This is a genomic window from Mesorhizobium sp. M0029 (genome assembly GCF_040323735.1).
Lineage (GTDB): Bacteria > Pseudomonadota > Alphaproteobacteria > Rhizobiales > Rhizobiaceae > Mesorhizobium.
Genome location: NZ_JAMYVF010000014.1, coordinates 57,672 through 114,426 on the forward strand (window position 1 = coordinate 57,672; position 56,755 = coordinate 114,426).

General features: G+C 62.7%; 54 protein-coding genes and 2 tRNA genes (2 of these 56 only partly in view). 30 read left to right on the forward strand and 26 right to left on the reverse strand.

Features of this window, described 5'->3' with window-relative positions; genetic code table 11:
* The 9 genes in view from NKJ76_RS22020 to NKJ76_RS22060 are tightly spaced (at most 36 nt apart) and all read left to right on the forward strand, a layout consistent with a single transcriptional unit that may run on beyond the window.
* On the forward strand, positions 1–184 hold the 3' portion of the coding sequence (locus NKJ76_RS22020; RefSeq protein ID WP_023689362.1) for a TrbC/VirB2 family type IV secretion system protein. It extends 125 nt beyond the left edge of the window; the window shows 184 of its 309 coding nt (coding positions 126–309); its start codon lies off the left edge, out of view; the stop codon is at positions 182–184.
* Entirely contained in the window at positions 184–456 is a 273-nt protein-coding gene (locus NKJ76_RS22025) for a VirB3 family type IV secretion system protein (protein WP_023689361.1), read from the forward strand. The genes NKJ76_RS22020 and NKJ76_RS22025 overlap by 1 nt, the downstream gene beginning before the upstream one ends.
* Positions 450–2,900: a conjugal transfer protein TrbE gene (gene trbE / locus NKJ76_RS22030; RefSeq protein ID WP_023689360.1), complete on the forward strand. Its 2,451-nt coding sequence runs from the start codon at positions 450–452 to the stop codon at positions 2,898–2,900. The genes NKJ76_RS22025 and trbE overlap by 7 nt, the downstream gene beginning before the upstream one ends.
* Complete coding sequence (gene trbJ / locus NKJ76_RS22035; protein ID WP_352538349.1) at positions 2,897–3,622, forward strand: P-type conjugative transfer protein TrbJ; 726 nt, start codon at positions 2,897–2,899, stop codon at positions 3,620–3,622. Before trbE ends, trbJ begins: the two co-directional genes overlap by 4 nt.
* A 36-nt stretch (positions 3,623–3,658) precedes the next feature.
* Positions 3,659–4,978: a P-type conjugative transfer protein TrbL gene (gene trbL / locus NKJ76_RS22040; protein WP_023689359.1), complete on the forward strand. Its 1,320-nt coding sequence runs from the start codon at positions 3,659–3,661 to the stop codon at positions 4,976–4,978.
* Positions 4,979–5,710, forward strand: coding sequence for a conjugal transfer protein TrbF (gene trbF / locus NKJ76_RS22045; RefSeq protein WP_023685994.1), 732 nt, complete (start codon positions 4,979–4,981; stop codon positions 5,708–5,710).
* Positions 5,700–6,728, forward strand: a complete 1,029-nt coding sequence (trbG, locus tag NKJ76_RS22050; RefSeq protein ID WP_031202932.1) for a P-type conjugative transfer protein TrbG — start codon at positions 5,700–5,702, stop codon at positions 6,726–6,728. Before trbF ends, trbG begins: the two co-directional genes overlap by 11 nt.
* Before the next feature lie 10 nt (positions 6,729–6,738).
* Positions 6,739–7,956: a TraB/TrbI/VirB10 family type IV secretion system protein gene (locus NKJ76_RS22055; protein WP_023729046.1), complete on the forward strand. Its 1,218-nt coding sequence runs from the start codon at positions 6,739–6,741 to the stop codon at positions 7,954–7,956.
* A 13-nt stretch (positions 7,957–7,969) separates the two neighbouring features.
* Complete coding sequence (locus NKJ76_RS22060) at positions 7,970–8,248, forward strand: DUF2274 domain-containing protein (RefSeq protein WP_023689356.1); 279 nt, start codon at positions 7,970–7,972, stop codon at positions 8,246–8,248.
* Between the two features lie 24 nt (positions 8,249–8,272).
* On the opposite strand, the gene NKJ76_RS22065 is transcribed toward NKJ76_RS22060, so the two are convergent.
* Complete coding sequence (locus NKJ76_RS22065) at positions 8,273–8,887, reverse strand: hypothetical protein (protein WP_352538350.1); 615 nt, start codon at positions 8,885–8,887, stop codon at positions 8,273–8,275.
* 45 nt (positions 8,888–8,932) lie between these two features.
* Here NKJ76_RS22065 and NKJ76_RS22070 point away from each other — a divergent pair, with 45 nt between their 5' ends.
* Together NKJ76_RS22070 and NKJ76_RS22075 are read left to right on the forward strand one after the other, a co-directional pair.
* Positions 8,933–9,226, forward strand: coding sequence for a helix-turn-helix domain-containing protein (locus NKJ76_RS22070; protein ID WP_023689355.1), 294 nt, complete (start codon positions 8,933–8,935; stop codon positions 9,224–9,226).
* Positions 9,227–10,549, forward strand: a complete 1,323-nt coding sequence (locus tag NKJ76_RS22075; RefSeq protein ID WP_050587469.1) for a type II toxin-antitoxin system HipA family toxin — start codon at positions 9,227–9,229, stop codon at positions 10,547–10,549.
* 264 nt (positions 10,550–10,813) lie between these two features.
* Here the strand turns inward: NKJ76_RS22075 and NKJ76_RS22080 are convergent, their stop codons facing one another.
* The 11 genes from NKJ76_RS22080 to NKJ76_RS22130 form a co-directional block, all read right to left on the reverse strand.
* A complete protein-coding gene (locus NKJ76_RS22080; protein WP_023729047.1) occupies positions 10,814–12,124 on the reverse strand; it encodes a tyrosine-type recombinase/integrase in 1,311 nt (436 codons plus the stop codon).
* Positions 12,125–12,336: 212 nt separating this feature from the next.
* Positions 12,337–12,412: transfer RNA gene (locus NKJ76_RS22085), tRNA-Phe, on the reverse strand.
* A gap of 214 nt (positions 12,413–12,626) precedes the next feature.
* Complete coding sequence (gene yacG, locus NKJ76_RS22090; protein ID WP_023669280.1) at positions 12,627–12,818, reverse strand: DNA gyrase inhibitor YacG; 192 nt, start codon at positions 12,816–12,818, stop codon at positions 12,627–12,629.
* A complete protein-coding gene (locus tag NKJ76_RS22095) occupies positions 12,815–13,441 on the reverse strand; it encodes a Maf-like protein (protein WP_023747220.1) in 627 nt (208 codons plus the stop codon). The genes yacG and NKJ76_RS22095 overlap by 4 nt, the downstream gene beginning before the upstream one ends.
* Before the next feature lie 19 nt (positions 13,442–13,460).
* Complete coding sequence (gene infA, locus NKJ76_RS22100) at positions 13,461–13,679, reverse strand: translation initiation factor IF-1 (RefSeq protein ID WP_006200926.1); 219 nt, start codon at positions 13,677–13,679, stop codon at positions 13,461–13,463.
* Positions 13,680–13,864: 185 nt separating this feature from the next.
* Complete coding sequence (locus NKJ76_RS22105; protein WP_081725519.1) at positions 13,865–14,329, reverse strand: arsenate-mycothiol transferase ArsC; 465 nt, start codon at positions 14,327–14,329, stop codon at positions 13,865–13,867.
* Positions 14,317–14,802: a UPF0262 family protein gene (locus NKJ76_RS22110; protein ID WP_352538351.1), complete on the reverse strand. Its 486-nt coding sequence runs from the start codon at positions 14,800–14,802 to the stop codon at positions 14,317–14,319. The genes NKJ76_RS22105 and NKJ76_RS22110 overlap by 13 nt, the downstream gene beginning before the upstream one ends.
* Positions 14,803–14,808: 6 nt before the next feature.
* Positions 14,809–16,101, reverse strand: coding sequence for a histidinol dehydrogenase (gene hisD / locus NKJ76_RS22115; RefSeq protein ID WP_352538352.1), 1,293 nt, complete (start codon positions 16,099–16,101; stop codon positions 14,809–14,811).
* Between the two features lie 134 nt (positions 16,102–16,235).
* Positions 16,236–16,670: a DUF2948 family protein gene (locus tag NKJ76_RS22120; RefSeq protein ID WP_352538353.1), complete on the reverse strand. Its 435-nt coding sequence runs from the start codon at positions 16,668–16,670 to the stop codon at positions 16,236–16,238.
* Positions 16,671–16,837: 167 nt separating this feature from the next.
* Entirely contained in the window at positions 16,838–18,130 is a 1,293-nt protein-coding gene (gene murA, locus NKJ76_RS22125; protein ID WP_352538354.1) for a UDP-N-acetylglucosamine 1-carboxyvinyltransferase, read from the reverse strand.
* A gap of 134 nt (positions 18,131–18,264) precedes the next feature.
* The gene (locus tag NKJ76_RS22130) at positions 18,265–18,459 is read right to left on the reverse strand and encodes a hypothetical protein (protein ID WP_023701829.1); all 195 of its coding nucleotides are present in this window, start codon (positions 18,457–18,459) and stop codon (positions 18,265–18,267) included.
* Positions 18,460–18,609: 150 nt separating this feature from the next.
* On the opposite strand from NKJ76_RS22130, the gene NKJ76_RS22135 reads away from it, so the two are divergent.
* The 8 genes from NKJ76_RS22135 (at position 18,610) to NKJ76_RS22170 (ending at position 27,851) form a co-directional block, all read left to right on the forward strand.
* Positions 18,610–18,684 (forward strand) — tRNA-Thr (locus tag NKJ76_RS22135).
* A 366-nt stretch (positions 18,685–19,050) separates the two neighbouring features.
* Complete coding sequence (locus tag NKJ76_RS22140) at positions 19,051–22,920, forward strand: caspase family protein (protein WP_352538355.1); 3,870 nt, start codon at positions 19,051–19,053, stop codon at positions 22,918–22,920.
* 183 nt (positions 22,921–23,103) lie between these two features.
* Positions 23,104–24,498, forward strand: a complete 1,395-nt coding sequence (locus NKJ76_RS22145) for a multicopper oxidase family protein (protein WP_352538356.1) — start codon at positions 23,104–23,106, stop codon at positions 24,496–24,498.
* 153 nt (positions 24,499–24,651) lie between these two features.
* Positions 24,652–25,974 carry an NAD(P)H-dependent oxidoreductase gene (locus NKJ76_RS22150; RefSeq protein ID WP_352538357.1) on the forward strand — a complete coding sequence of 441 codons (1,323 nt, stop codon included), beginning with the start codon at positions 24,652–24,654 and terminating at the stop codon, positions 25,972–25,974.
* Positions 25,975–26,044: 70 nt separating this feature from the next.
* Complete coding sequence (locus tag NKJ76_RS22155) at positions 26,045–26,287, forward strand: type II toxin-antitoxin system VapB family antitoxin (protein ID WP_023689347.1); 243 nt, start codon at positions 26,045–26,047, stop codon at positions 26,285–26,287.
* The gene (locus NKJ76_RS22160) at positions 26,287–26,466 is read left to right on the forward strand and encodes a type II toxin-antitoxin system VapC family toxin (RefSeq protein WP_245261319.1); all 180 of its coding nucleotides are present in this window, start codon (positions 26,287–26,289) and stop codon (positions 26,464–26,466) included. Before NKJ76_RS22155 ends, NKJ76_RS22160 begins: the two co-directional genes overlap by 1 nt.
* A 29-nt stretch (positions 26,467–26,495) precedes the next feature.
* Positions 26,496–26,678, forward strand: coding sequence for a type II toxin-antitoxin system VapC family toxin (locus tag NKJ76_RS22165; protein WP_280806608.1), 183 nt, complete (start codon positions 26,496–26,498; stop codon positions 26,676–26,678).
* A gap of 273 nt (positions 26,679–26,951) precedes the next feature.
* On the forward strand, positions 26,952–27,851 hold the full coding sequence (locus tag NKJ76_RS22170; RefSeq protein ID WP_023825868.1) for an MBL fold metallo-hydrolase: 900 nt from the start codon (positions 26,952–26,954) through the stop codon (positions 27,849–27,851).
* 22 nt (positions 27,852–27,873) lie between these two features.
* On the opposite strand, the gene proC is transcribed toward NKJ76_RS22170, so the two are convergent.
* The 3 genes from proC to NKJ76_RS22185 all read right to left on the reverse strand — a co-directional run bounded on the left by proC (position 27,874) and on the right by NKJ76_RS22185 (position 31,059).
* Positions 27,874–28,689, reverse strand: coding sequence for a pyrroline-5-carboxylate reductase (gene proC / locus NKJ76_RS22175; protein WP_023832763.1), 816 nt, complete (start codon positions 28,687–28,689; stop codon positions 27,874–27,876).
* 83 nt (positions 28,690–28,772) lie between these two features.
* Positions 28,773–30,092, reverse strand: coding sequence for an O-antigen ligase family protein (locus NKJ76_RS22180; protein WP_023746238.1), 1,320 nt, complete (start codon positions 30,090–30,092; stop codon positions 28,773–28,775).
* Positions 30,061–31,059 (reverse strand): glycosyltransferase family 2 protein, encoded by a 999-nt coding sequence (locus NKJ76_RS22185; RefSeq protein ID WP_023692395.1) that lies wholly within the window; start codon positions 31,057–31,059, stop codon positions 30,061–30,063. The genes NKJ76_RS22180 and NKJ76_RS22185 overlap by 32 nt, the downstream gene beginning before the upstream one ends.
* 172 nt (positions 31,060–31,231) lie before the next feature.
* On the opposite strand from NKJ76_RS22185, the gene NKJ76_RS22190 reads away from it, so the two are divergent.
* Genes NKJ76_RS22190 through NKJ76_RS22200 form a run of 3 tightly spaced genes read left to right on the forward strand, consistent with a single transcriptional unit; the run spans position 31,232 to position 34,115 of the window.
* Positions 31,232–32,404, forward strand: coding sequence for a glycosyltransferase (locus NKJ76_RS22190; RefSeq protein ID WP_023715616.1), 1,173 nt, complete (start codon positions 31,232–31,234; stop codon positions 32,402–32,404).
* Positions 32,401–33,195 carry a WecB/TagA/CpsF family glycosyltransferase gene (locus tag NKJ76_RS22195; protein WP_023715617.1) on the forward strand — a complete coding sequence of 265 codons (795 nt, stop codon included), beginning with the start codon at positions 32,401–32,403 and terminating at the stop codon, positions 33,193–33,195. The genes NKJ76_RS22190 and NKJ76_RS22195 overlap by 4 nt, the downstream gene beginning before the upstream one ends.
* Positions 33,192–34,115: a DUF6492 family protein gene (locus NKJ76_RS22200; RefSeq protein ID WP_352538358.1), complete on the forward strand. Its 924-nt coding sequence runs from the start codon at positions 33,192–33,194 to the stop codon at positions 34,113–34,115. Before NKJ76_RS22195 ends, NKJ76_RS22200 begins: the two co-directional genes overlap by 4 nt.
* On the opposite strand, the gene NKJ76_RS22205 is transcribed toward NKJ76_RS22200, so the two are convergent.
* Positions 34,112–35,407, reverse strand: a complete 1,296-nt coding sequence (locus tag NKJ76_RS22205) for a lipopolysaccharide biosynthesis protein (protein ID WP_023681896.1) — start codon at positions 35,405–35,407, stop codon at positions 34,112–34,114. The two genes, NKJ76_RS22200 and NKJ76_RS22205, sit on opposite strands and share 4 nt — an antisense overlap.
* Positions 35,408–35,605: 198 nt before the next feature.
* On the opposite strand from NKJ76_RS22205, the gene NKJ76_RS22210 reads away from it, so the two are divergent.
* The 4 genes from NKJ76_RS22210 to NKJ76_RS22225 all read left to right on the forward strand — a co-directional run bounded on the left by NKJ76_RS22210 (position 35,606) and on the right by NKJ76_RS22225 (position 41,981).
* Complete coding sequence (locus tag NKJ76_RS22210) at positions 35,606–37,903, forward strand: GumC family protein (RefSeq protein ID WP_352538359.1); 2,298 nt, start codon at positions 35,606–35,608, stop codon at positions 37,901–37,903.
* A 355-nt stretch (positions 37,904–38,258) separates the two neighbouring features.
* The gene (gene folD / locus NKJ76_RS22215; RefSeq protein ID WP_352538360.1) at positions 38,259–39,158 is read left to right on the forward strand and encodes a bifunctional methylenetetrahydrofolate dehydrogenase/methenyltetrahydrofolate cyclohydrolase FolD; all 900 of its coding nucleotides are present in this window, start codon (positions 38,259–38,261) and stop codon (positions 39,156–39,158) included.
* Positions 39,159–39,175: 17 nt separating this feature from the next.
* Positions 39,176–40,174 (forward strand): GlxA family transcriptional regulator, encoded by a 999-nt coding sequence (locus NKJ76_RS22220; protein ID WP_352538361.1) that lies wholly within the window; start codon positions 39,176–39,178, stop codon positions 40,172–40,174.
* Between the two features lie 148 nt (positions 40,175–40,322).
* Entirely contained in the window at positions 40,323–41,981 is a 1,659-nt protein-coding gene (locus NKJ76_RS22225) for a vWA domain-containing protein (protein WP_352538362.1), read from the forward strand.
* 67 nt (positions 41,982–42,048) lie between these two features.
* On the opposite strand, the gene edd is transcribed toward NKJ76_RS22225, so the two are convergent.
* The 3 genes from edd to zwf all read right to left on the reverse strand — a co-directional run bounded on the left by edd (position 42,049) and on the right by zwf (position 46,104).
* Entirely contained in the window at positions 42,049–43,872 is a 1,824-nt protein-coding gene (edd, locus tag NKJ76_RS22230; protein WP_352538363.1) for a phosphogluconate dehydratase, read from the reverse strand.
* A 64-nt stretch (positions 43,873–43,936) separates the two neighbouring features.
* On the reverse strand, positions 43,937–44,653 hold the full coding sequence (gene pgl, locus NKJ76_RS22235) for a 6-phosphogluconolactonase (protein ID WP_023692386.1): 717 nt from the start codon (positions 44,651–44,653) through the stop codon (positions 43,937–43,939).
* Positions 44,635–46,104 carry a glucose-6-phosphate dehydrogenase gene (gene zwf, locus NKJ76_RS22240; protein WP_023669307.1) on the reverse strand — a complete coding sequence of 490 codons (1,470 nt, stop codon included), beginning with the start codon at positions 46,102–46,104 and terminating at the stop codon, positions 44,635–44,637. The genes pgl and zwf overlap by 19 nt, the downstream gene beginning before the upstream one ends.
* Positions 46,105–46,425: 321 nt before the next feature.
* On the opposite strand from zwf, the gene NKJ76_RS22245 reads away from it, so the two are divergent.
* Entirely contained in the window at positions 46,426–47,172 is a 747-nt protein-coding gene (locus NKJ76_RS22245) for an SDR family oxidoreductase (protein ID WP_352538398.1), read from the forward strand.
* Positions 47,173–47,279: 107 nt separating this feature from the next.
* On the opposite strand, the gene NKJ76_RS22250 is transcribed toward NKJ76_RS22245, so the two are convergent.
* Positions 47,280–47,516, reverse strand: coding sequence for a hypothetical protein (locus NKJ76_RS22250; RefSeq protein WP_352538402.1), 237 nt, complete (start codon positions 47,514–47,516; stop codon positions 47,280–47,282).
* Here NKJ76_RS22250 and NKJ76_RS22255 point away from each other — a divergent pair.
* On the forward strand, positions 47,409–48,644 hold the full coding sequence (locus NKJ76_RS22255) for a Mur ligase family protein (protein WP_352538399.1): 1,236 nt from the start codon (positions 47,409–47,411) through the stop codon (positions 48,642–48,644). The genes NKJ76_RS22250 and NKJ76_RS22255 overlap by 108 nt on opposite strands.
* An 85-nt stretch (positions 48,645–48,729) precedes the next feature.
* The gene (locus tag NKJ76_RS22260) at positions 48,730–50,025 is read left to right on the forward strand and encodes a Mur ligase family protein (protein WP_352538364.1); all 1,296 of its coding nucleotides are present in this window, start codon (positions 48,730–48,732) and stop codon (positions 50,023–50,025) included.
* Positions 50,026–50,046: 21 nt separating this feature from the next.
* Here NKJ76_RS22260 and NKJ76_RS22265 read toward each other — a convergent pair whose 3' ends face one another.
* The 3 genes from NKJ76_RS22265 to NKJ76_RS22275 all read right to left on the reverse strand — a co-directional run bounded on the left by NKJ76_RS22265 (position 50,047) and on the right by NKJ76_RS22275 (position 54,010).
* The gene (locus tag NKJ76_RS22265; protein WP_352538365.1) at positions 50,047–50,892 is read right to left on the reverse strand and encodes an SH3 domain-containing protein; all 846 of its coding nucleotides are present in this window, start codon (positions 50,890–50,892) and stop codon (positions 50,047–50,049) included.
* Between the two features lie 274 nt (positions 50,893–51,166).
* Positions 51,167–52,453, reverse strand: a complete 1,287-nt coding sequence (locus NKJ76_RS22270) for an NAD(P)/FAD-dependent oxidoreductase (RefSeq protein ID WP_023746247.1) — start codon at positions 52,451–52,453, stop codon at positions 51,167–51,169.
* A 120-nt stretch (positions 52,454–52,573) separates the two neighbouring features.
* Positions 52,574–54,010, reverse strand: a complete 1,437-nt coding sequence (locus NKJ76_RS22275; protein WP_023681878.1) for a glutamine synthetase family protein — start codon at positions 54,008–54,010, stop codon at positions 52,574–52,576.
* Between the two features lie 147 nt (positions 54,011–54,157).
* On the opposite strand from NKJ76_RS22275, the gene NKJ76_RS22280 reads away from it, so the two are divergent.
* A complete protein-coding gene (locus NKJ76_RS22280) occupies positions 54,158–54,865 on the forward strand; it encodes an HAD family hydrolase (protein WP_352538366.1) in 708 nt (235 codons plus the stop codon).
* A gap of 30 nt (positions 54,866–54,895) precedes the next feature.
* Here the strand turns inward: NKJ76_RS22280 and NKJ76_RS22285 are convergent, their stop codons facing one another.
* The 3 genes from NKJ76_RS22285 to aceA all read right to left on the reverse strand — a co-directional run.
* A complete protein-coding gene (locus NKJ76_RS22285; RefSeq protein WP_023669317.1) occupies positions 54,896–55,357 on the reverse strand; it encodes a response regulator in 462 nt (153 codons plus the stop codon).
* 277 nt (positions 55,358–55,634) lie between these two features.
* A complete protein-coding gene (locus NKJ76_RS22290) occupies positions 55,635–55,877 on the reverse strand; it encodes an SMc00767 family acetate metabolism repressor (RefSeq protein ID WP_352513154.1) in 243 nt (80 codons plus the stop codon).
* Positions 55,878–55,929: 52 nt separating this feature from the next.
* Positions 55,930–56,755 carry the 3' portion of an isocitrate lyase gene (gene aceA, locus NKJ76_RS22295; protein WP_352538367.1) on the reverse strand. The gene runs 464 nt beyond the window's last position, so 826 of the gene's 1,290 nt are visible here — the last part of the coding sequence; the start codon falls outside the window, past its right edge; the stop codon is at positions 55,930–55,932.

A 56,755-nucleotide genomic window follows, 5' to 3' on the forward strand; every position in this document is an offset into this window, starting at 1 on the left:
GGGGCCGGTCGCCAAAATCATCGCGGTGATCATCATCATCACCACCGGCCTGACCCTTGCCTTCGGCGACACGGCGGGCGGTTTCCGCCGGCTGATCCAGATCGTCTTCGGCCTGTCGATCGCCTTCGCGGCCTCGAGCTTCTTTCTTTCCTTCTTCTCCTTTGGCGGCGGGGCAGTCGTCTGATGAGCACCGGAGAGCAGCATATCGAAGGCTTCGAGGTTCTGGTCCATCGGGCGCTCACCGAGCCGATCCTGCTCGGCGGCGCGCCGCGAGCGGTGGCGATCCTCAATGGCACGGTGGCCGCGGCCATCGGCCTAGGCCTGCAGCAGTGGATTGCCGGTCTGATCCTCTGGATCGCCGGCCACACGCTCGCGGTCTTTGCCGCACGGCGTGATCCGGATTTTGCCAGCGTGCTTGTCCGTCATCTTCGTCAAAAGGGCTGGCTTGCATGCTGAAGCTTTCCGAATACCGCGGCAAAGCCGACCGGCTTGCCGACCATCTGCCGTGGGCAGCACTCGTCGCGCCCGGCATCGTGCTCAACAAGGATGGCAGCTCCCAGCGGACATTGCGGTTTCGTGGCCCCGACCTTGAAAGCGCGACGGAGGCCGAACTTATCGGCATATGCGCGCGGGCAAACAATGCGCTGAAAAGGCTCGGCTCCGGCTGGGCATTATTCTTCGAGGCCGAGCGCAGCGAAGCGCTGGGCTATCCGAGCTCGGCGCTTCCCGATGCTGCCTCATGGCTGATCGATGAGGAACGGCGCGCGGCCTTCGAGGGCAAGGTCGCGCATTTCGAGAGCATCTATCATCTGACCTTGGTCTTCATGCCTGGGCCCGATGGCCAAGCGCGCGCGGAAAGTGCTCTCGTCGACTCGCATGACTTGGGAGGGGAAAGAGACTGGCGCCAGGAGCTTGCCCGGTTCCGAGACGAGACTGACCGTGTTCTCGATCTTCTTTCGGGCTTCGTGCCCGAGGTGCGCGCGCTCGACGATGCCGAGACCCTGACGTACCTGCACGGCACGATCTCGACACGCCGTCATCCGGTCGCCGTGCCGGAAACGCCAATGTATCTCGACGGCGTCCTGGTTGACGCGCCGCTGACCGGCGGCCTAGAGCCGATGCTGGGTGACCAGCATCTGCGCACGCTCACAATCCTCGGTTTTCCGAACGTCACCCGGCCAGGAATCCTTGATGCGCTCAATAACCAGGATTTCGCCTATCGCTGGGTGACGCGCTTCATTCCACTCGACAAGGCGGAAGCCACGAAGACGCTGACTCGGCTCCGCCGGCAGTGGTTTGCCAAGCGCAAATCGATCGCGGCTATTCTGCGCGAGGTGGTGACCAACGAACCTGTGCCTCTCGTCGACAGCGACGCCGACAACAAGGCGCTCGATGCCGATGCAGCACTGCAGGCATTGGGCGGCGATCATGTCGGCTTCGGCTATCTCACCACAACGGTGACGGTGTGGGATCAGAACCGTAAAGCCGCCGCGGAAAAGCTTCGTGCCGTCGAGCGGATCGTCAACGGGCTCGGCTTCACCACCATTCGCGAAAGCATCAATGCCGTCGAAGCGTGGCTTGGTTCATTGCCGGGTCATGTCTACGCCAACGTTCGCCAGCCGCTCGTTCACACGCTTAACCTTGCCCATCTCGTGCCGCTGTCGTCCGTGTGGGCAGGTCCAGCGGAGAACGAGCACCTTGCCGAGGTCACCGGCGATCACGCTCCGCCGCTTCTTTTCGCCGAAACCAGCGGCTCGACGCCGTTTCGGCTTTCGACCCATATCGGCGATGTCGGCCACATGCTGATTGTCGGGCCGACCGGTGCCGGCAAGTCGGTTCTGCTTGCCCTGATCGCTTTGCAGTTCCGGCGCTACGCTGGCGCGCAAATCTATGTCTTCGACAAAGGCAATTCGGCCCGCGCCGCCGCGCTTGCCATGGGCGGCGACCACCATGCGTTGGGTGCGAATGGTGCGCTTGGTTTCCAGCCGCTGCGCCACATCGACGACCCGGCCACACAGAGCTGGGCGGCCGAATGGATCGCCGGCCTCATTGCCCACGAGAATGTCACCGTCACCCCGGAGGTGAAGGAGGCAATCTGGTCGGCGCTCACCAGCCTCGCCACCGCGCCGGCGCAGGAACGCACGCTGACTGGCCTGTCGGTCCTGCTTCAGTCCAATGCGCTCAAATCGGCATTGATGCCCTACACGCTCGACGGACCATTCGGCCGACTGCTCGATGCCGATGACGACCGGCTGGCCATCTCGGATGTGCAGTGTTTCGAAACCCAGGAGCTGATGCACAGCCAAGGCGCTGTGCTGCCTGTGCTCACCTATCTGTTCCATCGTCTTGAGGACCGGTTTGACGGGCGGCCGACGCTGCTCATGCTCGACGAGGCCTGGGTCTATCTCGACAACCCGCTCTTTGCCGCCCGCATCCGCGAATGGCTTAAGGTGCTGCGTAAGAAAAACGTCTCCGTCATCTTCGCGACGCAGTCGCTTGCCGACATCGCCGGCTCTTCTATCGCACCCGCAATCATCGAGAGCTGCCCGCAGCGCATTTTTCTCCCCAATGATCGTGCGGTGGAGCCGCAGGCACGGGCAGCCTATGAGCGCTTCGGTCTTAATGAGCGACAGATCGAATTGGTCGCCCGCGCCACGCCGAAGCGCCACTACTATCTGCAGTCGCGCCGCGGCAATCGCCTCTTCGAGCTCGGGCTAGGCCCGATCGCTCTTGCGCTTTGCGGCGCCTCCGACCCGGCCGCGCAGACCCTGATCGACAATATTCTTTCCGAAGAAGGGCAGGGCAGCTTTGCCGCCCGTTTCTTCAGTGCGCGCGGCCTGGATTGGGCTGCCGAGCTTCTCCAGCAATTTCCTCAACCTAACAAGGAGCAATCGTCATGATCGGACGCCGCCTTTTTACTAGCCTGGTCACCGTTTCCCTGATTGCCAAACCGATGGCTGACTACGTCCAGCCGGCCTATGCGCTCATCGTGTTTGACCCGTCCAACTATACGCAGAATGTGCTGTCGGCAGTACGCGCATTGGAGCAGATCAACAACCAAATCCAGTCGCTTCAGAACCAGGCGACCATGCTGCAGAACATGGCGCGCAACCTTCAGCGCCTGGATTTCTCTTCCGTGGGCCAGCTTACCGGCTCGCTCCAACGGATTGACGGTCTGATGACCCAGGCGAGCGGCCTGAGCTTCGATCTCGACAAGCTGCAGGACCAGTGGCGCCAGCAATATCCGGAAAGCTACGACGCCACCATCAAGGTCAGCGATGTGGCGAGCGCCGCGCGCGAGCGCTGGCAGAGCGCCATGCAGGCGTTCCGCCAGACCATGAGCGCGCAGTCGCAGATCGTCGAGAACGTGCAGGCCGATGGCGACCTGCTTACCGATCTCGTCAATCGCAGTCAGGGCGCGGCAGGTGCCCTCGAGGCAAGCCAGGCTACCAATCAGCTGATCGCGCTTTCGACCAAGCAGCAGATGCAGATCCAGACGCTGCTTGCGACCCAGTTCCGGGCCGAAGCCGAGGATGCGGCGCGCAAAGCGCAGTCTGAGGAAGCCGCTCGCGAGACGACGAAGCGTTTCCTGGGCACCGGCACGGCTTATCCCGGCAACTGAGCGGCAGTTCTTCAAGACAACGAGGAAGGCGGCGACATGAACGACCTCGGAGTCATCGATCGCTTCATGGAGACCTTTACCCGCTACATTGACAGTGGGTTCGGTCTGCTTTCGGGCGACGTCGCCTTTCTCACCACCATTCTGATCGGCATTGACATCACGCTCGCGGGCTTGGTCTGGGCGTTCGGCGGCGAGCCCAACATTCTCGGCCGGCTTGTTCGCAAAGTGCTCTATGTCGGCGCCTTCGCCTTCGTCCTGAACAATTTCAAGAACCTCGCCGACATAATTTACCGCTCCTTTGCCGGTCTCGGCATCAACGCATCGGCCGGCAACCTGTCCGCCGACAGTCTCCTGCGGCCAGGCCGCATTGCCGCGGCCGGCTTCGAGGGCGCCTGGCCGCTCCTCAATCAAGCGAGCCAGCTAGTAGGCTTCCCCGAGATCTTCGGTAACGCGCTCACCATCTTCGTGCTGCTTCTGGCCTGGTTCCTGGTCCTCATCGCCTTCTTCATTCTTTCCATCCAGCTCTTCATCACCATCCTCGAGTTCAAGCTCACCACGCTGGCCGGCTTCGTCCTGGTGCCCTTCGCGCTCTGGAACCGTTCGGCGTTTCTGGCCGAGCGCGTGCTCGGCAACGTGATTTCGTCGGGCATCAAGGTGATGGTGCTTGCCGTCATCGTCGGCATCGGCTCCACGCTCTTTGGCGAGTTCGCTTCCGCCCTGCAGGGCCAGGAGCCGGACCTGGCGGCGGCCATGTCTCAGGTGCTGGGTGCGCTGGCGCTGCTTGGGCTCGGCATTTTCGGCCCCGGGATTGCCTCGGGTCTCGTTTCCGGCGCGCCGCAGCTTGGCGCCGGCGCGGCACTTGGAACAACGGCGGCCGCAGCTGGATCAACGCTCGTTGCCGGAGGCGCTGCGTTTGCCGGCGCGCGCATGGCAACAGGCGGCGGCCTCGCCGCAGTCCGTGCCGGCGCCGCCATGGGGTCCGCTGCCACCGTCGCCTGGCAAACGGGGCGCGCGACATCGCCCGAGTCCGGGCTGTCCGGGGTAGCTGCTGGGCTGCAGGGGGTTGCGAGTGCCGCTAGCGGCGCCGCGATGCGGGGAATGCGATCCGCAGCAGAACCATTCCGCCGTAGTGCCGACGCCGGTCGCGATGCCGGCTGGATGACCGGCGGCATGCCGACCAGCTCGATGAGCGGAAGCTCTCCAGTTGTAGCTCCCGCGGCCGCGCCTGCCTGGGCAAGGCGTCTGCGTTCCGAACAGACCGCACGCGCCCATCGCAATGCTGCCACGCAGGCGGTGCGCGATGGAGATCGGGGCGGAAGCGGCGCCAATCCCTCCCTCAATGACAAGGAAGACTAGATGCTCTTCAAGCGACCCGTTCAGCGTTATGGAAAGACGCCCGAACCCGTAACACCCTACCAGAAGGCCAGCCAACTCTGGGATGAGCGCATCGGCACGGCGCGCGTCCAGGCCAAGAACTGGCGCTTCATGGCCTTTGGCTGCCTGGCTCTGACGACGGGGCTTTCCGGTGGGCTTCTGTGGCAGTCGATGCAGGGCCGCGTCGTGCCTTATGTCGTCGAGGTCGACCGCTTTGGCGAGGCGCACGCGGTCGGGCCGGCAGTCCAAAACTACCAGCCCGACGATGCCCAGATCGCCTGGCATCTCAGCCGCTTCATCCAGAATGTTCGTTCGGTTTCCACCGATGCGGTTCTGGTGCGGCAGAATTGGCTGTCGGCCTACGACTTTGCCACCGACCGAGCGGCGCTCTTCCTCAACGAATATGCCAAGGCGAACGACCCTTTCGGCCAAATCGGCACGCGCAGCGTGTCAGTACAGGTGACCAGCGTGGTCAGGGCTTCCGACAGCTCGTTCCAGGTCAAATGGACCGAGCAGGTGTTCGAGCGCGGCAGCCTCGCCAGCACGACGCGCTGGATCGGGATCCTCACCATCCTCATCCGCCCGCCTAGGACAACCGAGCAGCTGCGCAAGAACCCGCTCGGCGTCTTCATCAACGCCATCGACTGGTCGCGCGAGCTCGACAGCGCCGCGCCAACCCCCGTTTCCCCTAAGGAGCCCGCCAATGACAAATAGAGCCCCATTGCTTCGTGCTGCCTTGATCCTGTCGGCGTCTGTTGCGGTTCTTTCGGCCTGTGCCTCGAAGCCAGTGCCGCCGCCTCAGATTTCCTATGACCACGAGGACTTCAAACCAGCCGCGATCGAGAAGGCGCCGGAGAAGCCGGTCAAGGTCGTGGAAGTGCCGAAACCGTTACCGTTGCCTGGTCAGTTGATGCCCGCACCCGGCAAGCCCGCCCCAGATAAGCGCTCGCCGGAAGAACAGGTCGCCGATGCCAACAAGGCGGCGACGCAACAACCCACCAAGTTTGGCTATGTCAATGCGGTGCAGGTTTACCCCTTTGCCGACGGCGCGCTCTACCAGCTCTACGCCGCGCCGGAGCGCGTCACCGATATCTCATTGCAGCGGGGCGAGAAGCTGACCTCGGTCTCAGCCGGCGATACGGTCCGTTGGGTGATCGGTGACACCGTTAGTGGCTCAGGCGATGACCAGCGCACTCATGTGCTGGTGAAGCCATTCGCGCCGGGGCTTGCCACCAATCTGGTCATCACGACCGACAGGCGATCCTATCACCTGCAGCTTCAAAGCACTGAGAAAACTGCCATGGCGGCGCTCTCCTGGATTTACAGCGAAGACCAACTCGTGGCGCTTCGGCGGCGCAACGCTCAGGCAGAGGCTGAAATGCCCGCGGCCTCGAACGTAGCACTCGAAAACATCCGCTTCCGCTATTCGATCACCGGCGACACGCCGCCGTGGAGACCGACGCGCGCCTTCGATGATGGCAGCAAGGTCTACATAGAGTTCCCGAAGCGCATTGATCAGGGCGAGGCGCCACCGCTCTTCATCGTCGGTGCTGACGGGGACAACCAGCTCGTCAACTATCGGATGCGCGGCAACTACTACATCGTCGAGCGCCTCTTTGCCGCGGCTGAACTCCGTCTCGGCGCCAAGCAGCACCAGGTGGTGCGCATCACCAGGACCGACGGACGGCAACTGCCGCGGCGGATATCGCTCTTTTCGCGTTTTGGCAGGTGAGGGGAGGCTCATGACCGACACGTCCCGCCCCAATGTTCCGCCCAAACTCGATCCCGAACAGCTGCAGCTGCGGGCCTCACCGCGCCGGGCCGTGCGCTTCAAGCGCGGCATAATCGTCGCGATCGCAGCTGTTGGCTCCGCCACCATCTTTGGCGTCACGATGATGGCGCTGCAGGGGCCGGCACTGCGCCTGAAGCAGCAGGCTGAAGAGCTTTACAGCACCGACCGCAACCCGACCGCCGAGGGACTTGAATCGTTGCCCAAGGACTATTCCGGGAGCAAGCCGAAGGCTCCGGTGCTTGGACCGCCGCTGCCCGGGGATCTCGGCCGTCCTATTCTCGAGCACCAGCGCCAGCTTGGCATCGCACCTGGGCAAGACGTTTCCGCCGAGGCGCAGCGGCTTGCACAACAAGCGATTGAGGCGCGCGAGTCGCAAGTCCTCTTCCGCATCGAAAACCGGCCCCAGCAGACGGAAGCTTTTGGCAATGGGCAGGGCGGACGTTCGCCTTTCGAGACGGCGTCTCCGCAGCCAGATACCGAAGGCCAGCGAGCTTCCGTCGCGCCGGCCGAGGGCGACCAGAACAATCAACAGCGCAAGCTCGATTTCATCGATCAACGGAACACCGGCGGGATCTACAACCCGCATGCACTGCAGACGCCGGCTTCGCCCTATCAGATCATGGCCGGTAGCGTGATCGCTGCAAGCCTGATCACCGGCATCAATTCCGATCTGCCCGGCCTTGTCGTCGCCCAGATCACCGAGAATGTGCACGACAGCGTCACCGGCAGCATCCTGCTCATCCCGCAGGGCTCACGGCTGATCGGCACCTACGACAGCGTTGTAGCCTTTGGGCAAAGGCGCGCTCTGTTGGTGTGGCAACGCATCGTGATGCCGGACGGCTCCTCTACCGAAATCGACAATCTGCCCGTGACCGACGCGGCCGGCTATGCCGGGCTCGAGGACAAGGTGGATTTCCATACTTGGCAGTTGATCAAGGGCGTCGCGGTAGCCACATTGCTGGGGGTTGGTACCGAGTTGAGCTTTGGGGAAAATGAAAGCGACTTGGTCAAGGCAATTCGTGAATCCACCCAGCAGAACGTCAGTCAAGCGGGCCAACGGATCACTGAAAAGAACCTGAACGTCCAACCCACGATCACCGTGCGCCCTGGTTGGCCGTTGCGCGTCATCGTGCACAAGGACCTCGTGTTGCGGCCATACACGGGGTGAACAGGAGGACTTCATGGCTAACCTGAAACTCGGAAAACTTCCGGACCGGACACCTTCGAAGATCACCATCACCGTTGGCGCCGACTTGAGCCAAGCACTCAACGACTATGCCGCACTTTACCGTGAGACCTATGGCGAGTCCGAAACGGTGGCGGAACTGATCCCCTTTATGCTGGTCGGGTTCCTGGAAGGCGACCGGGCGTTTGCCAAGGCCAGAAAGGAAGGTCTGCCGGGCGCCGGCGCGTCGGAGAAACCACGAAGGCAATCATCTTCCACACTGGACAACGGTTAGCGCTTGGTGTCGTTGTGGAGCACGCTAGGTTCTTGATCCTGACCGCGTTGCCGCCGGTCCGTACTCCACCAGTTCGAGTGCCTCCTCCTTTGTGCAGGAATTCGCCTGAGCGAGTTCGAGCGCCTCTTCAAGGAAGCGATGATTGCGCTCCTGTACATCGAGGTGAGCCGGCGTCGGAAAGCACGCGACAATCCATTGCCACACGCGGTGTTGAAACGAGCCTGAAGGCATGTCTAATTCCCAGCGGCTACCTTGAGAAGACACTGAGTCTGAGGGAGATTCAAGTTTCAGGGGAACAACTAAGCCTGCTAGACAATAAGTGCATAAAAGCCGTGGCTTTTTCTTGCGGCCGGCCTCGTTCTCTTCGGACAAAATCGATCTTGTCACGATGCCGCCAGACCGGATGCTGAATGACAGCTTCTCGCCAACAGTAATTGAATAGCGGACCGGACCGCTCCCGGCCCCGACAAGTTGTTGAGTTCTCGACCAGCGGTCATTCTCGATGGTACCGTGGCGAAAGGTCGATCGCACATTGTTGCGTGGCGCAATGATTTTATATAGGTTGGTATATGAAGGTTGCCGATATGTGAACCTATATAGCGTTAAATTGATATAGTAACGTATATTGACACCCGTCATATACGAGCCTATATCAGGCTAGCTCATACAGAAATCGTATACGCCATGAAGATCAGAACAGCTCGCGACATTGGAATCCTGATCAAGGAGGCCCGCACCCGGCGCGGCCTGTCACAGGCTGCCTTGGCCAAAATGATCACCACGACGCAGACGTGGGTGTCGTGGATCGAGAACGGCAAGCCCAGCGCCGAGATCGGCAACGTGCTGCTGGCGCTGACCACGCTTGGTGTGGAGATGGACTTTCAGATCCCGCCGGCGCCGACGTCGGCTGATCATCATCATAATGCCGATGAACGGCATGTCGACGATGACGACGACGAGATTCCCTACAAGCTCTAGATGACGATGATCATGATGAACCCGATCGACACCCTCGACGTCTATATCGCTGGCAGACCGGTTGGGGGGCTCCACCACCTGCAGGGCGGCAAGCTTTCGTTCTCCTATCACGAGGCATGGATGGAAGGCCCGGTGGCGATCCCGCTCTCCCTGTCCATGCCGACGATCACCAGGACCTACGAGGGCAAGGTCGTCGAGGCATTCCTCTGGGGCCTACTGCCGGATAATGAGCAGACCCTCGCCAGATGGGCGCAGAGGTTCCAGGTCTCCGCCCGAAACCCGTTTGCCCTGCTCAAGAATGTCGGCCGCGACTGCGCCGGCGCCGTCCAGTTCCTTTCGCGTGGCGACCAGATTTCCCGCGGCGAGAACGTGGAGTTGCTCACCGAGGCGCAGATCGGCGACCGCCTGCGCGATCTGCGCAAAGATGGTGCAGCGACCCGGCGAATCGGCGATCCTGGTCAGTTCAGTCTCGCTGGTGCGCAGGCAAAGACGGCGTTCCATTTCGATAAGGGCAACAATCGCTGGGGGATCCCTCTAGGCGACACGCCCACGACACACATCTTCAAGCCGCCTTTGCCGCACTTGCACGGGCATACCGAGAACGAGCATTTCTGCCTGCAGCTTGCATCCAAGCTCGGCATGGACGCTGCACATAGCCAGGTTCTCGACTTCGCAGGCGAAAAGGCAATCGTTATCGAGCGCTACGACCGCCGCAACAACGAGGGCAAGACCATCCGCATCCATCAGGAGGACATGTGCCAGGCCCTGTCGGTGATGCCGACGCTCAAGTACGAGAACCAGGGTGGGCCAGGTATCACGACGATCTCCAGAAAGGTGCTGTCGGCCTCCCTCGACCCCGTCCAAGACCGTCAGATCTTCATGGCCGCGAACGTCTTCAACTGGATCATCGCCGGCACGGACGCGCATGCAAAGAACTACTCGATGCTGCTCGGAGCCCAGGGCGAGGCCCGCCTAGCTCCGCTCTACGACATCTCCTCCATTCTGCCGCACCTCGGGGGAGAGATCCAATCTGAGATGCGCGACCTTAAACTGGCGATGAAGATCGACAGAGTCTATCCCATCGAGGAGATCATGCCGCGCCACTGGGGGCGCTGTGCGTCCTCAGCAAAGGTTGGCGGCGAGTACACGGTGCGGACGATCCGCCATCAGCTCGCGGTGATGCCCGATATGGCGTCGGAGTGCGCCCAAGAGCTTCGCCAGGAGGGGATCATCCATGAGATCGTTGGTCGCCTCGTCGACGCGATCGCGACGCGCATCAAGGGCTTGTCCCGGATCTATGGAGAGGAAGGTTGTGGAGGTTAAAGTCGGGCGGGGATAGCGGATCCACGGACTAATGCCGGCGAAACGGACGGACCGCACACTGCCCACGGGATTCTCGCTCTAATAGCGCGCGGCCCCGGGCCGGGTAGATGGCCGGTTTCGGAACCGGCCATCGGCAGCTTGAATGACGGAAATGGGGTCGGCTGCAGAACGGCAGCTTCCCGCCGAACGCGGTCAACTTTCTCTCCGGAAAATCTGACAATGCGGGCCTACGATTTGGCGTCGAGTTGTGGCGTTTTTCGACGGTCAGTATGATTTCCGGCGGTTGGAGATTTGTATCGGCGTTTGATGAACGGCCTCTGTTGGTTTCAAAGTGGATGGTCGCGTTGGTGTGTGGACAGCAGGCTTGCGGCGTCCCTCGATTGAGATCACCCGCAGGTTTTTGCTCTTGAGTTCATCCAGATAATCGGCCCACCACTGCATCATCTCGACGCGCTCGTCCCAGTGCTCTGCCCGGGCGTAGGCGCGCCGAACGTCGTTGTTCTCAATGTGGGCCAGCTGCCGCTCTATCGCGTCCGGATGCCACTTGCCGCATTCGTTCAGCAGAGTTGATGCCGTTGCTCGAAAACCATGCGCGGTAGCTTCTTCCTTGCTGTAACCCATACGACGCAGTGCGGCGTTAAGGGTATTGTCGGAAATCGGACGCGAAGCCGATCGAACACTAGGAAACAGCAGCGATCCATCACCAGAGATTTCTCTCAGTGAAGTCAGGACGCTGATCGCTTGCTTTGATAGGGGTATGCGGTGCGGCCGTCGCATTTTCATGCGTGCTTCAGGGATCGTCCACACCGAGCTTTCAAAATCGAACTCTTCCCATTCAGCGGCGCGAAGCTCGCCTGGGCGGGGAAACAGCAGCGCTATCAGCTTCAGACCGGCTCGCGTTGTAGGCTGTCCGTCAAATGCATGGATCGCCCTCAGCAAACCGCCCAAGGCCTTCGGATCGGTAATCGCGGCGCGAGACGTTACCTTCGGACTGATGAGTGCGCCTCTGAGGGCGAAGGTCGGATCTGTCTCGGCGCGTGCGGTCGCGATCGCGTATCGAAACACGCTGCCGATGGTGGAGCGCAGTCGCCTGGCCGACTCATATCGACCGCGAACCTCCACGCGACGGAGGGCGGTAAGGATGCTGGCCGGCTCGATCTCCCGAATGCACTTGTCGCCGATTATCGGATAGGCAAAGTCGAGCAGCCATTTGACCTTGCTGATCGTCCGGTCGGCACGTCCCTCCTTCTTCAGCTTGTCAACATATTCGTCCGCGATTGAGCGAAAGGAGTCCTTTGCCGAATCGGCCTTCCGCAAGCTGCGTTCCTTTCCAGGGTCGACGCCAGCTAGCAGGAGCCTTTTAGCATCATCGCGCGCCTCCCGTGCCTCGGCGAGAGAGATAAGGGGATAGCTGCCCAGCGCGAGCAGTTTCTGCTTGCCGTCAAAGCGGTAGGCGAGCCGCCAGAGGCGAGAGCCCGTGGGCTGTACCCATAGCTGCAGCCCGCCCCCGTCAGACAATTTCGCGAGTTTGGAAGCAGGGCGGGCGTTTCGACATTTCACGTCGGATAGGGCCATTCGTCAGGTCTCCCTTGGCTGTTTCGATACCATCAGGATGTCGAATACCAACGGAAATACCATCCCCCCGCCTCGTTGGATCAAATGCGCCCGAAGCGCTCTCTGTCACGCCTAATTGCGCAATGCGACAGCAAAAGATCAATAATTCCAGTCGCTTGCAGAAGCTGCAGCGTAGACGGTTCGGCTAAACGGAGTGTCGGGAGAAGAGGGGATGGTGCCCAGAGGCGGATTCGAACCACCGACACGCGGATTTTCAGTCCGCTGCTCTACCAACTGAGCTATCTGGGCCTCGCCGGGAAACGAGACATCGCCTGACCGGATTTCAGGAAAGCGCCGTGGGGCACCCCTTGAAAGCGCGTGGGTTATAGCACGGGAATCCGGCCTGTCCAGCGCCTAAGCGCTGATTTTCCGGGGCAATTGTCGCAGACAATACCGACGCCGGCAAAGCAGCAATTGCGTAAGGTCGGCGAAGTGGAATTGCGCGGCCGGCACCGCCCAAACCCTACTTCGGCTCGTCGCTCTCGTCCTCGTCATCCCGCGCGGTGATGACATAGGCGCCCTTCAGCCAGCGGTTGAGGTCGATGTCCTTGCAGCGCTTCGAACAGAACGGATAGGTCTCGCGCGCCGACGGCTTGCCGCATTCGGGGCAGGGGCGCTTCGGGCGCAGTGGTGTGACCTTATCGTCCAGGCTCATGGCCGCGCGGTATGCCAGCTGGTGTGGACCTTGAAGCCTTCGCCCGAAAGCAGCGCCACTGTCTCGTAGAGCGGCAGGCCGACGATGTTGGTGTAGGAGCCGACCAGCTTGACGACGAACGACCCGGCGAGACCCTGGACGGCATAGCCGCCGGCCTTGCCGCGCCATTCGCCGGAGGCTACATAGGCGTCGATCTCCTCGCGCGGCAGCCGCTTGAAGCGAACCCTGGATTCAACCAGCCTTTGGCGCAGCTTGCCGCCCGGCGTAATCAGGCAGATGCCGGAATAGACCCGGTGCGAACGGCCCGAAAGCAGTCCAAGGCAATTGGCGGCGTCGTCCAGCGTCTCGGCCTTGGGCAGGATACGGCGTCCGACCGCGACCACCGTATCGGCGGCCAGCACGAAGCCCGGCGCATAGTCTTCCTCGCTTTTCAGCGAGGCCAGAGCCTTCTCGGCCTTTTCCTTCGACAGCCGCTTGGCCAGCGAGCGCGGATGTTCGGCGCGCAGCGGCGTTTCGTCGACATCGGCCGGCAGCACGCGGTCCGGCTCGATGCCGGCCTGTTGCAACAGTTCGATCCGGCGCGGCGAACCAGAGGCAAGCACGAGCTTCTGCAGGATGCTCATCGCGGTTCGCGCCGGACTGTTACTTGAAACGGTAGGTGATGCGGCCCTTGGTCAGGTCATAGGGCGTCATCTCGACCAGGACCTTGTCGCCGGTCAGCACACGGATGCGGTTCTTGCGCATGCGGCCGGCCGTATGGGCGATGATCTCGTGTTCGTTTTCGAGCTTCACCCGGAACATCGCGTTGGGCAACAATTCCGTCACGACACCCGGAAACTCGAGGACTTCTTCCTTCGGCATTCGATACCTTTGCTTGGATTGCAGTTCCGGCGCCCTGGAGCGCCCAGGCCGGAATTTCGGCGGAACCTATATGATAATCGTGCGCTTGTGAACACGCTTAGATCGCGTCATAAGCGACGCGCTCCAAGCTTTCGTTTTATGCATGTCGTTGTCTCAAAACCGGGACCGCTTTTGAGCGACATGCATCAATCCGCCGCGTTTTTTACCTCCGGAAGCAGAAAACGTCGGCTGATGCGCGCTTTCAGCCGTTCTCTCACGTCGCGATAGCTGGCCATGATCTGCTCGCGCCTGCCGCCGACATCGGTCGGATCCGGCATCGGCCAGTATTCGACGTCGACGGCAAGCGAGCGGGTGAGCTCGAGCGCGGCGTGGTGGGCTTCCGGCGCCAGGGTGACGATCAGGTCGAAATAATCGTCCTCGAGATCGTCCATCGAGCGCGGCTGGCGCTCGCCCAGCGTCAGGCCCTCTTCGGCCAGCACCGCGTCGACGAACGGATCGCGCTCGCCCCTGTGCACGCCGGCAGAGGCGACGAAAGTGGCCGGCGGCAGCATGCGCCGAGCCAGCTGCTCGGCCATCGGCGAGCGCACGGCGTTCATGCCGCACAAAAACAGTATCGAGCGGGGCGCCCCAGTCAGGTCTAACCCCGCCAGTGCAGCACGCAGACCAGCGTGAACAGCCGCCGCGCCGTGTCGAAGTCGATGTCGATCTTGCCGGCCAGCCGGTCCATCAACGTCTCCGAGCCTTCATTGTGCAGGCCGCGCCGGCCCATGTCGATCGCCTCGATATGGCTCGGCGTCGAGGATCGGATGGCGTCGTAGTAGCTTTCGCAGATCAGGTAATAGTCCTTGACGATGCGCCTGAGCGGCGTCAGCGACAGGATATGGGTGACGACATCAGCACCATCCTCTCGGGCGACCGCAAACACCAGCCGGGATTCGGCCAGCGACAGCTTCAGCCGATAAGGCCCGGCGCCGTCATCATTGACCGGCTGAAAGCTGTTCTCCTCGATCAGGTCGAAGATCGCCACCGCGCGCTCATGTTCGACATCGGGCGTCGAACGGCCGATCGACTCGTCGAGCTCGACATCGATCAGCCTTGCGCGGGTTTGATCGCCGTCCGCCATCGCCGCCTACATGTTCAGCCGGATGGCGACGGAGCGGCCATGCGCGTCGAGGCCTTCCGCCTTGGCCAGCGCAATCGCCGCCGGCGCAAGTGCTCTCAGCTGCACCGGCCCGAGCTTCAGGATCGAGGTGCGCTTGACGAAATCGAGCACCGACAGGCCCGAAGAGAAGCGCGCCGAACGCGCCGTCGGCAGCACGTGGTTGGAGCCGCCGACATAGTCGCCGATGACTTCGGGCGTATGGCGTCCCAGAAACACAGCACCCGCATTGCGCATCCTGGCCAGGAAGCCCTCGGCATCGTCGATGGCGAGTTCCACATGTTCCGCGGCGATGCGGTCGACCAGCGGCAGCGCGGCCTCGATGGTCTCCACCAGGATCACCGCACCGAAATCGCGCCAGCTGGCAGCCGCCGTCTCGGCGCGCGGCAGGTTCAGCAATTGGCGCTCGACCGCCTGTTCGACTGCTTTGCCGAACGCAGGATCGTTGGTGATCAGGATCGATTGCGCCGACACGTCGTGCTCGGCCTGCGCCAGAAGATCAGCGGCAATCCAGTCGGGATCGTTGCTGCCGTCGGCCACCACCAGCACTTCAGACGGTCCTGCAATCATGTCGATGCCGACCGTGCCGAACACCTGGCGCTTGGCGGCGGCGACATAGGCATTGCCCGGTCCGACGATCTTGGCGACCGGCCGGATCGTCTGCGTGCCATAGGCAAGGGCGGCAATCGCCTGCGCGCCGCCGACGCGGTAAATCTCCGAAACGCCTGATATATCGGCTGCCACCAGCACCAGCGGATTGATGATGCCGCCCGGCGCCGGCACGACGATGACGATGCGCTCGACGCCCGCCACCCTGGCCGGCACGGCGTTCATCAGCACCGAGCTTGGATAGCTTGCCGTGCCGCCCGGCACATAGAGCCCGACCGCCTCGATCGCCGTCCAGCGCGAACCCAACTCGACCCCGGCGGCATCGGTATAGCGATCGTCCTTGGGCATTTGTCGCTCGTGATGGGATCGGATGCGGTCGCGCGCGAACTTGAGCGCATCGACCGTCTGCGGATCGGCGTCTTTGTAGGCCTGCGCGATGTCGTCCTTCGACACGGCAATGCCGAGGCTATTGAGGTCGGCCTTGTCGAATTTCAGCGTGTAGTCGACCAGGGCAGCGTCGCCCTCGGCACGAACCCGCGCAATGATGGCGCGCACGGCAGTGTCAACGTCTTCCGATACCTCCCGCTTGGTGGTCAGGAAGGCGGCGAAACGCTGCTCGAAACCGGCATCGGACTGGATAAGCGTAATGGCCATCGGCTGCGTCTAGATCGTGATGAGACTTGGTTGAAATCTCATCACGATCTAACCCTTTGTTGGAGCAAGATCTCTGGACAAACGATTCCCGTTTTGTCCAACAAAAACCGGCACCCACTTTTTGGGATCATGCTCTAGACCCTGTGCACCGGACGCGAGGTGGCTTCCCAGGCGCCGCCTATGTCGGCAAGCCGCGCCTCGATGCATTCGACGTCGAGCATGATCGCGCCGCCGCCGGAAAAGACCAATTCGACGATGCCGGCCGGCTTGCTGATTTCGATAAAGCTGATTGCCAGAAGCGACAGCACCTCGGTCGGCCGATCGCGGGCAATGCCGCTGGTCTTGGCGCCGAGCACGCGGTCGAAATGCAACACCGCCTGGCGCCGCTCATTGTGCTGGCTGAACAGCCCGGACTTCGCCTCCCAGACGAAGCGGTTCATGGTCAATATGAAACGCTTGGCCCAAGGCAGGTATTCGAGATCCGAGACCTTCATCACGGCGTCCTGGACGTGAGCCGAGACGATGCTCAGATCCTGATCGTCGAGCGCAATGAGTTTGAGGGCTGCCATGCCGAATGCACACCTGAAAGTTGGTTTCAGCCTTCTGTTAGGCGGTCTTTCCGGTCCGTGCAACCGCGACACAAACTCAACCCGAGGCTAGGGCCTCGGGTTTGAAGTGTTGGCGGTGAATGAAGGCAGCACCAGACGCCTGTCTGTCTGAAGCAACTGCCGTGCGGTCAAGCCGAAATCCGCTCGATCACCGCGCCGCAATTGGAGAGCTTTTCTTCCAGCCGCTCAAAACCGCGGTCGAGGTGGTAGACGCGGTTGACCGTCGTTTCGCCTTCGGCCGCCAGACCGGCGATGACCAGCGACACCGAGGCGCGCAGATCGGTCGCCATCACGGGCGCGCCCTTCAGCTTGGAGACGCCGTCGACGATCGCCGTTTGGCCGGACAGCGTGATGTGGGCGCCGAGCCGGGCCAGTTCCTGCACATGCATGAAGCGGTTTTCGAAGATGGTCTCGGTGATGCGCGACTTGCCCTTGGCCATGGTCATCAGGCCCATGAACTGCGCCTGCAGATCGGTCGGGAAGGCCGGAAAGGGCGCCGTCATGACGTCGACCGGCGAAATGCCGGCGCCGTTGCGCCGGACGCGAATGCCGGAATTGGTCGGCGTGATCTCGGTACCGGTCTGGGCAATCACATCCAACGCGGTCTGCAGCAGCTCGGGGCGGGCGCCTTCGAGCACGACATCACCGCCGGTCATGGCCACCGCCATGGCATAGGTGCCGGTCTCGATGCGGTCGGGGATGACGCGCACGCGCGCGCCCGACAGCGACTCGACGCCATCGATGGTGATAACAGGCGTGCCGGCGCCGGAAATTTTTGCGCCCATGGCGTTGAGGCATTCGGCGAGGTTGACGATCTCGGGCTCGCAGGCGGCGTTTTCCAGTACCGTCTCACCCTTGGCCAGCGCCGCCGCCATCATCAGCACATGGGTGGCGCCGACGGAGACTTTCGGGAACACATAGCGATTGCCGACGAGGCGGCCGTTCCTGGTCTTGGCCAGCACATAACCAGTGTCGACATCAATGTCGGCGCCCAGCGCCTGCAAACCCTCGAGGAACAGGTCGACCGGGCGCGTGCCGATGGCGCAACCGCCCGGCAGCGACACTTTGGCCTCGCCCATGCGGGCCAGCAGCGGGCCGATCACCCAGAACGACGCCCGCATCTTCGACACCAGCTCGTAGGGCGCGGTCGTGTCGACGATGTTTCGGGCCGAGAAGTTGATGGTGCGCGAATAGCCCTCATTCTGCTTCTCGCGGCGGCCGTTGACCGAATAGTCGACGCCGTGATTGCCAAGAATGCGGATCAGCTGCTCTACATCGGCCAGATGCGGCACGTTTTCCAGCGTCAGCGTGTCGTCGGTGAGCAGCGACGCGATCATCAGCGGCAAAGCGGCATTTTTCGCGCCCGAAATCGGAATGCTTCCGGCGAGCTTGTTGCCGCCGACAATTCTGATGCGATCCATGAGAGAATGTCCCCTCGGCCCGAAAGGCCGGTTTTCGTCAGTTTGCGTATCGGCCCGTCTAGACCATTGGCCGGCTTGGTTCAAGATTCCTGAGCCCGTTGGCCAAGTTGGCCGGCCAGTGTGGCCGATATCGGTCAGTCCTTGTGCATTTTTTCAGCAGCCGCCAGGCCTTCCGGGCGCTGGTCAGCGTCACCGGTGCGCCGCGAACGCGCTTGCGTCTTGCGCTTCATGAGATTGGCGCGCAACTGCTCGGCCAGCCGATCCTTGCGGGTGGTCCCGCCCTTTTTTGCCGGATCAGCCTTTTTCGGTGGAATTGTCTTCTCGTCCATCGTTCCGTCCCGCCCGCAACTGGCAGGGCCTGCTGTTCAAGGGATAGCTAGCATTGTGGCGCCGCCATGTCAGCGAAACTTGTCTGGCAAAGCCTTTCACAGACGCCTTGCGCTTGCCGGTTCTATATGGCAGAAGCCCCGCCATCAGCGGCTGCGGTAGCTCAGTGGTAGAGCACTCCCTTGGTAAGGGAGAGGTCGAGAGTTCAATCCTCTCTCGCAGCACCAGTTCATTCCTTTGATTTTAAAAAGATGCAGTCGCGAAGTCGGGGTCTCGTTGCGGACCAAAAAAGCCGGCTGACGTAAAAGTGCCAATCCCGCGCATCCAGCCGTGGCCCCCCTCGCCCGGAAACATTGAGAGAAAGAGGCTCTACGGGGCCGGACGACTGCTCAACAAGTCCGGACCTGTCAACTCATGAACAGGCCGGACTGGCCGTATCCGGCATGCTGAACACTACCGCTCGCACGCTGAAAGCCAGCCGCCTCGTACGCATATCCACGACAAGAACACAGCTCGCCCAAGGACTTGCCATCGGCCGGCCATCATGATGCCATCTCGCCTGCGGAAGATAGCGTTGGGTTTTGGGGTAGAGAATGCTCTTTGGGCGAACGGCAGGTGCGACAGGGCGCATGTGCGCGGCACTTGCCGCGGCACTGGTGTGCCTATGCGCGTTTGGCCCCGCTTTGGCTGAAGAGCCGAAGGCGCTGAAAGGCGTCGCGCTCATCATCGGTCAGTCCGACTACCAGCATGTCGGCAAACTGCCCAATCCGGAAAACGACGCCCGCGCCATCGAGGAGATGTTCGACAAGCTCGGCTTCGAGACAAATGTCGCCACCAATCGCGACGCACGCAAATTGCGGCGCGATCTCGAAGGCTTCGTCGACGATGCCGAGGGCGCCGATGTCGCCATCATCTACTATTCCGGCCACGGCATCGAAGCCGGCGGCGAGAATTATCTGGTCCCTGTCGATGCCGATATTTCGGCACTCGACAATGCCGGCGAAAAGTTGGTGCCGCTGTCGTCCATCGTCGCCGAACTGAAGGCCAAGGTGCCGGTCACCATCGTTCTGCTGGACGCCTGCCGCAACGATCCGTTCCCGCCGGGCACGCTCTTGAAGCTGGCGCAGGGCGACGAAGGCAAGCCGATCGGCGCCGGCGGTCTCGGCGAAACGCGCGGCGTGGTTTCCCTGAAAGGCGGCGCCGAGGCCAAGGGCTCGGTCGACGACAGCCTCGGCCAGGTCATCGCCTTTGCCGCCGAGCCCGGCAAGGTTGCGCTGGACGGTCCGGCCGATGGCAACAGCCCCTATGCGGCAGCGATCCTGCGCCACATCGACACGGTGGGCGGCGAGGAATTCGGCACCGTTCTGCGCATGATCGGCGAGGAGGTCTATCTCAAGACCAACGGCCAGCAGCGGCCCTGGGTCAATGAGAGCCTGCGCCGGCTGCTCTATTTCGGCACCCCCGCCGAGGCGCCGAAAGGTGATGAGGGCGAAATCCTCAGGGAGCGACGCCAGCTCCTGCTGACCATCTCGACGCTACCCGATCCGGAGCGCCGCCAGATCGAAACCATATCGCGTGACGGCAAGGTGCCGATGGATGGGCTCTACGCCATGCTGAAGGCGCTCGGGGTCGACATACCCAAGGATCCGGCTGAGCTCGACAAGCTGCTGCGTGGCCAGACCGAACGGCTGAAACACGTGTTGGCTGAACGCGAGACTTTGAAAAACCCGGACCCCGAAATTGCCAGGCTATCGAAACTCGCCGAACAGGCGGTTCAGGAAGGCGCGCTTGAAGCGGCGCAGAAATTCAACGAACAGGCCAAGGCCCGCATCGGCGAACTTTCGTCTACGGTCGACCAGGCCGAGGCCGAGCTGAAGGCAAAGCGGCTGGAATTCGCAAAGGTCTTCGCCAGCAGTGCCAGGACTTATGAAATCTCCTTCAACTTCAAGGAGGCGGCGCAAGATTACGCCAAGGCCTTCGAGCAGGCTGCCAAATGGAGCGACGAAGACGCGTTCTACTACAAGGCGGCAGAGGCCAACGCTCTGTCGGAACAAGGGGACTTCTCCGGCGACAATGCGTATCTCGCCCAGGCCCTGACAGCCTATGAACAGGCATTGACCTATGTCACCCGCGAAAAGTTGCCGCTGCTTTGGGCGGCCACCCAGAACAATATGGGCGCCACGCTTGCTACGTTGGGCGAACGGGAAGCCGGCCGCGAAAACCTCGACAAGGCAGCTGCCGCCTATGAGCAGGCGCTGACCGTCTATACGCATGACGCCTACCCCGACGACTGGGCATCGACCTATGGCAATCTGGGCACGGTCTACTGGCGGCTCGGCCAGCGCGAGAACGGGACGGCGCTTCTGGAGCGGGCTGTCGCGGCCTTCCGCTCGGCGCTCGAGGTGCAGTCGTTGAAGAAACTGCCGCTGGAATGGGCGGCGACGCAGAACAATCTCGGCATCGTGCTGTCCGAAATCGGCGACCGCCAGACCACATCGGACAGTTTCCGCGCGGCGATCGAGGCGCATCGTGCGGCATTGACGGAATACAGCAGGGAGCGCGTACCGCTCGACTGGGCGCTGAGCCAGGTCAATCTGGGGGCAGCGCTCTATCGCCTTGGTGAGCGCGAAAAGGATATCGCGACCATGCAGCAGGCGGTTGCTGCCTATCAGGCGGCGACCGGCGAAATGACCAGGGAACGCGCGCCGGCGCAATGGGCGACAATCCAGAATAATCTGAGCACGGCGCTGGAATCGATCGGAACCATTAACGGCGATGTCGCCACGCTTGAGCAGGCGCGCGACGCCGCCCTGGCATCGCTTACGGTTTGGACGCGCGAGCACGCCGCGGCGAGCTGGGCCAACGGCCAGCTGACGCTCGGCAACGCCTTGCAGCGCCTCGGCGCCAAGCAGAAGAACAAGGAACTGCTGATGCAGGCAGCCACCGCGTACCAGGCCGCTCTGTCCGAATATCCGCGTGAGAAACTGCCGCTTGACTGGGCTTCGCTGCAGCAGAATCTGGGATCGGTCAACGACACGCTCGGCGATCTCGATACGGGAACCGATTACTACATGCAGGCGGTGACCGCGTATCGTCAGGCATGGGAGGTCTATACCGCAACCGCCGCGCCGGGCGAGTTCGCTTCGATTGGTTACAGCCTTGCAGGCACGCTATCGAACTGGGGCGAACGCGCGGGGGACATCTCGATCCTGCGGCAGGCGATCGATGTCTACGGTCAGGTGCTCAGGGTTCGCACCCGCGACAAGGACCCAGTCAATTGGGCCAAGACGGAATTCCGCCTCGGCTGCGCGTTGATGATGTCAGGCAAGCTGGCCTCTGACGATCAACTGCTGCAGCAATCGGTCGACGCGCTGCGGGCGGCGCTCGACGGGCAGACGAAAGGCGGTGATGTCACGGAGATCGGCCAGACGCGGCGCGTGCTCGGCCAGACCCTGTCGATCCTGGGCGACAATACATCCAACCTGGACTTGCTGGCGCAAGCAGCCGACATGCTGGAAGCCGCGCTCCCCGCCTACTCCAAGGACGCCGACCCGGAGGAGTGGGCCAATATCAACTACGACCTCGGCTTTGCCCGCTACAGCCAGGGCCGGATTGGTGGCGACGCCACGTTCTACGCCAAGGCCGTGGAGAGCTTCGAGACGGCAGCGCGGATCTACGACGGTTTTCCCGACCGCATGCAATGGGCGCGCACCAAGGGCGATATCGGCAATGCCTTGCTGATGGCCGCGGACGGCAAGGACGTCGAGTTGCTCACCCGCGCGATTGCCGCCTATGACGCAGCGCTCAGCGTGGTAACGCGCGAGAATGCGCTGGCTGTCTGGGAGAACAATCAGAACAATCTCGCCGGCGGGCTGTCGAGTCTTGGTTACTGGGCGAACGATGTCGGCAAGCTGAAACGAGCCGCTCAGATCTACCGCGACCTCGCCACGGTGCGAACGATCGCCCGCGATCCCGATCTCTGGATCACCAACCAGACCAGTCTCGCGCAGACGCTGAGCATGATCGCGGCCCGCGAGCCTTCGGCTGAATTGTACGAGGAGGCGATTGTCGTCAACCGGGCGCTTGCCGAGCAGCTCCGTCGCGACCGCGATCCCGAACGTTGGGCCAATGCGCGCAACGAGATGGGCTATGCCTTGACCATGGCCGGCCGCGCCGAAAACAATGTCGCGCATTTCGAGGAGGCGGTGTTGGTCCTGCGCGAGGCGATCGTGGTGCAAAAGAAGATCAATTCGGTGCCGGCTGTCGCCTTCACGCAGGACAGCCTGTGCGACGTGCTGGTCGATCTGGGCGCCGCCCACAAGGACAAGGCGATGGCACAGGAAGCGATCGCCGCATGCCAGGACGCGCTCGTCATCTTCCGTGACAAGAAGATGGACGATCTCGCCGCCGGTTCCGAAAAGAACCTCGCCGAGGCACAGGCGTTGCTGGCCGAGTTGCATTAATCCGAGCCCGCGCTCCCGGATGCGGGCGAATGGTGGGCACGCCCAGCGTTCACGCTGTTGCGCAAGCAGATGTCACCGGCTCGCCATGGCATGACAGAGATGCGATGTGGCAGTATCGGCTTGTGCGCCGGTCGCCACCCGTCATTCAGGACGACAGGTAATCATATTCCGTTGGAGCGCCAGATGACCCTATTCACCCGCCGCGGGCTTCTGAAAACGGCTGCGGTTGCCGGCGGTGGCGGCGTCGGGCTGGCAGCAATGACCAGGCTCAGCGGTTGGGCAGCTGTCACACCTGAGCCGGTGGTGCTCAAGACGGCAAAGATCCAGGCCAGGTTCATGGATGCGGGCGAGACCCGGGATGTCCTGACGTATGGTGAATCAGGCATGCCGCCTGTACTGCGGATGAAAAAGGGCGAGCCTTTCGCCGCACGGCTTGTCAACGGCATCGACGATCCGACGACCATCCACTGGCACGGCATTCGCGTTCCAAACAAGATGGACGGTGTTCCTTTCCTGGTTCAGCCTTACGTCTACACCGGCGATCATTTCGACTATGCCTTCACGCCGCCCGACGCCGGCACGTTCTGGTATCACCCGCATTGCAACACGCTGGAGCAGATGGGCCACGGCCTGACCGGCGTGATCGTGGTCGAAAACCCGGGCGATCCGAAATTCGATGCGGAGGCGGTCATCAATCTGCGAGACTGGCGGCTCGGCGACGACGCCCAGTTCATCCAGCAGTTCCGGCCGCGCGATGCCGCGAAAACCGGCACCTATGGCACGGTGCGCACCGCCAACTGGCTCGACCAGCCGCAATTCGACGCGCCGGCCGGCGGGTTGGTGCGGCTGCGGGTCGCCATCACCGATGTCACCCGCATCTACGCCTTTCGCGTCGAGGGTGCGGAGGCCGCGGTCATCGCGCTGGACGGCAATCCGGTGCCGCAGCGTTTTGCGCCCGATGCTTTGCTGCTCGGACCGGGGCAGCGCATGGAGCTCGCCATCCGCATGCCTGACCAGGAGGGCGCGATCGTCAGCCTGGGCGACATCAGAGGCACCAAACCCAAGGTCCTCGCCACCTTGCGCGCCACCGGCAGCTCGCTCAAGCGCGATTTGCGAGACCTCGCACCGCTGGAAGCCAACCCGGTGCCGAAGGTGGATCTCGCCAGCGCGAAACACATCGCGCTCTCGCTCAGCGCCACGGCGGAAAACGTGCCGAGCGACAGCATATGCGGCACGCTAGGCTACTCCTTCTGGGCCATCAACAAGGTACCGTGGCCGGGCGACACGCCGGATCCGACCGCGCCTTTGGCCGAGCTGAAGCTCGGCAAAAACTATGTCATCGACATGGAGAATTTGACGCCGCAATCGCATCCGATGCATCTGCACGGCATGAGCTTCAAGGTGCTGTCGTCGTCGACACGCCAGGTTCAGCCGGTCATCTCCGACACCTATCTCATGCAGCCCAACGAGAAGGTTCAGCTCGGTTTCGTCGCCGACAATCCCGGCGACTGGCTGCTGCACTGCCACATCATCGAACATCAGAAAACCGGCATGACGAGCTATATCAGGGTGGTTTGACGCCGAGGCGGGTCAATCAGCCTCTACCGGGGTTGGCCTCACCGGCCGGGCCTGTTGCCGGAGAAATTGCCGGTGCTCGCCGGTTTCGTTGGCAAAGCGGCGCCGTTCCCTGCTATTCCCGCCTGCAAATCAAGAAGCCGTGGACACGCTTGCATGACCAATGTCGCCCTGACCGGACTGGCCCGCGATCTCGCCAGGCGCGCCGCCGAGGGACGCCCGGTGCGCATCGGCGTCATCGGCTCCGGTGAAATGGGCACCGACCTGGTCACGCAAGGCATGCTGATGCCGGGCATCGAGGTCTGCGCCATCTCGACGAGGCGCCCGCACACCGCGCGTGACGCTATCCGCATCGCCTATGGCGACGAGGCGATGGCGGCCGAGACCGACACGCAATCGAAGGTCATGGCGGCGATCGAGGCCGGGAAAATCGCCATCACCTCAAACGAGATGCTGGTCACCAATCCGCTGATCGACGTCGTCATCGACGCCACCGGAAAGCCTGGTGTCGCCGCCGATTTCGACTTGAAGGCGATGGAGCACGGCAAGCACCTGGTGATGATGAATGTCGAGGCCGACGTCACCATCGGCTGCTATCTCAAGCAGCAGGCAGACCGGCTCGGCGTCGTCTATTCGGTCGGCGCTGGCGACGAGCCGTCGAGCTGCATGGAGCTGATCGAGTTCGCCTCCGCGCTCGGCTACACCATCGTCTCGGCCGGCAAGGGCAAGAACAACCCGCTCAACCACGATGCCGTTCCGGATGACTATCGCGAGGAAGCCCTTCGCCGCAACATGAACCCGCGCATGCTGGTCGAGTTCGTCGACGGCTCGAAAACCATGGTCGAGATGTGCGCCATCGCCAACGCCACCGGGCTGGTCCCAGACGTTCCCGGCATGCACGGCCCAAAGGCCGACCGCGATCAGCTGGCCAAGGTGCTCATCCCGAAGGCGGATGGCGGCATCCTGTCGAAGAAGGGCGTTGTCGACTACACCATCGGCAAGGGCGTGGCGCCCGGCGTGTTCGTCATCGTCGAGGCGACGCATCCGCGCATCGTCGAGCGCATGGACGACCTGCACATAGGCCACGGCCCCTACTACAGCTTCTTCCGGCCGTATCATCTGACCTCGCTGGAAGTGCCGCTGACGGCGGCCCGTATCATGCTCTACGGCCGCCCCGACATGGTGCCGCTGCCGAAGCCGGTGGCCGAAGTCTGCGCGGTGGCCAAGCGCGATCTCGCCACGGGCGAGACCTTCGATGCCATCGGCGAGACTTGCTACCGCTCCTGGACCATGACCGTCGAAGAGGCGCGCGCCAATCTGGCAGTGCCGGTCGGCCTGCTCGAAGGCGGCAAGGTGCTGAAACCGGTGAGGAAGGGCGAACTGCTCACCGCCGACAATGCTACGCCCGACCGCACGACCAGGCTGTTCGCTTTGCGCAAGCTGCAGGATGATATGCTCTACGGGGCTGAGATGGCATGAACAGGCCAGCTCTCTGGCTTTGTCATGACAACTCCCTATGTTGTAGTGGCACCGAACGGAGGCTTCCAGGATGAATCTCCAGATCAGAGACCCGCGCGCCCGTGACCTCGCCCGGCAGCTTGCCGAAAAGCGAAAGATTTCATTGACCGAGGCGGTGATCGAGGCGCTCGAATCCGAGCTTCAGCGCGAACGTGAACGAGTTCCGCTGGCTGAGCGGCTGGCCGCCATATCGAACGATCTGAAGGCCAAGGCGGGAAGCGGCGGCAGGGATTTGACTAAGGATGAGATCGACGAGATGTGGGGACATTCCTGATGTTCATCGACACCTCGGTGGTGATCGCTGTCCTCGCCGGAGAGGAAGACGCCGCCGATTGGAGCCGCCGGATCGGGCAGGCCTCGATACGGATAACATCTCCGCTGGTCGTGCTCGAAGCGGCGATGCGGCTTTCGTCGAAGTTGGTGGTGGAGCCGCTCTCGCCGAAAGGGCAATAGGAGACTTCCTGCGCGAAGCCGCGATCGAGGTGGTTCCGATCGAAAGAGGTGATGCCAAGCTCGCGATCCAGGCTTTTTCGAACTATGGCAAAGGTCGCGGCCACCCGGCTCAGCTCAACCTCGCTGACTGCCTGTCATATGCCTCGGCAAAAAGCCGTGGGATGCCCTCGCTCTACAAAGGGAAAGGCTTTTCCCACACCGATCTGGCCTGATCCTACTCCCCCAGTTCCACGATTCGGTCAGCAGCTTCGTCAGCCGCTCCCGCCCAGCAGGCCAAATGCTGCCGCGGTCGCGCCATGGGGCTGTTGACCTGCTCGCGCAACACGCCTGATCATTGCGCTCGTGCTGACGACGCAGACCATCGGCTGCGATTGTATGATCCATTCATATAGTCTGTCTTTTTGATCCGGGTTTTTCAAACGATGCCGAGATGCCAATCTCCAAACGATCAGTTGAACCCCATTGAGGTTGAAATCTTGCAAACCATTTGGACAAGACGCGAAACAATGAAAACCCTTCTGGCAACGGGCATGGTTGCCATGCTTCAGCCTCTGGCTTTTGCAGCCAAGGCCGCCGCCAAGCTGGAATGGACCTATTTTCAGGCTGACGAGAAGGGTTTCCGCCGCACGCCGGTGCTGCTGACCGGTGAGAAGGAAGCCATCCTCCTCGATGGCGGATTTACGCTGTCGGATGGCCGTGCGGTCGCGGATGCGATCAAGGCGACGGGCAAGACTCTGACCACGATCTACGTCAGCTGCAGCGACCCTGACTATTATTTCGGCCTGCGTCCCGTCGCGGATGAATTCCCCGGCGCCAAGATCATCGCAGCCGGCGCAACGGTGGCGGCGATCAAAGCCAATGTTCAAGCCAAGCTCGATGTCTGGAGCCCGCAGCTCAAGGACAATGGACCGAAGGTCCTGGCGGATGTCGTCATTCCCGAGGCTTCCGATATTACCTCACTTGAAATCGAAGGAAACAAGATCGAGATCGTCACCGTCGCCGATCTGAAAGACCGCCGCTATCTCTGGGTGCCCAGCCTTGAAGCCGTGTTTGGCGGCGTGCTGATCTCGTCCGGCGTGCATGTCTGGGTTGCCGACGAGCCAACCGTAGACGACCGTAAAAAATGGATTGCTGCGCTTGATGAAATCACGGCGCGCAAACCCAAAATCGTGGTGCCGTCCCATCAGGTAGCCGGCGCGCCGGACGGTCTTGCGGCCGTGGAATTCACCCGCGCCTACCTCGAAGCCTTCAACGAGGAAGCCGGGAAATCGAAATCCAGCGTGGAACTGATTGCGGCGATGAAGCGGCGCTATCCTGATATTATTGACGTCTCGTCGCTGGAACTGGGAGCAAAGGTCGCCAAGGGTGAGATGAAGTGGGGCTGATACGGCCCCGCGAGCGCCTCGGCTACTTCCCCAATTCCACCGACCGCAGCCGCGCGGCTTCCACCGCCTCGGTCAGCAGCTTCGTCAGCCGGTCTTCGCCCATCAGCACGGCAAGGGCGGCTGCCGTGGTTCCGTTGGGGCTGGTCACCTGCTGGCGCAGGACGCCGGGCTTCTCGCCGCTTTCGGCAGCGAGTGCAGCAGCGCCATAGACGGTCTGCATGGCCAGCAGCCTGGCGGTCTCGACCGGCAGCCCGGCCTTCTCGGCTGCAACCGTAAGCGCCTCGATGAAATGGAAGATGTAGGCCGGACCGGACCCCGAAACCGCCGTCACCGCGTCCATCAGGCCTTCGTCGTCGATCGTCGTCACCACACCGCTCGCCGACAGCAGCTCGGCAACGAAACGCCTGATGTCGTCGGTCACCAGCGGGTTGGAATAGACCACCATCATGCCCTTGCCGATCGCGGCCGGCGTGTTGGGCATGCAGCGGATAACAGGCGCGAGATGGCCGAGTATGTGCTCGAAGGTGGCGACCGGCGTGCCCGCGGCGATGCTGACGAAGGTGGTCCTGCCGTCGCCGAAGCGCTTGTAGGCGGCGGCGACGTCGCGGATCACCTGCGGCTTGACGGCGATGACGACGAGGTCGGGCTCTGCGTCGGCGGGGATCCCGTTCGCGTCCGCGGCGACACTGCAACCGAGGTGCTCGGCGCGCTTGCGCAATTCGGCATTGGGCTCGACCACGAACACGGCTTGCGGGGCAAGCTTGCCGGATTTCAGCCAGCCCGCAAGCATGGCGTAACCCATATTGCCGCAACCGGCGAGAACAAGCCTGATCGTCATTGAGAGCCCTCCGAGACAAGGGTTCTCCTTAGACGCTAGCGGGCAGACGGGAAAGCCCCTCAAGGGGTGCTCAGGCCAGCCGGTCAAGGTCGCCGGCGCACCGCGATCGGCCGCAGCGACACTTGCCGCAAGCCAAGCACGCCGAGCACGAAGAACAGCCACACCGGGTCGCCGCGATGGAAGAAGAAGCTTTCCAGGAACGCGTTCAGCGCCGTGAACAGCACCACCATCATGAAGAAGTCACCGAGATAGATGTTCTCCTTGCGCGGCGGGATGCGCATGTAGTCGCGCAGCGGCGCGATCACGAAAGTGTAGACGGCAACGCACAGCGCCGGGATGCCCATCAGCACCGCAATGTCGAGATAGCCGTCATGGCCATGCACGATGGTCCGGATGTCCCAGGCCCGGTCGAAGGGCTGGTCCTGACTGAGCAGCAGCGGCGTGCCCCAGAAACTTTCATAGCCGTAGCCGGTCCAGGGCTTCTTCGCCAGCATCTCGCCGGAGAACTCCCACAGCGTCGTGCGTCCGGTATAGGTGAGGTCGGGGAAATAGGTGGCCGCCAGCTCTTTCACCGGGGGGATGAAGACGATGCCTAAGGTACCGATGGCCGTCGCAATGATCGCCAGTGCAAACAGGATCGGCGTGCCGAACCGCATGCCGATCAGGCCCGGCAGCACGACGATCAGGATCGAGAACGGCACCAGGCCGGCCGTCGTCTTGGAGCCGGTGTGCAGCATGAAGATCATCGCCGCGCCGAAGATCGCCACGCCCCAGAACTTCTGGCCGCGCCGGAAGAGATAGAGGCCGGCGAAGCTGAAGCAGGCCATGATTGGTCCGGCAATGTTCTTGTGGGCGAACACACCACGCCACAGGCCGGCATGTTCGGGCTCCTGCGAATCGGCCGTATGCAGGGCCTCATGCGGAAAGACGATGAGGCCGATATAGGACAGGCCGATAACGACGATCGCGCAGAATATGATGACTTTCGAAAAACTGTCGGCGTCGCGCGGCAGCACCAGGACCGTCGCTATCGTCAGAACGCCAAGCAGCGTGAAGAAGGCCGCGCGCATGGCCGAGGACGGGTCGGTCGCGTTGATGACCGAAAGCATGAAAAAGCCGAGCATCAGGATCCAGGACGGGCTGAGCAGCGAGCGCACCATCTTGGGGTCGGCGAACGTCAGCAGTGAGAAGGTCGAAATGGCGCCGAGCGAACTGAAGCCGAGCTGGTTGACGATGTCGCCGCCGTCGCCGGTCAGTTCCGCGCCTGCCGGCTGAAACGGCCGGAACGACACGATGACGACGGCAAACAACAGCGCGGCAATCGCCGTCGCCACGCCGTCGCGGGTGACGATGCCGCCCAGCAGCAGCTCGTCAGTTCTTCTCAGGCTGCCTGTATTGCTCATTGGCGTATCCGAATTCGGCAAGCACGCGGCCGAGCGAGACATAGACGGGGTAAAGCGCCGTCGACAGCGATCCTGTCCGCGCCAATTTGATTGCGCCGCGCACGGGCGAGGCTATCAGCAGCGCCAGGCTTTTTGCAAACACCTTGGCGCCGGCGAATGGCGTGCCGGCGCGCTTCTTCTTTTCGACCAGCGTCGAGATTACACCGTTGCGTAAGGATCGGGCGCGGATCCAGTCAGCCTCGACGCGCCGGGCCGGAACGCCTTCGCGCACCTTTGCCTCGGCGCACCAGCCAAGCACGAAACCTTTCTGCGCCGAGCGGCTGAGGAAGTCGGAATCGCCGCCGCCCATGAAGTTGAACCGCAGGTCGAGGAAGGGTGGCCCCATGATGGTGAGCACATTGCGCCCGACCAGAAGGTTGCCCGAGGAATAGAGTGCGGCCACGCGCCCGGTCTGGCGATAGGGCGGCGCAAACACCGGGTGCTCGGCCCATTTGGCGTGAGCAGGATCGGTAAACACCGGCACTTGCGGGCCACCGACAATGTCGGCGCCAAGCGTCTCCGCCGTCCTGCACATGCGCTCCAGCCAGTCCGCGTCGGCGATCTCGTCATCGTCGATGACCAGCAGGTGGCGGAAATCCGGAAAATGCAGGATCGCCGTCTGCCAGCCAGCATTGTAGGCACTGCAATTGCCCCGCTCATGCGCGATGATGACCATGCCCTTCATATCGTCGCGTTCGAACAGCGGCACGGCCGCCTGGGCGCCCTCACGCGCCTCGGCCTCGTTTTCGATGACGATGACGGCGAAGCGCCGGCTGGTTTGCTGTGCCTTGAGCGACGCCAGCGTTTCGAGCAGCAGTTGCGGCCGCTTGAAGGTCGGCAGCGTGACGACGGCTTCCATCGTCTCTGCGGCGAGCCCCGGAGAGCGTCCCGCAATCGAAACCGAACCGTCCGATGGCAAAGGGATCATCCGCTCCAGCCGCATGTTTTGAATCTGGCTTTCGATAACACCGCGACGATAACGTTTCGTTAATCACCTTTCGCAGCGGCGCCTGCCGGTCCGCGCCTTTCAGCCGTTGCGTTGCGTGATTTAATCAAGGGTTCACCCAGCTTTGCTAGTGGCTGACGCCTGGATAGGTGAGATGCATCTGCTGTTCGCCACATCGATCGTGCCCGACGGCGCTCTCGCTTCGGGCTATGAGATCGCCAATGCTGCGATCATCGCCGCCTTGCGGCGCGCCGGCGTGCGCGTCACCGTCATTGGCTTCATCTGGCCGGGCAAGGCGCCCAGCGACCCCGAAAACACCTTCGTGCTCGGCGCCGTCGACGTGCGCACGGAAAGCGCCTCGGCGCGGCAGAAGCTCGCCTGGCTTGGCAAGGCGGTGCTGTCAGGGCTCACCTTCGCTTCCGTGAAGCTGCGCGCGGTTTCCGACAGCGAAGTCCGTGCCGCGATCGAGCGCGCCGGTCCCTTCGACGGCTATGTCCTGAATTCGGTGCAGTTCGCCGGCGCCTTTGAAAAACTGTTCGCCGACCGTCCCTCGATTTTCGTCGCCCACAATGTCGAACATGGTTCGGCCAAAGAGAATGCGGCAGCAGCAAACAGTCGCTTCCAGCGCCTGCTGTTTGCCCGCGAGGCCAGGCTGCTCAAGACCATGGAGGAGCGGCTCTGCCGCCGGGCTCGCTTCGTCTTCACGCTGGCCGAGGAAGACCGCGCCGCACTCGGCGTTGCCAGCGACGACCGCTCGGCGGTGCTGCCGCTGGTGACCACTGCCACGGCGCCAAAGCCGGTCAAGCCGCGCCGCATCGATTGCGACGCGGCGCTGATCGGCACCTGGACCTGGCAGCCGAACCGCATCGGCCTCGACTGGTTCCTGGAAAAAGTCGTGCCGCATCTTCGCCGGAGCTTTCGCATCAGGGTCGCCGGCAACATGCCGTCGGATATCACCTCTGCCCATCCCGGTGTCGAATTTGTCGGCCGCGTGCCCGACGCCCAGGATTTCGTGCGCGGCGCCGCCGTCATCCCACTGATCAGCACCGCGGGCAGCGGCGTTCAGCTCAAGACCATCGAAACCTTCGAACTCGGCCTGCCGTCGGTCGCCACCAGCCGTTCGCTGCGCGGCATCGATCATCGCCCGGCAAATTGTTTCGTCACCGACGATCCGGCCGCCTTCGCCGGCGCGCTGGAGGCAGCGGCGGCCGATGTCAGGGATGTCGATGGCAGCGCCTTCCATCGCCGGCAGATCAAGGCACTGGATGCCGCCATCAGGCTCGGCCTGGAAAAGCTCGGGCCGGTGGGGGAGGAGGTGTTTGCATGAACATGCACACCGCCCGCGCCGCCTTCGGGCTCGATACGCTGAAGACGATCCTTGGCATTTCGGTCCTTGCCATCGGCTGGGATGACGCGATCGCGCTGCTCACTCGTCTGATTGCCGAGCGGCGCTTCACGAAGGTCAGTTTTCTCAACGCTCACAACGCCAACATCGCCTCTACCGATCCGGTCTTTGCCGAGGCGCTCGACGATTTCCTCATCCTGCCTGACGGCGTTGGCGTCGATCTGGCGGCAAAGCTGCTCTACGGCGCGCCGTTCCCGGACAATCTCAACGGCACTGATCTCATTCCGGCCTTTCTGCAGGCATCGGCGAGGCCGCTGACCGTCGGGTTGCTTGGCGCCACCCGCGCCAACGCCGAGGCGGCGTCGGTCAGGCTAGCCGCTCTGGCGGTGCAGCACGAATTCGTCGTCATCCATGACGGCTATTTCTCCCCCGCCGAAGAGCAGGCGATCGTCGATCGCATCGAGGCATTGCGGCCCGACGTGCTGCTTGTGGCCATGGGCGTGCCGCGCCAGGAATTGTGGATCGCCCGTCATATCGATGCCCGCCACTGCACGCTGCCGATCGCCGTCGGCGCGCTGCTCGATTTTCTCTCCGGCACGGTGCCGCGGGCGCCTCTGTGGATGCGCCAGCTGAGGCTCGAATGGTTGTTCCGTCTGTGCATCGAGCCCGGCCGGCTGTGGCGCCGCTACGTCGTCGGCAATCCGGTGTTCCTGCTGCGTGTCGTCAGGCAGAAATTCTCGCGTCGGCCCGAGCCCGCCGGAGAGTTGCGGTGAACAGCCGCGTCGTGCCGAGCCCTGCAGCCGAGACCGGTGCCCTGCCGCAAACGCCGACGGCGGCGGTGGTGACCGCCAGCTATGCGCCGGATTTCGAACGCTGCCGCCTGTTGTGCGAGACCCTCGACCGCCATGTCTCCGGCGTGGCGCATCATTACATTCTGGTCGAGCACCGCGACGTGGCGCTGTTTCGCCAGTTGGAAAACGACCGCCGCAGCGTTGTCGACGAGCGCGACCTGCTGCCGCGCTGGCTGCGTGTGTTCGACGATCCGATGAGCCTCTTTCGCCGTCGCATCTGGCTCAGTCTCAAGACCCAGCCGCTGCGCGGCTGGCATGTGCAGCAGCTGCGCCGCATCGCCATCGCTGCGCATGCTGGAGAAGACGTGCTGGTCTTCTGCGATTCCGACGTCGCCTTCCTCAAGCCATTCGATCTGAGCGCCTTCTGGCGCGACGGCAAGGTGCGGCTGTTCCGGCGCGACGGCGTGCTGTCGAGCGACGGTCACGACGAGCATCGCATCTGGTCGCGCAATGCGGCCTCGGCGATTGGTATCGATGCATCCGAGGTTTCGAACCACGACTATATTTCGACGCTGATCGCCTGGCGCCGTCAGACCGTGACGGCGATGTGCGCCGAGATCGAGAAGGTGCACGCGCGCGGCTGGGTCGAGGTCATCGCTTCAGTGCGCCGGTTCTCCGAATGCATGATCTATGGCCGCTATGTCGACGATGTGCTGGGGGGCGCCGGCCATTTCCACGGCTCGGAGGAATTCTGCCGCGTGCATTGGACCGGGGAGGCGCTGTCGGATGACGAATTCCGCAGCTTCGTCGCCGCTATGGCACCGGGGCAGGTGGCGATCGGCATGCAATCCTTCATCGGCACCGATATCGGCCGCATCCGCCGCCTGATCGGATTGGCTTAGATTGCCTTGGCGGGCTTGCGCAGCGCCGAATAGGTCAGCAGCGCCGAGGCGAGATAGAGCAGCAGGAAGACGACATTGAGCGATACGACAAGCCTGGGCGTGTCGGCAATCGTGGTCAGCACATAGGTCAACAGCACCGCCTTCAGCCCCGCCAGCAGGCCGAGGTTGAGCGCCCTGAGCGCGGTCTGGCCGCGCGCGAACAGCAGCTCGGCCTGGTATTCGACCAGGTTGCGCAGTCCCGGCACGCCGATTGCCAATGCCACCAAGGGCGCCGCCTCGGCGACATTCCGGCCAAGTGCATTGGGGAAGAAATGCAGCACGATGCCGAGTGCGGCCAGCGCCAATGTCGATACCAGGAACACGCCGGCTTCGATACCGCTCTTGACCCGCAGTCGCGACAACAGCTCCGGCGACCGCATCATCTTCTGCACCAGCATCATCGAGAAGGTGCGGATCGGTATTGCCGTCAGGTCGACCAGCCGCATGATGATGGCATAGATGCCGGCCAGATGCGGCCCGCCGATCGCCAGGACGAGCAGCTTGTCGAATTCCGACTGCAGGTAGAACAGCACTTCGGCGCCGGCAACATAGATCGAATCGGCAAGCCGCCTGAGATACAGCTCGGTGCGCAGCCTCAGCCGCTGGCGTGGATAATAGAAGCCGAAGGCCAGCAGCAGCGAGGCGGCGTTGGCGCCGATGTAGAACAATGACCAGATCCAGACGCTGTGCTGCCCCGACAGCATGAACAGCACGGCGCCCAGCGCACGGAACGCCGTGGTCACGATCGACAGCACCGCGGCGCGGCCGAATTTGCCGAGCCCGTTGTTGACGATCAGCACCACCTCGACCGGCCGCCACAAAAGCGCTTCGGCAAAGACGATTGCGGCAAAGACGGCCAGAGGCACGGTGCTGGCGAAGAAGATCAGGTAGACGCCCCAGGAGGCCGCCGCCAGCAGTGGTAAGGACACGGCGCCAAGCAAAAGGAAGCCGGCGGTGAAGGTGCCGATCAGATTGGGGCGGATGGTGGCTGTGCGGTAAAGCGCCGAGATGAAGCCGAAAGCGAGGATGCGCGACAGCATGACGCCGGCCGCCGAGGCGGTGGCGAACATGCCGAACTCGGCAATCGACAGCGTGTTGGCAAGTGCGATGAAATAGGCAAGCGAGAACACCAGCCGCCCGCCGGCGCCGCTGATGGCTGAAAGATAGTCGCGAACCAGCCCCCGTCTTTCGGCAAGGAAGGTGCCGATGCGGGCGAGTGTCCGCCTTTGCGGTATGTCGCTGGCCTGCGTCATATCGAGGAAAGCCGTAAGCCGGAAAGCTTAACGTGCGGTTCTGACCCCATTTTACAGATCCCGGCAATGCGTGGCGAAGCGAGAAACTTTCACTTGCAGACTTCGGAAATTAACCTTTTGTTTCCCATGCCTGTTTAGCGTGACTTAACGATTGGCCGACCGCCGCTCCCGCGCCGTCGAAGGTAAAGTTTCGAGACAATGGTCGACAGGGAAAACCGTGAAGACTGGAGGCGCGAGCGCTCCCTCCTGGCGCTCGGCAAAGCTGTGCGCGGCGATGAGGCGGCGGATGCGTCGGCGGTCTCGATCGGTGACCGGGTGGATCCGTCATGGCGCGAGGATGCCGCCACGCGTCACCGCATAGCCCGATCGCAACGCGAGGCGCGGTCGAATCCGGCGCCAACGTCACCGCCCGAGCCGCCGCAGTTCCAGGCCGACGGCGAACCCGTTTCGGCCGCCAGCGCGCGTGAGGAGCCTGTTTCCGGCCGGCGTCAGGAGCCTCGCTCCCGCGCGGCCTATGAGCGCCGCTCTTTCCACGAGCAGCGACCGGACCGCGACGACGATGACGGGCAGGAATGGAAACCGCTGATCGATCCGCTCCAGGTCGTCCGCGGCATTAGTCGTTCCAAGTTGCTGATCGTCTCGACGACGATATTGGGGACGGTGCTCGGCGTCGCCGTCGCCGTTTCGACACCGAAGAAATACGAAGCCACCACACAGATGGTCATCGAGCCAGGCGACCTGAAGCTTTCCGACAACGATCTCACCCAACCGGTCGGGCAGCCCGATGCGGCGCTGGCTGTTGTCGAAACCCGCATCAAGATGGTGACATCCGGCAAGGTCCTCGACAAGGTCGTGGCCGATCTCAATCTCGTCGACGATCCGGAATTCAACGGACAGGGCTCTGGCGGCCTTGGCGTCCTGTCGCTCATTCGCTCGATACTGTCGCGCCAGGATGGCCCTGGCGGCGGCGGTGAAGTGCGCCGCCAGGCGCTGGCGGTCGGCAATCTGGCCAAGAGCCTGTCGGTTGAGCGCAGCGGCAAGAGCTTTGTCGTTTCCATCAGCGCCACCACTCAAAGCGCCGACAAATCGGCGGAGATAGCCAATAGGACCAGGGACGTTTTCCAGCAGGAGGCGGCCCAATACCAGTTCGGGATGGCCGGGCGCGCGACGGACCAGCTGACGGCCAAGCTCGATGACCTGCGCAAGAATGTCGAGACAGCGGAGCGCAAGGTCGAGGATTTCAGGGCCACGCATGATCTCGTCGACGCGCAGGGCCATCTGATCAGCGACGACCAGATGCTGAAGCTCAACGAGCAGCTCTCAGTCACCCGGGCCCGTACGCTGGAACTCAATGCCCGGGCCGCGTCGGCGCGTTCGCTGGACGTCAATTCGGTCATCAACGGCACCTTGCCGGAAGAAATCAATTCCAACACGATGAGCGAACTGCGCGCGCAATATGCAGTTTTGAAGCAGGATGCCGACCGCGCCGCCGTGCGTCTGGGACCGCGTCATCCCGAATACCAGGCGCTCAGTGCCCAGCTCGACGGCTCGCGCGAGCGCATCGCAGGCGAACTGCGCCGCATCGCCTCGTCGCTGCAGGTCGACTTGAAGCGCTCGGTCCAGCTTGAGCAGGATCTCGCTTCCCGCCTGGCTCAGGCAAAGGTCCAGAGCGGCGACGTCAACAGCGATCTGGTCAGCCTGCGCGAACTGGAGCGTGATGCCACGGCCAAACGCTCCGTCTACGAACAGTACCTTCTGCGCGCCAAGGAGACCGGCGAACAGCAAAACATCAACACCACCAACATCAATCTGATGACCCCCGCGCAACCGCCGCTCGAACCCAACGGACCGTCGCGGGCTGTAATAGCGATGGCCGGCCTGCTGCTCGGGCTTGCTTCGGGCATCGGTGTCGGCGCCATGCGCGGCGCCTTTGCCAGCCTGCGCGGCGCTGCCAATTCGCGTTCGCGCGGCAGAATGGACGAGCGCCGCCCTCCGGTCGAGGACAAGGTCTATCGCGCGCCGCTGCCTGTGGCGCCGCCACCGGCAGCACCTCCGGTGTTGCCGACCGCGGCCGCTCCCGCCCGGAGCCCAGGTCTGTTCGACGGACTGTTCTCGGCGATGCGCAAAGCCGCGCCGGGTAGCGGGACGTCAGGCGAACCCGTCGAGACCTACCGCGCCCAACCAGCCGCCGAATATACAAGGCCGGTGCAGGAGCCTGTGGGCTATCGCCAGCCGGACTTCCGGAACGAGGTTCCGCACGCCAATTCCCCTGCGCAGCAGCCTGGCTACGCGCAGCCTCGTCAGCCGGCTGACTATGCCTATTCGCAGGCTCAGCCGATGCCCGCGGCGTCCGAGCAGTGGTCTTCTCCGCAGCCCGCTGGGGCGGCGCCGGAAGACCAGCAGGCGCAAATCGACGATATCCGCGCCAGCCTGCGCGAATTTCGCGAAGCGGTGCGCGAACTCACCGAAAGCCGTTCGCACCGCCGCTATTTCTGAGCAATTCCAGGAAAAGTGTGAAACGGTTTTCCCGGGAAAAGCGCGTAGCGCGCTTTCCCTTGGGAATTGCGTCAAAACAAGAAATAGAGCGGTTCAGCCTTTCCGTGAAAGGATGAGTCGCTCTGAGCCCGTCAGCACAGAATAAAAGCTGCCGGTTTCGAGTTTACGGCATGTGACGGCGCTTTGACGGGATTGCTTAGGCCAAATTTCGTGACAATGCCGCGCAGCATGGCGCCCAAAAAGCGCTGCCGTCGGGCTTTACCCGAATGGGCGGAACGTTTGGAACAACGACATGCACGAAGCAACGTTCAAGGCGCGCGCCGCGCCTTGGCTGGAATGATGTCGAGGATGGTTCATGGCCGAAGTGATTGACGGAAAGATCGTCGCCGCAGACGTGGTTCAGAAGGTCAAGGCCTTGACCGAGGACATGGTCGCCAAGGGAAAGGCCCAGCCCGGCTTAGCGGTGGTCATCGTCGGCGAGGATCCGGCAAGCCAGGTCTATGTCGCGTCGAAGTCGCGCACCGCCAAGGAATGCGGCTTTCATTCGCTGCAGCACACGCTGCCGGCCGACACGTCCGAAGCGGCACTGCTGAAGATCATCGGCGAACTCAACGCCGATCCGGCCATCAACGGCATTCTGGTGCAGCTGCCGCTTCCCGCCCATATCGATGCCGGCAAGATCATCCAGGCCATCGCACCGCAAAAGGATGTCGACGGCTTTCATTTCATCAATGTCGGCAAGCTCGGCACCGGCGAACTCGAAACAGCCTTCGTGCCCTGCACGCCGGCCGGCTCCATGCTTTTGATCGAACGCGTGCGCGGCAAGGATCTTTCCGGCCTCAACGCGGTCGTCGTCGGCCGCTCCAACATCGTCGGCAAGCCGATGGCAAATCTGTTGCTTGCCGCCAACTGCACCGTCACCATCGCCCACAGCCGCACCAAGGATCTGCCGGCGCTGGCCCGCACAGCCGACATTCTGGTTGCCGCCGTCGGCCGGCCCGAAATGATCAAGGGCGACTGGGTCAAGCCCGGCGCCACCGTGATCGATGTCGGGATTAACCGCATTGCCGCACCCGAGAAGGGCGAAGGCAAAACCCGCCTCGTGGGCGATGTAGCCTATGCCGAAGCGGCCAAGGCCGCCGGCGCCATCACCCCCGTGCCCGGCGGTGTCGGACCGATGACCATTGCCATGCTGATGGCCAATACGTTAGCCTCAGCCTACCTTGCGGCCGGCTTGAAGCGGCCTTCCTTCTGACCCAGAAAGCAGCTTCTTTGCCGAACCTTACTATACCCTCTGAACGGCCGGTCGTGGATGATCCCGTTCAAGGGGGCCGGCAATTCGCGTTCCTGCTGGTCGACAAGTTTTCGATGTTTTCGCTGGCAGCGGCGATCGATACCTTCCGCTCGGCCAACCGCCTGCTCGGCCGCGATTTCTATGGCTGGACGACGGTCTCGGCCGACGGCGATCCCGTCATGGCCTCCAACGGTCTGCCGCTCAAGATCGACTATGCCGTCGCCGATTTGCCGCCGGTCGATATCCTGTTCGTGTCGGTGGGCCTGTCGGTCGAGTTCCCCGGCAAGAGCAAGGTGCTGGCGGCGCTGCGCAGCTGGGGCCGGCGCGGCAATGCGCTCGGCGCGCTGTCGGTGGGCTCTTATCTCCTCGCCGAAGCCGGTCAGCTCGAAGGCTATCGCTGCACCATCCATTGGGAAAACCGCGCCGGCTTCGTCGAGCGCTTTCCCGAGATCAACTGCACCGGCAACGTCTTCGAGATCGACCGCAAGCGCTACACCTGCGCCGGCGGCACCACCTCGATCGACCTGATGCTGGAGATCGTGCGTGGCGACTTCGGCTCGAACCTCGCCAACGGCGTTGCCAACCAGTTCCAGCATGAGCGCATCCGCTCCGCCGGCGACCGCCAGCGCGTCGGGCCGGAGCGCGACCTGACCGGCAAGTCGGAGAAGCTAAGGCGCATCGTCGAACTGATGGCCGACCATCTCGACGAGCCGCTATCAGCCGTGCAGCTTGCCAAATCGGCGGGCCTGTCGGTGCGCCAGGTCGAGCGCTTGTTCCTGCGCCATTTGAGCGTCACGCCCGGTCGTTACTACATGCGGCTCAGGCTTGAGCGGGCGCGCGAACTGCTGCGCCAGACCAACATGCCGATCCTCGACGTGGCCATTGCCACCGGCTTTACCTCGCACTCCTATTTCGCGCAGAGCTATCGGCTGCAGTTCGGCCGTCCGCCTTCCGAAGAGCGGCGCACCACGTACTGACGCGGTGCTGAGCCGGCGTCGGAACAGGCCTCGGCCGGCGCCGATCCTGTTACACGCAACCGTTCGTGACCCGCTCCGGGGCTTGTGCCCGGACGCGCCGTCAAATAGCTTCCGGCGCGGATCAGAGGGCGGTCTCAAGGAGATTTCCATGGCGGGACTTTTGCGGAGCGTCGCTGCGGCGCTGCTCCTTTTGTCGATGACTTCGCTCGGCTTTGCCGCCAACAAGGTCATCATCATTCTTGACGCTTCGGGCTCGATGTGGGCCCAGATCGACGGCAAGCCGAAGCTCGAGATCGCGCGCGAATCGCTGAGGACCGTGCTGCAGTCGGTCCCGGGCGACGACGAGATCGGCTTCATGGCCTATGGCCACCGCGAAAAGGGCAGCTGCGACGACATCGAACTGATCGTGCCGCCGCAAGCCGGCTCGGCCAGCGCCATTTCGGCCGCTGCCGACAGCCTGAAATTCCTCGGCAAGACGCCGCTGACCGCAGCCGTCAAGCAGGCGGCCGAAGCTCTGAAATACACCGAGGACAAGGCGACCGTGGTTCTCATCACCGATGGGCTTGAAACCTGCGAAGGTGACCCGTGCGCGCTGGGCAAGGAACTGGAGGCCTCAGGCGTCGATTTCACCGTCGACGTCGTCGGCTTCGGCCTGACCGCTGACGAGGGCAAGCAGATCGCCTGCCTTGCCGACAACACCGGCGGCAAATATATCCAGGCCTCGGACGAGAAGGCGCTGCAGGAAGCACTGGTCGAAACCGTCGCCGCGCCGGCTCCGGCGCCGGCACCCGAACCCGCTCCGGCGCCTGCCCCTGAACCGGCAAAGCCCGAATTCAATTTCATCCCGAGCGTGGTCATGGCGGAAGGCGGCGATCCGATCACCGACGGCAATGCCTGGGAGGTCTACAAGGCCAAGGCCGATGGCACGCGCGGCTACAACGTCACCACCGAATACGGCGCCTACAAGGGCAATCTGGAGCCGGGCGACTACATCATCGTCGCGCGCGACGGGGAGGCCAAGACCGAACAAAAGCTCAAGGTCGAGGCAAGCCAGATCTACAAGCCGCTCTTCACCCTGAATGCCGGCACGCTCATCATTCATCCGCGACCAAGCGTGGGGGCGGATGTTGTCGATGGCGCGGCTGTCGTGATCGACTATCCGGGCGCCGATAACCCCGCGACCTACTATGGCACCACCAAGGTGGTGTTGCCGGCCGGCGACGAGAAAGTGACTGTCACCATCGGCCAGGGCGTGGCTACCGAGACGATTCCGCTCGCTGCCGGCAAGACGGTCGAAAAGGACATCATCGTCGGCGTCGGGCATGTCGTGGCCAACGCCTACTATGTCGCCGGCGGCGACAAGGCCGATGGTTCAGGCATCGGCTTCAAGGTCTTCAAGGCGAAAAAGAAGATCGACGGGACCAGGGAAGAGGTGACCTACTCCTATGGCCCTGACAGCAAGTTCGATCTGCCGGCCGATGACTATGTGTTGATTGCGACGGTCGACCTCGCGGTCGTCGAGCGGCCGTTCACCGTCAAGGTCGGCGAATTCCAGGATGTGAAGGTCGCCATGAACGCCGGCGTGCTGGCAATCACCGCGCCCGGCGCTTCAAAGATCGAGATTTTCGAGGCTAAGAAAGACATCAACGGCAATCGCAAGTCGCTTGGCTACGCTTACGACCAGAAGTATCAGGCGGCGATAGCGACCGGCGATTATGTGGTCGTTTCGGAGAAGTCGGACAACAGCTCGAAGGAAGGCACCGTAACGGTCAAGGCCGGCGAGCGAGCCGAGCTCACGGTGCAATAGGATCGTATGGACGAACGCAAAAAAGGGCGGCCACGAGTCGCCCTTTTTCATGGATAAGGCAATCTGGTCAGGCAGTGGCGAAAGCACTGGCGCCATGGTCGGCGCGGCCGACCAGCTGGCGGAAACCGGCGAACAGTTCGCGGCCGAAACCGAACTCGTTGCCGATGAGATCGATGTCGGCCGTGCGGCGCAGCGCGAGCTCAGGCCCCGGCACCAGCGCTTCCAGCGTGCCGGCATCGGCGTCGAGCCGGATGATGTCGCCGTCATGGATCCTGGCGATCGGCCCTTCCTCGACCGCTTCCGGCGTTACATGGATCGCCGCCGGCACCTTGCCGGAAGCGCCAGACATGCGCCCGTCCGTGACCAGCGCGACGCGCTGGCCACGATCCTGCAGGATGCCGAGCACGGTGGTCAGCTTGTGCAGTTCCGGCATGCCGTTTGCCTTCGGGCCCTGGAAGCGGATGACGGCGATGAAGTCGCCGGTCAGCGTGCCGGCCTTGAAGGCTTCGTTCAGTCCCTGCTGGCTGTCGAACACCTTGGCCGGCGCCTCGATGACGCGGCGGTCCGGCTTCACGGCGGACGTCTTGATGACGGCGTGGCCGAGATTGCCGGCGAGCACCTTCAGGCCGCCGGTCGGCTGGAAGGCTTTCTTGAACGGCGCCAGCACCTTCTCGTCGCCGCTCTGCAGCGGCGAGGCTTCACGCACGACGCCGCCATCTTCGCCGAGCCGGGCCTCGACCGCATAGGGCCTCAGGCCTTCGCCCCATACCGTCTGCACATCCTCATGCAGGATGCCTTCGTCGAGCAATTCGCGGATCAGGAAGCCGAGCCCGCCGGCGGCATGGAAATGGTTCACGTCGGCAAGCCCGTTCGGATAGACGCGCGCGAGAAGCGGCACCGCTTCCGACAGGTCGGAAATGTCCTGCCAGGTAAGCGTGATGCCGGCGGCCGCCGCCATGGCGATGAGATGGATGGTGTGGTTGGTAGAGCCGCCGGTGGCGTGCAGGCCGACGACGCCATTGACGAAAGAGCGCTCGTCGATCATGCGGCCTACCGGCGTGTAGGCGTTGCCGAGCGCGGTGATCGCCAGGGCTCGCCTGGTCGCCTCGCGCGTCAGCGCGTCGCGCAGCGGCGTGCCTGGATTGACGAAGGACGCGCCGGGCGTATGCAGGCCCATGATCTCCATCAGCATCTGGTTGGAGTTGGCGGTGCCATAGAAGGTGCAGGTGCCCGGCCCGTGATAGGATTTAGACTCCGCTTCGAGCAGTTCTGCGCGTCCGGCCTTGCCCTCGGCATAGAGCTGGCGAACCTTGGCCTTCTCGTCATTGGGCAGGCCCGTCGTCATCGGCCCGGCCGGCACGAACACCGCCGGCAGATGGCCGAAGGTGAGAGCCGCGATCACAAGCCCCGGTACGATCTTGTCGCAGACGCCGAGATAGACGGCGGCGTCGAACATGTTGTGCGACAGGCCGATCGCCGCCGACATGGCGATGACGTCGCGCGAAAACAGCGACAGCTCCATGCCGGGCTGTCCCTGGGTCACGCCGTCGCACATGGCGGGCACGCCGCCGGCCACTTGCGCGATGCCGCCAACTTCCTTCGCGGCTTCCTTGATCAGCGCCGGGAAGGTTTCGAAGGGCTGATGCGCCGACAGCATGTCATTGTAGGAGGTGATGATGCCGAGGTTCGGCACCTTGTCGGCGCCGAGCGCCAGCTTTTCAGACGGGCTGCAGACGGCAAAGCCATGCGCGAGGTTGCCGCAAGACAGGACGCCGCGGTTGGCGGTGCGGCTGGAGGCCTCGGCGATGCGGCCGAGATAGCGCTCGCGGCCGGCTTTCGAGCGTTGGCGGATGCGTTCCGTGATGGCTTCGATGTCGCGTCTGGCTGTCATGGTCGGTCCTTTCGAGCCCCGGAAGAACGTCCTCCACCGTCTGCCGGGACTACTTTGCGTGAAATCAGGGTGCCCAGAACACCTCTACCGGGGTGGGTGCCGCTTCGAGCACTTTGCGGATGGGCTTTTTCGCACCCGGTCCCATCGCACCGTCGAAGGCGGTGCGCTTGTCCTCGCCTTCTATATGCAGCGCGATGAAGCCGGCGCCGACGATCCGCGCCAGCGGCAGCGTCAACCGGGGTTCGCCGGCGCTTGCCGCGTGAACCGGCAGCACGATCCTTGATGAGGCCGGGTCGAGCAAATCGCCGAGATTCTCGGCGTCGGGAAAGAACGAGGCGGTGTGGCCGTCGCCGCCCATGCCGAGCACGACGACATCGAGGGGCCAGGGCAGAGCCTTCAGCGCCGCATCGTCGGCCGCCGCGGCGGTCTCGATGCTTGCCGCCTCATGGTAGAGCGGCACGAAGTGCGCGGCAGCCGCCTTGTTCTGCAGCAGGTTGGCCGCCACCAGCCCCGCATTCGAGCGCGGCGAGGAGGCCGGCACGAACCGTTCGTCGACCAGCGTCACCGTCACCTTGTTCCAGGCGATCGGAATGGCCGAAAGTGCTGCAAAGAACTTTGCCGGCGTGGTGCCGCCGGAAACGGCAAGCAGGGCCGTGCCGCGCTCGTCGATGGCCTTGGTCAGGCGCGCCGCGACATTGCCGGCAAGGGCTGCCGCCAGGTCCTGGCGCCCGGCAAAGCCGTTCCAGTTATAGACGGGCTCGCTCAATTGCTTTCGTGCCATGTCCGCCCGTCGCGTTCGATCAGCGCAATCGAGGCCGAGGGACCCCATGTGCCGGCCGTATAGCCTTGCGCCTCCTGCCTGGCGCTTTCCCAGGCGTTCTGGATCGGGTCGATCCACTTCCATGCCGCCTCGACCTCGTCGCGGCGCATGAACAGCGTCTGGTTGCCGCGGATAACATCCATGATCAGCCGTTCATAGGCGTCCGGCGCGCGACCGTCGAAAGATGTTGCAAAGCTCATGTCGAGCGGAATCTGGCGCAGCCGCATGCCGCCCGGGCCTGGATCCTTGATCATGATGAACTGCTTGACGCCTTCGTCGGGCTGCAGCCGGATCACCAGTTGGTTGGCTGAGATCGGCCCGGCGCTGTCGCCGAAGATCGAATGCGGGATCGGCTTGAACTCGATGACGATTTCCGAAACGCGGGTCGCCAGCCTTTTGCCGGTCCGGAGATAGAACGGCACGCCGGCCCAGCGCCAATTGCCGATCTCGGCCTTGATGGCGACGAAGGTCTCGGTGGAGCTGTCTTTGCCGAGTTCCTCGACATAGCCTTTCACCGCGCCGCCTGCAGAGGCGCCGGCGCGGTACTGCCCGCGCACGGTGTGCTTGGGTGCCTCATTGCCGTTGATGCGCTTCAGCGCCCGCAGCACCTTCAGCTTCTCGTCGCGCACGGCATCGGCATCCATCGACGATGGCGCCTCCATGGCAACCAGGCAGAGCAGCTGCAGCATGTGGTTCTGCACCATGTCGCGCAGCGCGCCGGCCTTGTCGTAGTAGGTGACGCGGTCTTCAAGACCGACGGTCTCGGCCACCGTGATCTGCACATGGTCGATATGGGCAGAATTCCAAAGCGGCTCATAGAGCGCGTTGGCAAAGCGCAGCGCCATCAGATTCTGCACCGTCTCCTTTCCGAGATAGTGGTCGATGCGGAAGATCTGGCTTTCGTGGAAGTCGTCTCCAACCACGTCGTTGAGCTTGCGCGCCGAATCGAGGTCGCGGCCGATCGGCTTCTCCAGCACGATACGTGAATTCGGCGTGATGAGATTGTGGGCTTTCAGCTGGTGCGAGATGTCGCCGAACAGCGCCGGCGCCACCGCCAGATAGAAAGCGCGGATGCGGTCGCTTTCGCCGATCGCCTTTTTCAGCTTGTCGAAGCCGGCACCAGTCGTCGCGTCGGCCGATACGTAGGACAGCCGGGCAAGAAATGTCTTGAGTTCCTCGGCGTCGATGTCGGCCGGCTTAACATGCTGGGAAATCGCCTGCTTGGCGAAAGCCTGGAATTCCTCGTCGCTCATCTTGGAGCGCGAGGTGCCGATGATGCGGGTCGGCTCGGAAAACTGGTGGTCGCGCTGGCGGTGGTAGAGCGAGGGCAGCAGCTTGCGTTCCGACAGGTCGCCGGTGCCACCGAAAATGATGAAGTCGAAAGGCTCGACGGGAATGATCTGGCTGGTCATGGTCTGTCCGCTTTGACGCCGCTCGCTGTGACGCGGCAGGATATAATCTAATCGATTTAAACTATCCAGTGCCATGGTGTCACATCGAGGCCAAATCACTGCATATTGATTCGCTCCAAATGTGCCTTGACACTGGCTGCTCCCCGGAGGCTTTTCGTCAAGCGATGGTCCCGGGGCTTTCGCGCCTGCAACATAAAGCGGGAATGTGACGAAAGCTAATGCGTGTCGCCCAGAAGTGCGAAGCGGTTCTGGGAGACAGACACGCATCAAACAAAAAGGAAAATGCGCTTGCGAGGTGGGTCTTCAATGAGCGGAAAAAGCATGCGTCTGGAAAACAAGGTCGCCGTCATGACGGGTGCTGCGTCAGGTTTCGGCGAAGGCATGGCCAGGCGCTTTGCCGAAGAGGGCGCCAAGGTCGTCGTCGCCGACCTCAACGCCAAGGGCGCGGAGCGCGTTGCAGCAGAGATCGGCCAGGCCGCGATCTGGACCCAGACCGACGTTTCGCAGCGTTCCGAATTCGACGAGATGGTCTATGCCGCAAAAAGCGCCTTCGGCCGCATCGATATCATGGTCAACAATGCCGGCTACACCCATCGCAATGGCGACATGCTCGACGTCGACGAGGCGACCTTCGACCTGATCACTTCAGTCAACATGAAGGCGATCTATCACGCCGCACTTGCCGTGGTGCCGATCATGGAGCGGCAGGGCGGCGGCGTCATCCTGACCACGGCTTCGACCGCCGGTCTGCGGCCGCGGCCGGGGCTCACCTGGTACAATGCCTCGAAGGGCTGGGCGATCACCGCGACCAAGTCGATGGCGGTCGAACTCGCGCCCAAGAACATCCGCGTGAACTGCCTTTGCCCGGTCGCCGGCGAGACCGGCATGCTGGAGAAATTCATGGGCACTGACACGCCGGAGATCCGCGAGAAATTCCGTGCCTCGATACCGCTCGGCCGTCTGTCGACGCCGCTCGATATCGCCAACGCTGCGCTTTGGCTTGCGTCGGACGAAGCCGCCTTCATCACCGGTGTGGCGCTGGAGGTCGACGGCGGCCGCTGCATTTGAGCAATTCGGGAAGTACCTCGCTGTTCGCAATGCATGGCAGACAGAGCAATGTCGGCAAGAGTTCGCATCGGTGCGCCGGCCGGCCGAGGAACGAACAGTTGACGTCGTCACGCCGGACCCCAGTTTGACTTCTCGATCCCCCGAAAGGCATAACGGATCGTGGATAGTGTTGGCGGGTGATGAAGATCAGGCAGCAGAAAAGTCGCTACGATCTGGGATGGCGGCTGCGGCTTTACCTGGCCACGCGTGCGCGGGCACAAAGCAAGGCGATTTTCATCGGCATTACCGGAAGCTCCGGCAAGACCACGGCGGGAAGCCTGCTTGGACACATCCTGGCCGGTCATGGTTCGGTCCATACACAGGTTCTGGCCAACACGATGAAACTGTTGGTCTCGACGCTATCCAGGCGAATGGGAAAGGGCGGCAAAACCGACTACGTCGTCTTCGAGGCTGCTGCATTCGGCCCGGATACAATGAAGCCCATGGCCGAATTGCTTCGCCCCAACGTGGCTGTTGTCACAATGGTCCGGCTGGAGCATCGCGCCAGTTTCAAGACTGTCGAAAACGTCGCACGAGAAAAAAGCGCCCTGGTCGCGGCGCTGGAGCCGGGCGGCTTCGCGATGCTCAATGCCGATGACCCTCTTGTGATGGGCATGGCCTCGGCGAGCGATTGCCGTTCCGTCACATTCGGCACATCGGAGCAGGCGGATTATCGCGTCAGCGATATCGAGGCCTCCTATCCCAAGCCGTTGCGGTTCTCGCTCCACTGGCGCGGCGGTGTGCTCGATATCGAGACGTCGTTCCCCGGCGAGCATTTCTGGCTGCCGACTTCAGCGGCGGTGGCAACCGCTCTTGAGCTGGGCGTGCCTGCGCAGATGGTCAAGCACAGGATCGCGACGTTCCAGCCTCTGGAAAATCGCGGCCAGGTGCTCGTCGCGGGTGGCCCCCACTTCATCGTGGATGCCGCAAAGGCGCCCTGGCATTCGCTGAGCCTTGCCTTCGACATGGTAGCCGGATCGACATTCGGGCGAAAACGTATCGTTCTTGGCCAGCTATCGGATTTTTCCGGCTCGAATAACAGATATGCCCAAGCCTACAGCAGCGCGCGCGAGATTGCAGACCAGGTGATTTATGCCGGCGATCATGCCCATCGCTCCAAGGCGAACCAGGCAGATCGCGACAGCGGCCGCTTCATCGAATTGCGCACGGCCAGGGAAGTGTCGGACTACATCGCCCAAACCGCGCAGCCTGACGAGTTGATCCTGCTCAAGAGCTCGTCCAATCTGCACCTCGAGCGTGTCGCTCTTGCCTGGACCCACGACGTCCAGTGCTGGGTTTCGGTATGCGGCAAGACCGAGGGATGCGAGCAATGCGGCCTCTATGAAGTGCCGTTTGAGCAGCACCGTGAGTTTGTGGCGCAGAGAAAATCGAAGCGCCGCAAGCACAGACTGCTGCGGCTCCTCGGCCGCTAGAATCTTTGGCTGAAGCACGCCAGCGCCCGTTTGACTCTGGAACTTGGCACGACGCATATTAGGCTGGGCTAAAAGCTGGCGGGGTGTGAAACTGGAATTGCTGAAAATTCGCAAGGACTTGGGCTGGGCGCTGCGACGGCTGCAGGCGCGCTGGGTGCGGGCGCGTAACAAGGCGACGTTCATCGGCATTACCGGCAGCTCCGGCAAATCCACATCCACCAGCCTGCTTGCACACATACTGGCCGCCCAAGGCAAGGTGCATCTACAGGCCCAGGCCAATACAATGCCTGCGCTCATCCGAACGCTTTACAAGCGCCTGAGGAAGGCCGGCAAAGTCGATTACGTCGTTTTCGAAGCCGGCGCTTCCGACTTCGGCACGATCAGCGCCATGGCGCAGATGCTGAAGCCGAGTGTGGCGGTGGTTACGATGATCCGTCTGGAGCATTTCGGCAAGTTCAAGACTCTGGAAGCTGTGGCGGGAGAGAAGCGGGCGCTGGTCGGGGCACTCCAACCTGATGGACTTGCGGTTCTCAATTGCGATGACCCACTGGTGATCGGCATGGCGTCTGGCGCGAAATGCCGGATTGCGACCTTCGGCCAGTCCGGCGAGGCAGACTACCGCGTGAGTGACGTGCATGCCGCGTATCCGGAATTGCTGCGGTTCACCCTTCATTGGCGCGGTGGCAGCCTGAATATTCAAGCGCCTTTTCCCGGCGAGCAATTCTGGCTGCCGACTGCAGCGGCTGTTGCCGCCGCCTTGGAACTTGGCGTCCCGCCAGAGCAAGTCGTAGCGAGAACGGCATCGTTTGCACCACTGCCCAACCGCTCTACGGTGCAAGAGGTATCCGCGGGTCCGAAATTCCTGGTCGATACGGCCAAAGCGCCCTGGCATTCGCTCAACATTGCCCTGGAGATGATTGCAAAGGCCAAGGGTGCTCGCAAGCGCATTGTGCTGGGGCAGATATCGGACTACGCCGGCTCGTCGAGGAAATACGGCGCCGCCTACAACATCGCGCGCGAAATCGCCGATGAGGTCATTTATACCGGCGACAATGCGCATCGCTCGCGCGCCAGCCAGGCCGACCGCGACAGCGGCCGTTTCCTTGAGCTTCGCACTGCCAAGGAAGTTTCGGATCATATCAAACGGACGGCAGTCCCAGGAGAACTGATTCTGCTGAAAAGTTCGTCCAACCTTCATCTGGAAAGGATCGCGCTCGCCTGGACACACGACGTCAAATGCTGGGTCCCGATATGCCGCAAGTCGGAAAGCTGCCAAATGTGCGGCCTCTATGAGGTGCCGTTCGAGGAACACCGGGATTTCCTGGCGAAGCGCAAACTTGCTCGCAGGAGACACCGTTTCAGGTGGTTGCTCGGCGGCTGACCAGATCTGGCGGCTTGCGTCTCAAGCCCCGGTCTTGATGTAGCTCTTGTAGATCCAGCCGCGCTTGCCGTTGTAGACGATCTGGCACCATTTCTTGCAACTTACCACCTGCACCGACGACTTGGCGGGCACGGTCCCCATGGCGGCGGCGTTTTTCTGCGGACCGCTGCGCATTGTCACCGTCCAGAGGATGCGTCCGGTGCCGGCGGCAGCAGCCACCTTCTGTGGCTTGGCCTTGGCCTGGGTATCGTTCGTTGCGGCGGAAGATTGCTCGTCTGGAAGTTGCGGTTTTGGCGTCGGTATGGCGGCGGTTTCCGCGTCGTCGTCATTGGCGGGAGCAGCGACCTTTGACAACTGCGTCGTGGCGTCGCCCTGGGCCGCCGGTTCTTCGAATGCCGCGGCATCGGACGGTTTGGCGGCAGCCTGCTCGGTAGGCGCCTGATCGGATGGCGTCGCGGCAGGGTCGCTGTTGGATTGCGCCGCATTCCAGCGCGGATCGTTGGCCGACAGCGGCGGCATCGCAGCCCCACCCACAGCGACCGTCGATGAAACCGCGTCGCCCTTGCGCGCGGCTTGTGGCGCCGCTACCGCGGCAGCCGTCGCCGCGACCGGGGCAATCTTGGTCGTCTTGACCGGTAAAGTCGGAACGTTCTGCTGTGTGCTGGCGATCGCTTGCCGGTCGTTGGCCGGCAATGCCAGCCAAAGCGCTATGCCCGCCACGCCAAGCAGCGCTGCGGTGCCGACCGCGGCGATCACCAGATGCGAATTCGTGCGCACCCCCTGCCAGAAGGAGGGCCGCATGTCATAACCGAATTGCATGGCGAAGCGCCGACGTTCCGGCGCGCCGAAACTGAAGGGCTCGTTCACTCTTGCCACCTCCAAAAGATGGGCCGGTGTTCTTTCGATCGGCGCCGGCAGCCCGGCATTCGATCGGCATCGGTCCCACAACAAAGCGGGCAGGCCCGCAGAAATCCCCGTTCAATCGCCCAGAACCGGCATCCTTTGCCCTTGATTGTGGCATCAGTGCGCCCTCAGGGGAATTGTGCGCTCTTGTTAAGGATTCTGCAACGTCTCGCTGCGGCAACCAACAGCTCAATAGAATCAGCTCAGTACCAGCCACGGCTGATATGAGATACTTTCCCTATATTCGGTCCCTCAGGGCAAACCAGTTCAGTGCCAAGAACAATAATGGCGTTCTAAATCGCCGGCCGCCGGGAAAAGCCGGGATGTTCAGGTCCTCGATCAGCTTCAGTCTGTCGCGGTTGCCGGCGACGGTCTGGGCATAGAGCTTGCCGAAGAAGTTCGACAGCATCACGCCGTGGCCGGAATAGCCTCCGGCCGAGATCACATTGGGCATCACCTCGCGCACGAACGGTTTCCTGGGCATGGTGATGCCGACATAGCCGCCCCAGCCATGGGTGATCTCGACATCGCTCAGCTCCGGATAAAGCTCGGCTATCTGCCGGCGGATATGGACATGGATGTCCTTCGGATCGTTGACGCCATAGACCTCGCGCCCGCCGAACAGCAGCCTTCCATCCCTGGATTTGCGGAAATAACGCACGACGAAACGCGAATCGTCGACCGCCTCGCCGCCCGGCAGCACTTTCGAATCCACGCCCAGCGGCACCGTCGCGCCGATGAAGGAACCGATGGGCATGATGTGCGCGGCACTCACCGGCTCCAGCGTGCCGCCATAGGCATTTACACCGATCAGGCATTTCTGGGCGGTGATGGTGCCTCTCGGAGTCGTCACCCTGACCTTGCCGCCGCTGGAGGTAACACCGGTCGATAGTGTCTGCTCGAACAGGTGCGCGCCGGCCGCTGCCGCCACCTTTGCCGTGCCGATCACCAGCTTCATCGGGTGGATGTGTCCGGTGCCGGTGTCGCGGGTGCCGCCGAAGTAGCGTGTGGAGCCCAGCCGTTCGGCCGTTTCCCTGGCATCCATGAAGGCGATGTGCGGATAATTGAAGCGGCCGGCCATGATCTCGGCATGCGCCTTGTAGTCGTCGAGATAACGCGGCTTGTGCGCCACGGACAACTGGCCGGGCATATAGTCGATGTCGATCTGGTTGACGGCGGCGAATTCGAGCAGGTGCGCTTTCGCCTCCTCGGCAAGGTCGAACAGCGCCTTGGCGCGGGAGAAGCCGTATTCGGCCTCCATCTCTTCGGCCCAGGCGCGCTGGCCCGTGCCGAGCTGGCCGCCATTGCGCCCTGAAGCGCCGTCGCCGAAGCGATGCGCCTCGATCAGAACGACGTCGGCTCCCGCCTTCGCCAAATGAGCGGCCGCCGACAGCCCGGTGAAGCCTCCGCCGACCACGACGACGTCGCAGCTGCGGTCGCCGTCCAGGGCAGGGTACTCAGGGCGTGGTCCGGCTGTGTCTTCGTACCAAGAGCGACCGGGGGAGATAGGTGATTGGTAAGGCATGGGGACACCAGCCAATGGTGAATGGTGAATGGCTGCGAGACGCACGACGTCTGCGCTCATCCATCCAATATGAAACTACTCACCATTCACTATTCACCATTCACACGACGAAGTCGCCGCTCACACGTTGAGCAACAGATACTCCCGCTCCCACGGGCTGATCACTTCCATGAAGGTCTCGAACTCCGCCCGCTTGATCGCTGCATAGGTTGCGGCAAAGGACTTGCCCAGAAGAGCGCACAGTTCCTCGTCGCCTTCGAAAAGGTCGACGGCTTCGAGCAGGCCGCGTGGCAGGTCGATCTCATCGGCGTTTGCGGTGGTCAGCACCGGAGGCTCGGCCTTGATCTTGTTGGTGATGCCGATCAGCCCGCAGGCAAGTGAGGCCGCCAGCGCCAGATAGGGGTTGGCGTCGGAAGACGGGATGCGGTTTTCGACACGCCGCGCCGCCGGATCCGAGCGCGGCACGCGGAACGCCGTGGTGCGGTTGTCATAGCCCCATTTGTTGTTGACCGGCGCCGAGGCCGACTGCGTCAGCCGGCGGTAGGAATTGACGTAGGGAGCAAACATCACCAGTGCGTTCGGCACATGCTTCTGCATGCCGCCGATGAAATGGAAGAAGTCGTCGGTTTCCGAGCCGTCCTTCGCCGAAAAGATGTTCAGCCCGGTCTTCTTGTCGATGATCGACTGGTGGATGTGCATGGCAGAACCTGGCTGGCCCTGGATCGGCTTGGCCATGAAGGTGGCATAGATCTCATGCTTCAGCGCTGCCTCGCGAATGGTGCGTTTGAACATGAACACCTGATCGGCGAGCTCGACCGGATCGCCGTGACGCAGATTGATCTCGAGCTGGCCGGCGCCTTCCTCGTGGATCAGCGTGTCGATCTCCAGGCCCTGGCTTTCGGAGAAATGGTAGATGTCGTCGATCAGTTCGTCGAACTCGTTGACGCCGGCGATCGAATAGCCGGCTCCGCCGCCGATTGGCCGCCCGGAACGCCCGACTGGTGGCGTCAATGGGTAATCCGGGTCGGGGTTCTTGCGCACCAGATAGAATTCGATCTCGGGCGCCACCACCGGCTTCAGCCCGCGCTTGTCATAGGCTGCCACCACGCGCTTCAGGACGTTGCGCGGCGTGAACTCGACCGAGCGGCCATCCTGATGGACGAGGTCGCAGATGACGGCGGCCGTCGGGTCTTCTTCCCACGGCACCACGGTCAACGTCGACAGATCCGGCATCAGCTTCAGGTCGCCATCATCCTCCGGATAGTGGAAACCGTTGCCGTCCTCGGGATAGCCGCCCGAAATCGTCGTCATGAACACTGCCGATGGCAGCGCCAGCGAGGTGTTGGAAGTGAATTTCTTCGATGGCATCATCTTGCCGCGCGCGACGCCGGCCTGATCAGGCGTGATGCATTCTATGTCTTCGATGCCGCGCCATTCCAGCCAAGCGCTGACTTCCTTCCAGTTCTTCACGCCGCGTTGATTTTTCACGAAGGCAGGCGTTCGGACGCGTCCTCCGCGGGTCGACGGACGGACTTCCTTTTTCGCAGGCGGCATCATTCACCAGTTTGGGTTGCAATTATCACAGTATAGCTGTTGCCGGTGATGGAAGGGAAGGGGAGCTGCCTGTCTTCGCCTTCCTGGTTGAAAATCGCGCCACGCAGATTAGGGTCAACCTCCCGCAGATCGAGCAGCAGAAGACACCGTATGCCAGGCAAATTGACCACGATCGGCTTCGACGCCGACGATACCCTATGGCAGAACGAACAGTTCTTCCGCCTGACCGAGAAGCATTTTGCAACCCTACTCGCCGACCATGGCGAGGGCGAGCACATTTCGGCACGGCTGCTGGAGGCCGAGAAGCGCAACCTTGCCGTCTACGGCTTCGGCATCAAGGGCTTTACCTTGTCGATGATCGAGACGGCAATAGAAGTGACCGAGGGCCGTGTGCCGGGGTCGACCATCGCCGAAATCCTTGCCGCCGGCCGCGACATGCTGGGACATCCGGTCGAGGCTTTGCCGCATGCGCGTGAGACCGTGGAAAGGCTCGCCGGCGCCTACCATCTGGTGCTGATCACCAAGGGCGATCTGTTCGACCAGGAGCGCAAGCTGGCGGCGTCCGGCCTTGGCGACCTGTTCGATGCCGTCGAGATCGTCAGCGACAAGAGCGCCGCCACCTATGCCAGGATCTTTGGCCGTCACGGCAGCCCGCAGACCAGCATGATGGTCGGCAATTCGCTCAAGTCGGACGTGGTGCCGGCCATCGAGGCCGGGAGCTGGGGTGTGTACGTCCCGCACGAACTGACCTGGGTGCTCGAACATGTCGAACCGCCGGTGGCAGCACCGCGCTTCCGCCAGATTGTCGATCTTGGCGAACTGCCGGCTTTGATCGAGAGCATCGGCAAGGAAGGCTGACCGCCCCGCACGCGTTCGGGCGGATTGCGATCAGCCGCGCCCGAGACTGATCAGCCGGTCGACCACCGGCTGCAGCCTTTCGGTGGTGATCGGCTTGGTTACCACCACATCTACCACGCTCGACAGGCCCAGGCTGTCGGGCGTGCCGGTCTTGGTTGAAAGCAGGATCACCTTGGGGAGCGACCGCCCAGATGTCCGCCGCAAGGCGTCGATGGCCGCCATCAGCGCGCGGCAGTCCTCGTTGTCGGGGCCGCCATCGAGAACAACGGCGCCCGGAATGAGGGTTCGCAATGTCTTGGCCGCCATTTCGGGCGACTCGGAGATCGGCTTCAGTCCGGACTTCTCGACGATCTTCGACACCACCACCCGGTTGATCGGCGATTTTCCAACGACCAGCACGTGGGAGAAATCCGTTGATATCTCGGAGTTCGCGTCCCTGCTTGACGAATTCAGATGTTTGGCGGTGTCGGTCTCGCGGTTCACAGGGCACATGGGCGGGGCGGGCACTCGGCGCTGCTTCAATGCAGGGTTGAAATCCGAGAGCCAATTGGCGTGAGATCGCCCGCCATGTCAAGCTGAAATGACGGACCTGCGAAATATAGCCGGAAATATTAAACCTCGGAGATAAGGTCTGTTTTCGAACTGTAGTTAAGTTTACGCTCAAAAGCGAAAGTCACCCGTGCTGAAAACCCGCGGGTGACGTTGAAATCGGCCAGTGAGCGGCGGGGCCCATAAGTTCCACAAGCACAAAGCTTCCGTAAGGGAAAGATCAGCCGTGACTCTTCTGCGTGACGATCACCGGGATCAGCAGGTCGCCCCAATTGCCGTCGCCGCCATGATGCCGGGCCGAGCGCACCAGTTCCACCGAGACGCCGGCCTCGACTGCCTTCATCACCGATTGATTGAGCCTGTGCAGGTCGTTGGCCAGCATGCGGATGGTCGCCTGTTGGTCGACACTCATCGTGGTGGACTGCTCGTCTGCACGTTCCTTGACGCGGCTTATCGATGCCATTTTCTTCTCCCTTGCCCTTCGGGCGTTTCCTCTGTTGGTTATGTCGATCGGTTCATTCCGCTGCCGGCTTGAACTGGGCGTGCTCGGTGGATTCATGCATGGCGGTGGTGGACGACTGGCCGCCGCTGATCGCCATCGACACGGCGTCGAAATAGCCGGTGCCGACCTCGCGCTGGTGCTTGGTCGCGGTGTAGCCGTGGACTTCCGCCGCGAACTCGGCTTCCTGCAGTTCGGAGTAAGCCGCCATTTGCCGCGCCTTGTAGCCGCGGGCCAGTTCGAACATGCCGAAGTTGAGCTGGTGGAACCCGGCCAATGTGATGAATTGGAACTTGTAGCCCATGGCGCCGAGCTCGCGCTGGAACTTGGCGATCGTCGCGTCGTCGAGGTTCTTCTTCCAGTTGAACGACGGCGAGCAATTATAGGCGAGCAGCTTGCCCGGATGATGCCTGCGCACGCCCTCGGCGAACTTCTTGGCCTGCGCCAGATCGGGCTTGGAGGTCTCGCACCAGACCAGGTCGGCATGCGGCGCATAGGCAATGGCGCGCGCTATGCACGGTTCGATGCCGTTCCTGACCTGGTAGAAGCCTTCAACCGTGCGGCCGGCATCGTAGTCGACGAAAGGCTGGTCGCGCTCGTCAATGTCGGAGGTCAGAAGCTTTGCCGCTTCCGCATCGGTGCGTGCCACGACTAGCGTCGGCGTGCCCATCACGTCGGCCGCCAGACGCGCCGCGTTGAGGTTGCGGATATGCGCGGCGGTCGGGATCAGCACTTTGCCGCCGAGATGACCGCACTTCTTCTCAGAGGCCAGCTGGTCCTCATAGTGGACGCCGGCAGCGCCGGCCTCGATGAACGCCTTCATGATCTCGAAGGCGTTGAGC

Coding starts and splice junctions, on each gene's coding strand:
- NKJ76_RS22130 (WP_023701829.1), bottom strand. CDS start 18,459: ATGGACGAGAAGACAATTCCACCGAAAAAGGCTGATCCGGCAAAAAAG.
- NKJ76_RS22055 (WP_023729046.1), top strand. CDS start 6,739: ATGACCGACACGTCCCGCCCCAATGTTCCGCCCAAACTCGATCCCGAA.
- NKJ76_RS22075 (WP_050587469.1), top strand. CDS start 9,227: ATGACGATGATCATGATGAACCCGATCGACACCCTCGACGTCTATATC.
- trbF (WP_023685994.1), top strand. CDS start 4,979: ATGCTCTTCAAGCGACCCGTTCAGCGTTATGGAAAGACGCCCGAACCC.
- edd (WP_352538363.1), bottom strand. CDS start 43,872: ATGACAGCCAGACGCGACATCGAAGCCATCACGGAACGCATCCGCCAA.
- NKJ76_RS22065 (WP_352538350.1), bottom strand. CDS start 8,887: ATGACGGGTGTCAATATACGTTACTATATCAATTTAACGCTATATAGG.
- NKJ76_RS22205 (WP_023681896.1), bottom strand. CDS start 35,407: ATGACGCAGGCCAGCGACATACCGCAAAGGCGGACACTCGCCCGCATC.
- trbJ (WP_352538349.1), top strand. CDS start 2,897: ATGATCGGACGCCGCCTTTTTACTAGCCTGGTCACCGTTTCCCTGATT.
- murA (WP_352538354.1), bottom strand. CDS start 18,130: ATGGATCGCATCAGAATTGTCGGCGGCAACAAGCTCGCCGGAAGCATT.
- trbL (WP_023689359.1), top strand. CDS start 3,659: ATGAACGACCTCGGAGTCATCGATCGCTTCATGGAGACCTTTACCCGC.
- NKJ76_RS22080 (WP_023729047.1), bottom strand. CDS start 12,124: ATGGCCCTATCCGACGTGAAATGTCGAAACGCCCGCCCTGCTTCCAAA.
- NKJ76_RS22190 (WP_023715616.1), top strand. CDS start 31,232: ATGCATCTGCTGTTCGCCACATCGATCGTGCCCGACGGCGCTCTCGCT.
- trbG (WP_031202932.1), top strand. CDS start 5,700: ATGACAAATAGAGCCCCATTGCTTCGTGCTGCCTTGATCCTGTCGGCG.
- yacG (WP_023669280.1), bottom strand. CDS start 12,818: ATGAGCCTGGACGATAAGGTCACACCACTGCGCCCGAAGCGCCCCTGC.
- pgl (WP_023692386.1), bottom strand. CDS start 44,653: ATGGCACGAAAGCAATTGAGCGAGCCCGTCTATAACTGGAACGGCTTT.
- NKJ76_RS22060 (WP_023689356.1), top strand. CDS start 7,970: ATGGCTAACCTGAAACTCGGAAAACTTCCGGACCGGACACCTTCGAAG.
- NKJ76_RS22140 (WP_352538355.1), top strand. CDS start 19,051: ATGCTCTTTGGGCGAACGGCAGGTGCGACAGGGCGCATGTGCGCGGCA.
- NKJ76_RS22250 (WP_352538402.1), bottom strand. CDS start 47,516: ATGACCGGCCAGGATGTGTCCAAGCAGGCTTCCCGCCGTGGTCTTGCC.
- folD (WP_352538360.1), top strand. CDS start 38,259: ATGGCCGAAGTGATTGACGGAAAGATCGTCGCCGCAGACGTGGTTCAG.
- NKJ76_RS22155 (WP_023689347.1), top strand. CDS start 26,045: ATGAATCTCCAGATCAGAGACCCGCGCGCCCGTGACCTCGCCCGGCAG.
- NKJ76_RS22025 (WP_023689361.1), top strand. CDS start 184: ATGAGCACCGGAGAGCAGCATATCGAAGGCTTCGAGGTTCTGGTCCAT.
- hisD (WP_352538352.1), bottom strand. CDS start 16,101: ATGGCCATTACGCTTATCCAGTCCGATGCCGGTTTCGAGCAGCGTTTC.
- NKJ76_RS22195 (WP_023715617.1), top strand. CDS start 32,401: ATGAACATGCACACCGCCCGCGCCGCCTTCGGGCTCGATACGCTGAAG.
- NKJ76_RS22150 (WP_352538357.1), top strand. CDS start 24,652: ATGACCAATGTCGCCCTGACCGGACTGGCCCGCGATCTCGCCAGGCGC.
- infA (WP_006200926.1), bottom strand. CDS start 13,679: ATGCCGAAGGAAGAAGTCCTCGAGTTTCCGGGTGTCGTGACGGAATTG.
- NKJ76_RS22110 (WP_352538351.1), bottom strand. CDS start 14,802: ATGGCGGACGGCGATCAAACCCGCGCAAGGCTGATCGATGTCGAGCTC.
- NKJ76_RS22160 (WP_245261319.1), top strand. CDS start 26,287: ATGTTCATCGACACCTCGGTGGTGATCGCTGTCCTCGCCGGAGAGGAA.
- NKJ76_RS22285 (WP_023669317.1), bottom strand. CDS start 55,357: ATGTGCCCTGTGAACCGCGAGACCGACACCGCCAAACATCTGAATTCG.
- zwf (WP_023669307.1), bottom strand. CDS start 46,104: ATGACCAGCCAGATCATTCCCGTCGAGCCTTTCGACTTCATCATTTTC.
- NKJ76_RS22270 (WP_023746247.1), bottom strand. CDS start 52,453: ATGCCTTACCAATCACCTATCTCCCCCGGTCGCTCTTGGTACGAAGAC.
- NKJ76_RS22245 (WP_352538398.1), top strand. CDS start 46,426: ATGCGTCTGGAAAACAAGGTCGCCGTCATGACGGGTGCTGCGTCAGGT.
- NKJ76_RS22290 (WP_352513154.1), bottom strand. CDS start 55,877: ATGGCATCGATAAGCCGCGTCAAGGAACGTGCAGACGAGCAGTCCACC.
- NKJ76_RS22225 (WP_352538362.1), top strand. CDS start 40,323: ATGGCGGGACTTTTGCGGAGCGTCGCTGCGGCGCTGCTCCTTTTGTCG.
- NKJ76_RS22210 (WP_352538359.1), top strand. CDS start 35,606: ATGGTCGACAGGGAAAACCGTGAAGACTGGAGGCGCGAGCGCTCCCTC.
- NKJ76_RS22120 (WP_352538353.1), bottom strand. CDS start 16,670: ATGGCAGCCCTCAAACTCATTGCGCTCGACGATCAGGATCTGAGCATC.
- NKJ76_RS22070 (WP_023689355.1), top strand. CDS start 8,933: ATGAAGATCAGAACAGCTCGCGACATTGGAATCCTGATCAAGGAGGCC.
- proC (WP_023832763.1), bottom strand. CDS start 28,689: ATGACGATCAGGCTTGTTCTCGCCGGTTGCGGCAATATGGGTTACGCC.
- NKJ76_RS22145 (WP_352538356.1), top strand. CDS start 23,104: ATGACCCTATTCACCCGCCGCGGGCTTCTGAAAACGGCTGCGGTTGCC.
- NKJ76_RS22280 (WP_352538366.1), top strand. CDS start 54,158: ATGCCAGGCAAATTGACCACGATCGGCTTCGACGCCGACGATACCCTA.
- NKJ76_RS22275 (WP_023681878.1), bottom strand. CDS start 54,010: ATGATGCCGCCTGCGAAAAAGGAAGTCCGTCCGTCGACCCGCGGAGGA.
- trbE (WP_023689360.1), top strand. CDS start 450: ATGCTGAAGCTTTCCGAATACCGCGGCAAAGCCGACCGGCTTGCCGAC.
- NKJ76_RS22180 (WP_023746238.1), bottom strand. CDS start 30,092: ATGAGCAATACAGGCAGCCTGAGAAGAACTGACGAGCTGCTGCTGGGC.
- NKJ76_RS22095 (WP_023747220.1), bottom strand. CDS start 13,441: ATGAGCATCCTGCAGAAGCTCGTGCTTGCCTCTGGTTCGCCGCGCCGG.
- NKJ76_RS22185 (WP_023692395.1), bottom strand. CDS start 31,059: ATGATCCCTTTGCCATCGGACGGTTCGGTTTCGATTGCGGGACGCTCT.